We start from the raw sequence: 57,671 nt of genomic DNA, 5'->3' as shown, positions 1-57,671 counted from the left end.
ATGCTGCGCGTGCCGGATGCTGCCAGCGTCGCTACTATTCACTGGCTGGAAGGCGTGCTGGGCCGCAAGGTTGGCGCCTCTACCGGCACCAACGTTTGGGGTGCGCTGCAGTTGGCGAAGCAGATGCGGGAAAACGGCGAGCAAGGATCGATCGTCACCCTGCTGTGCGACAGCGGCGAGCGTTACCTGGATACCTATTACAACCCGGAATGGGTCAGCAACAACATCGGCGATCTGCAGCCGTATCTGGCGCAGCTGGCGGATTTGTAACGCCAGGCGTTAGGTAAAAAAAAGCCGGGTAGTCATACCCGGCCGGCTGTAAGGAGAACCTCATTCTTCGGGGGAATAGGTGAGGCAAGGTGAACGCAGCCAATGTTGTAAATAGTGGGCCACCGCCTGTTGCTGGCAATGGCCGATAACCGGTAGCTGCGGCAGCAGGGATTTCAGCTGCGGCAGGGCGTTGCCCATCACCACGCCGTGCCCCACCGCCCCCAGCATCTCTTTGTCGTTCATTGCGTCGCCGAACGCCATGCAGTCGGCCATCTTCAGCCCCAGATGGCGGCTCAGCCGGTCCAGCGCCGTACCCTTGTTGCAACCGAGCGGCAACACCTCCAGGCAGTCGTAGGCGGAAAAGCACAGATCGGCCTCACCACCCAGCTGTGCCCGCAGCTGCACCTGCAAGGCCAGCAATTCCTCATGCGGCGCGACAAAACACACCTTGCTGTTGCCGAACGCCGGCAGACGGCGCACGTCGGCCAACTGAAAACGAAAGCCGCTCAGGTGATGCGCCCGCAGCATCTCTTCCGGCACGGGGAATTCGGTCAGCCAACCTTCGTCGCGGAACACATGCATGCTGGCGCAGGTGCGCCAATGATGATGCAGCACCTCTTCGGCGACCGCCGCCGGCAGATCGGTGGCATGCAGCTGCTGGCCGCGGTTGTCATACACCCGCGTGCCATTGCCGGTGATCAAGTAGCCCTGCAGCCCCAGCTGCGCCATGATCGGTTGCGCATCGAGGTAGTGCCGTCCGGTGGCGAACGTCACCACCATCTCCCGTTCCACCAGCTGGTTCAGCACCGCCAGCGTTTCCGGGCCAACCCGGTGATCCGGCATCAACAGCGTGCCGTCCATATCGAAAGCTGCCAGGCGATACATAGAGACCTCTGAATGTGAACGCGATTACAATCACTGCAGTATGGGATGGCATTTGCGGAAGTAATAGTGAACAATTTGAGAAAACTGTTCCGGATTTCTACTCATGCGCCTGGTTCACCGTCTCAGCCAATATCAACGCCTGTACCATCAGCTCGGCAGCGCGCCGGTCGCCGTGACCATCGGCGAACTGGCGGCGATGTTCTACTGCAGCGAGCGGCACGCCCGCACGCTGGTGCAACAGCTGCAGGATCAAGGCTGGTTGAGCTGGCATTCGCAGCCCGGCCGTGGCAAACGCGCTCGCCTGCACTGCCTGAAAACCCCGGATGAACTGCGCGCGCAGCTACTGCAACAGCTACTGCAACAGGGCAACCATCAGGGGGCGCTGGAGATGGCGCAACTCGATCCGCAGCACCTGCAGGATCTGCTCAGCCCGCACCTCGGCGGGCAATGGCAGGCCGGCAGCCCGACGCTGCGCATTCCCTATTACCGCACGCTGGAAGCGCTCGACCCGCTCACGCTGACCGGCCGCGCCGAACAACATCTGGTGTCGACCCTGCACGCCGGGCTGACGCGCCTGGTGACCGGTAACCCGGAACCGCAGCCCGATCTGGCGCACCACTGGCAGATTGACGATCGCGGCCTGCGCTGGCGCTTCTTTCTGCGCAGCCAGCTGCGCTGGCACAACGGTGAACCGCTGACCGGCCACCAGCTGCTGCAAACGCTGGAAAAACTGCAGCGCCACCCGCGTAGCCAACCCAGCTTGGCCAACGTCGCGAACATCAGCCTGCCGCATCCGCTGTGCATTCAGTTTGATCTGCAGTTGCCGGACTATTGGCTGGCCCACCGGCTGGCGGAGCTGCCTTGTCTGATGACCCATCCGGAGCTGCCGGCCATCGGCGCCGGCCCGTTCAAACTGACGTTGAATGAACCGCAGCTGGTGCGGCTAGAACAGCACGCCGGTTACCATCTGCAGCATCCGTATCTGGACACCATCGAATACTGGATCACCCCCGATCTGCCCACCGCCGACGCCAGCTGCCAGCATCCGGTGCGCATCACCATCGGTCAGCAAGACGATTTGGCGCAGGCCCGGCCGGTACAGCGCAGTATGAGCCTGGGCTGGTGTTATTTGGCGCTGAACCTGCGCCACGGCGTGCTGAGCGAAGCCCAGGGGCAAAAGCTGCTGATGCTGATCCAGCAGTCAGGCCTGCTGAACCATCTGCCGATCCCCAACAGCGTGATCACCCCCAGCCATGAAATGCTGCCCGGCTGGCGCATTCCCAGCCAACAGATTGAAGAAGATGTCCCCCTGCCTGCCCGGCTGACGCTGCTGTATCGGCCACCGGTCGAGCTGGAAACGGTGACGGTCGCGCTGCAACAGCTGTTGGCGCAGCACGGCTGCGAGCTGGAGGTGCGCTACTACGCCGGCAAGCGCTGGCAAAGCGAGGAACAGATCGCCCAGGCCGACCTGCTGTTGGCGGACAACCTGATCGGCGAAGCGCCTGAGGCGACGCTGGAGAGCTGGCTGCGGCAGGATACGCTGTGGCGCGGCATCCTGACGGAAAGCCGCTGGCAGCAGCAACAGGAGACGCTGCAGCAGATCCAGCAGCTGCAGGCGCAGCAACCGCGCTTCGAGCGGCTGCAGGCCTATTACCAACGGCTGATGGCCGCCGCCATCATCACGCCGCTGTTCCACTACCAGTATCAGATCAGCGCGCCGCCGCGCATGCATGGCGTGACGCTGACCGCGCACGGCTGGTTCGATTTTTGCCAGGCGTGGCTGCCGCCGCCGGTGGACGACGCACCGACCTGAGCCGAACCGCCCTGCGCCTGGCGGCCCTTTCTGCTACTATTGTCGCCGCAACGCAATATTTATCCTGCCGCCCGAATGTGTATCGGGAATGGCCAAAGTCCAAAAAGGTGATTTTATGAAGCGCGCGGTTGTCGTTTTCAGCGGTGGACAAGACTCCACGACCTGCTTGATCCAGGCATTGCAACAGTATGACGAAGTTCACTGCGTCACGTTCGATTATGGCCAGCGCCATCGCGCCGAGATTGAAGTGGCTCAAGAGCTGTCGGTGGCCCTCGGCGCCAAAGCGCACAAGGTGCTGGACGTAACGCTGCTCAATGAGCTGGCCGTCAGCAGCCTGACGCGCGACAATATTCCGGTTCCCGCCTACGATCCCAACCAGAAAAACGCGCTGCCGAGCACCTTCGTGCCGGGCCGCAATATCCTGTTCCTGACGCTGGCGGCGATCTACGCCTACCAGGTGGAAGCGGAAGCGGTGATCACCGGCGTATGTGAAACCGACTTCTCCGGCTACCCGGATTGCCGCGACGAGTTCGTTAAAGCGCTGAACAAAGCGGTGACGCTGGGCATCGCCCGCGATATCCGCTTCGAAACGCCGCTGATGTGGCTGAATAAGGCCGAGACCTGGGCGCTGGCGGATTATTACCACCAGTTGGATCGCGTGCGGCAGGATACGCTGACCTGTTACAACGGCATCAAGGGTGACGGCTGCGGTGAATGCGCCGCCTGCAACCTGCGCGCCAATGGCCTGATGCAATACCGGGCCAACCAGGCGGAAGTGATGGCGGCGTTGAAACAGAAGGCCGCTCTGGCCTGAGGCAGTGACGGCGGCAACCTCTGCCGCCCGTGAGTTTACTGCGGGTTTTCCTTCAGCGTGAGCGCCTCCAGGTGCTCGCGCAATTCGCCTTCAATCGGCAGCGCCCGCTGCGTTTTCAGATCGACGCACACGAAAGTCAGCAGCGCGTCGGCCACCGGCGTCCCCGCCGGATCCTGCGTCACCTTTTGGCTCAGCACCCCGCTCTTGCCGTTGAGCTGCACCATCTGGCTGTCGATACGCAGCTTATCCCCCAATACTGCCGGGCTGCGGTAATTGATATTGATGTTCACCACGATGAAAGCGATGTTGTTTTCCGTCATCCAGCGGAACCCGGCCTCGTTTTCCAGCCACTCCCAGCGCGCCTCTTCCAGAAACTCCAGATAGCGGGCGTTGTTAACGTGCTGGTAAACATCAAGGTGATAACCGCGAACTTTGATAAAGGTTTGCATAGGGAACGATCGCTCCTGCCTGGTGATTACAGAAAGAGGGAGCCGCAGAGGCTCCCTCGCCCGTTTGGTCAACGCGCCAAACTGGTAAGACCTGTAAAATGTAGCAGAGGAGTCACGGCCTCAGCGGCATTTTGCCACGCAGCCGCGACCGGGATCACATTTTCAGCCGGGTGCGATTCTTCTCGAACAGCGCCGGCCCGATGCCCGGCACCTCCTGCAACTGCTCAACCTGGGTGAACGGCCCGTTCTGTTCGCGGTAGCGCACGATGCCTTCCGCCTTCTTCAGACCGACGCCGCTCAGGGCGGCAGCCAGCTGTTCGGCGGTGGCCTGATTGATGCTGACCGCCGCCTCTTCGGTTGCCTTGGTCATCACCGATTGCCCGCCATTGCCCGCCGGTGTTGAGAGCATCGGCGCCGGCGCATCGGCTTTATCTACCGCGGCGGCTGGCCCCGCGAGGCATAACAACAGCGCGGTCAGCGCCGCTTTGACGTGATGACGGTAACCTGATAACGCTTTTTTCTCTGTATGTTGCATGCTGTATCCTCCTTGTGTGTGACAGCACGGCTACCTTGCCGCGGCGGCGGATATTCAGCAATCGGCGGATATCAGATGTGGAAAAGGCCGCGAAAGCGGCCTTTGTTTGTTGCACTGCGTTGCAGAAAAATGCGGCGATTACTGCGGCTGTTGCTCAGCGGCGCCCATTTTGATTTTGGCTTCTTTACGCAGGCTCGCCAGCAGCGAATCGAAGGAAACGCCGGTCGCGCCCTCTTCCATCTTGCCGACGAAGGTTTTCATTTCGTCTTCCGGCAGCGTGCCTGGCTTCACCGCATCGAGTGCGATCAGCACCACGTTGTCCTGGCGATCCTGCGACATGCCGTACACCGGTTTGCCGTCCTGCGGGTGCGGCAGCGCGAACACGCTCTCCACCAGCTGGCTGTCTTCCGGCGCGCGCGCCATCTTCTGCACGGCGCCAAAGCTCAGGCCGGCGGCTTTCATCGCCTCGTCGCCCTTGCCCTGCTTCAGCTCAACCAGCAGCTTCTCGCCCTGCAGCTTCGCTGCCTGCAGCGCCTTGTTGCGCTTCACCAGATCTGCCACGCGGTCTTTGACCTGGTCGAACGGCTCGATGCCTTCCGGCTTGTGGCCACTCACGCGCACCACGAAGGCGCGGTCGCCGTCTACGGTGATAACGTCAGAGTTGCTGCCCGGCGCGCCGTTCTCGCCGATCAGCGAGCCGTCGAAGATCGCCTGCACGACCGGCTTGAAGTTCAGCGCGGCGGGAATGTTGTCGCGGGTGAACCAGTCGCTTTGCGCCGCTTTCACGCCGGCCGCTTCTTCAGCCGAGGCCAGAGATTCGTTGTCGCTGGTCGCCGCTTCGCTCACCTTCTGCTGCAGCGCGTAATACGCGTCTACCGCTTTCTCCTGCTGCACCTGCTTGGCGATAGCGTCATGCACTTCGCTCAACGGTTTCAGTTTCTCAGGTTCGATGTCGTTCAAACGCACGATCAGGAAGCCGACAGAGGATTTCACCACGCCGGACAGCTGCCCTTTCTCGGTCAGGTTAGCCTGTTTCAGCTCGTCGGCGGTGGTTTCCGGCTCCAGCCAACCCAGCTCACCGCCGGTACGGCGTGAGATGATGTCGGTGGATTTCTCTTTCGCCAGGGTGGCGAAATCGGCACCCTTCTTCAGCTCGTCCAGCGCCGCGTTGGCTTCCGCCTCGGATTTCAGCTGGATCACGCTGTAGTTTTTGCGCTCCGGCTGGCCATAGCTGCTCTTGTGCTGGTCATAGTAAGCGCTGATGTCCTCTTCGCTCACTTTCACCTTGTCCTGCATGGACGCGGCGTCCAGCGGGATATAGCTCACCTTCACCTGCTCCGGAGCGATGAAGCTGTTTTTATTCTGATCGTAATACGCCTTCAGTTCGTCGTCGCCGGCGCTCTGTTTCGCCTGCAGCGCTTTCAAATCGATGGTCGCCAGGCGCACGTCGCGCTCCTGCAGCACCAACGCCGCCATGGCTTGCGATTCGGACGGCAGCACAAAGCCGGAATCGCCGAAGGCCTGGATCACCTGCTGATTGACCAATTGCTGACGCATCGACTGCGCGAAATTGTCGGCGGTGTAGCCCATGCGGCCGATCAGGTCGAGGTATTTGGCGTTATCAAACTGGCCGTTGGTCTGGAAGTAAGGCGCCTTGCGGATGGCGTCCTTGATCTGATCGTCGCTGACCGTCAGGCCCAGCTTCTTGGCGTACTGGTCGAGCAGCATGTTGTCGATCAACTGGGACAACACCTGACGGCGCATCTGCTGCATGTAGCCTTCGTTGCCGGCCAGCGCGGAGAACTGGTCACCCAGTTGCTGCTGCATGCGGCTACGCTCGCTTTGGAAAGCCTGTTCCAGCTGAGCACGTTCGATCGTCTGACCATTTACTTTCGCAGCATAATCGCCGGAGCCGCCGATCAGGTAGTTACCCACCCCGGTCAGAACGAATGACAGGATGATCAGGGCCAGGATGATTTTGAGCACGACGTGATTGGCAGCCGCGCGTAAATTGTCCATCATAGTGTGACAACACTCCGCTGTGATGTGGATTAACAACCCTTGTGCAGGCGCGTTCCCTGCGACAAAAATAAAAAAAGCGCATCAGTCCGATGCGCCTTGTATCTTACCTTACCAGCACCGCTGCGTCAGGTGATTGTTTATTACAAAACCCTGTTACGCTAAACGGTTAGACGCTAAATCAGTTTACAGCGTCTTTCAGCGCTTTCCCTGCACGGAAGGCCGGTACTTTGGCTGCCGCGATTTTGATCTCTTTACCGGTCTGCGGGTTGCGGCCGGTACGAGCCGAACGTTCACGCACGGTGAAGGAACCGAAACCTACCAGAGCCACGTCATCCCCTGCTTTCAGAGAGTCGGTAACGGAAGCGATTACTGCGTCTAAAGCACGTCCCGCTGCCGCTTTGGAAATATCAGCACCTGCGGCAATCTTGTCGATCAGTTGTGACTTATTCACTCTATCATCCCCTCTAGAATTCTATCGTCGCACCGAAAAATCCCTACGGTTGCGACAGCGCAGCTGTTATATCAATCCCATCGAACCTTGGCAAGCCACCGACTGGGTGGCAAAACGCGGGCCGACAGAGATCTAACTTAGCGGTACAAAAAAATACTGGCAAGTCCGAAATGGCTTGCCAGTATAAGTTTTATCAATGGTTTTTGCGATTCGTCACTATTTTGCCGCTACCGGCAGTGCGCCGAAGGCCGGGTTTTGCAACGCAATGTTCAAAACTTCATCGATTCGCTGCACCGGATGAATCTCCAGATCGGCGATAACATTGTCCGGGATCTCTTCCAAATCGCGCTTGTTCTCGTAAGGGATCAGCACGGTTTTGATGCCGCCGCGATGCGCCGCCAACAGCTTCTCTTTCAGGCCGCCGATCGGCAACACCTGACCACGCAGCGTGATCTCGCCGGTCATCGCCACATCGGCGCGTACCGGGTTGCCGGTCAGGCAGGAGACCAGCGCGGTGCACATCGCGATGCCGGCGCTCGGGCCGTCTTTCGGCGTCGCCCCTTCAGGCACGTGCACGTGGATGTCGCGTTTCTCGTAGAAATCGGCGTTGATGCCCAATTTCTCCGCGCGCGCGCGCACCACGGTCAGCGCCGCCTGAATCGATTCCTGCATCACCTCACCCAGAGAACCGGTGTAGGTCAGCTTGCCTTTGCCCGGCACGCAGGCGGTTTCGATGGTCAGCAGATCGCCGCCCACTTCCGTCCACGCCAGCCCGGTGACTTCGCCCACGCGGTTTTCGGTATCCGCACGGCCGTAATCGACGCGCTGCACGCCCAGGTAATCCTTCAGGTTGTCGCCGTTGATCTCGATATGCTTGAGCTTCTTGTCCATCAGCAACGTTTTCACCGCTTTACGGCACAGCTTGGAGATTTCACGCTCCAGGCTACGCACCCCGGCTTCGCGGGTGTAGAAGCGGATGATGCCGATGATGGCGCTGTCGTCGACCGTCAGTTCGCCTTTTTTCAGCGCGTTGCGCTCAAGCTGCTTCGGCAGCAGGTGCTGCTTGGCAATGTTGAGCTTCTCGTCCTCGGTGTAACCCGACAGGCGGATCACTTCCATACGGTCCAGCAGCGGCGCAGGAATGTTCATCGAGTTCGAGGTGGCAACGAACATCACGTCGGACAGATCATAATCCACTTCCAGGTAGTGGTCGTTGAACGCCACGTTCTGTTCCGGATCCAGCACCTCCAGCAGGGCGGAAGCCGGATCGCCGCGCATGTCGGAAGACATCTTGTCGATCTCATCCAGCAGGAACAGCGGGTTCTTCACCCCAACCTTAGCCATCTTCTGGATCAGTTTGCCTGGCATCGAACCGATGTAGGTACGACGGTGACCGCGGATTTCCGCTTCGTCACGCACGCCGCCCAGCGCCATGCGCACGTACTGGCGACCGGTCGCTTTGGCGATCGACTGCCCCAGTGAGGTTTTACCCACGCCCGGTGGCCCCACCAGACACAGGATCGGCCCCTTGATTTTGCTGACGCGGCTCTGAACCGCGAGGTACTCGAGGATGCGATCCTTGACGCGCTCAAGGCCGTAGTGATCGGTATCGAGCACTTCCTGCGCCTTGTTCAGGTCTTTTTTCACCTTGCTGCGCGCATTCCACGGCACCTGCAGCATCCAGTCGATGTAGCCGCGCACCACGGTCGCTTCCGCCGACATCGGCGACATCATCTTCAGCTTTTGCAGTTCCGCTTCGGTTTTCTCGCGCGCCTCTTTCGGCATTTTCGCCGCATCGATCTTGCGCTTCAGCGCTTCGTGCTCGTCCGGCGCGTCGTCCATTTCGCCCAGTTCTTTCTGAATCGCCTTCATCTGCTCATTCAGATAGTACTCGCGCTGGCTCTTCTCCATCTGCTTCTTGACGCGGTTGCGGATACGTTTCTCAACCTGCAGCAGGTCGATCTCCGATTCCATCATCGCCATCAGGTATTCCAGACGCTCGGTGATGTCGGACATCTCGAGCACCGACTGCTTGTCGCTGAGTTTCAGCGGCATGTGGGCAGCGATGGTGTCCGCCAGGCGCGCGGCGTCGTCGATGCTGTTCAGTGAGGTCAGCACCTCCGGCGGGATTTTTTTGTTCAGCTTGATATAGCCTTCAAACTGATTGATCGCGGTGCGCACCAGCACTTCCTGCTCGCGCTCGTCGATCGATGGCGACTCCAGGTATTCCGCCTGCGCGGCGAAATGCTCACCGCTGTCGGACAGCGTAGTGATGCGCGCGCGCTGCAGCCCCTCGACCAGCACTTTTACCGTGCCGTCCGGTAGCTTCAGCATCTGCAGGATCGACGCTACGGTGCCAACCGAGAACAAGTCGTTAATGCCAGGTTCATCCGTTGAGGCCTCTTTCTGTGCCACCAGCATGATCTTCTTATCGTGATCCATTGCGGCTTCGAGGCACCGAATCGATTTTTCCCGGCCAACAAATAACGGGATCACCATGTGCGGATAAACCACCACGTCGCGCAATGGCAGGACGGGGATTTCAATGCGTTCGGAACGCTCAGGGTTCATAGAGCTCTCTCTTAGTTTAATTTCCGCCAGGTTGAGGGGGAATCTCATGAGACGCAAGCATCTAACGTTTCATAAAATCTGGTTAATGAGTATATGGGGATGAATCTCTTACATTCAACGGCAAGAATGCAGGAAAAAGAAATGGGGGATGAAATCCCCCATTTTGCTGATAACGCTCTGGTTTGACTGGCTAATTATTCGCCAGATGCCTGGGCTTCCGGCTTGCCGTAAATCAGCAGCGGCTTGGATTGGCCGGCGATCACCGACTCGTCGATCACCACTTTGTCTACGCTATCCATCGACGGCAGATCGTACATGGTGTCGAGCAGCGCACCTTCCACGATGGAACGCAGGCCGCGGGCGCCGGTTTTGCGCGCCATGGCTTTCTTGGCGATGGCGTTCAGCGCTTCGTCACGGAACTCCAGCTCCACGCCTTCCAGGTTGAACAGCGCCTGATACTGCTTGGTCAGGGCGTTCTTCGGCTCTTTCAGGATCTGAATCAGCGCGTCTTCGCTCAGTTCGCTCAGGGTCGCCACGACTGGCAAACGGCCGATGAACTCAGGGATCAGCCCGAATTTGATCAGGTCTTCCGGTTCGGCCTGCAGCAGCAGTTCGCCTTCGGTCGCCTTCTCGGACTCGCCCTTGACGGTCGCGCCGAAGCCGATGCCGGAGCCGGTGTTGACGCGCTGACCGATCACCTTATCCAGGCCGGCAAATGCGCCGCCGCAGATAAACAGGATCTTGGAGGTATCGACCTGCAGGAACTCCTGCTGCGGATGCTTGCGCCCGCCCTGCGGCGGAACCGCGGCGATGGTGCCTTCAATCAGCTTCAGCAGCGCCTGCTGCACGCCTTCACCCGAGACGTCACGCGTGATCGACGGGTTGTCGGACTTGCGGGAAATCTTATCGATTTCATCGATATAAACGATGCCGCGCTGCGCTTTTTGCACGTCATAGTCACATTTTTGCAACAGCTTCTGGATAATATTTTCCACGTCCTCGCCCACGTAACCAGCTTCGGTCAGCGTGGTGGCGTCGGCCATGGTGAACGGCACGTCCAGGAAACGCGCCAGCGTTTCCGCCAGCAGGGTTTTACCGCTGCCGGTCGGGCCGATCAGCAAGATGTTGCTCTTGCCCAACTCGATACCGTTGCTGGTATCGCCGTTGCGCAGGCGTTTGTAGTGGTTGTACACCGCAACCGCCAGCACTTTCTTCGCCTGCTCCTGGCCGATGACGTAGTCATCCAGGTGGTGGCGGATCTCGTGCGGCGTCGGCAGCGCACTGCGCTCACGATGCGGGGCAACTTCTTTAATCTCTTCGCGAATAATGTCGTTACACAGATCGACACATTCATCGCAGATATACACTGACGGCCCGGCAATCAGCTTACGCACTTCATGCTGGCTTTTGCCGCAAAAAGAGCAGTACAGCAGCTTTCCTGAACCGTCTTTGCGCTTATCTGTCATCAGTCAAACCTCTTCTTTAGTCTTGTCCCGCAGGAAAATCACGGCGGCAGTGCGCCCAAACTCATATCGGGAACGCCGAGGGGCTACAACAGAGCGAGCCCCTGCCCACTCTGATTACTATAGTCCATTGGCGCCGCGTGGTTCTAGCTGCGGTGTGTCAGAATGCCGTCAACCAGGCCGTATTCCACGGCTTCTTCCGCGGTCATAAAGCGATCGCGCTCGGTGTCGCGTTCGATCTGCTCCAGCGGCTGGCCAGTATGCTCGGCCATCAGTTCGTTCATGCGCGCTTTCACCTTGAGGATTTCACGCGCGTGGATTTCGATGTCCGTCGCCTGGCCCTGGTAGCCGCCCAGCGGCTGGTGAATCATCACGCGCGAGTTCGGCAGGCAGAAACGCTTGCCTTTGGCGCCGGCGGTCAGCAGGAAGGAGCCCATCGAGCACGCCTGGCCCATACAGATGGTGCTGACGTCCGGCTTGATGAACTTCATGGTGTCGTAAATCGACATGCCCGCGGTAATTACCCCACCCGGCGAGTTGATGTAGAGGTAAATGTCTTTTTCCGGGCTTTCCGCTTCGAGGAACAGCATTTGCGCCACGATCAGGTTGGCCATGTGATCTTCCACCTGGCCGGTCAGGAAAATGATGCGCTCTTTCAGCAGGCGGGAATAGATGTCGTAAGAACGCTCCCCGCGTGAAGTCTGCTCTACCACCATCGGCACCAGCGCCATGTTCGGTGCAAATTGATCTCGTTCGCCACTGTATGACATTACCGTCTCCTAATAGAAATTGCCTTGGCGGCCAGGGTGTCACCCTAATACGCCGATTCTACTTGAGAACGGCCATGATGACTATGCTCAAGCATTCGACCCGCGCCACACGTACCCGACGGTTATTTCATCCCGCGCACTTTGGCAAACAGCCCCAGAATTATTCTTTACAGATTGGGGGAGCCCGGCGCGATTTCAAGCCCAGAGGCCGATTTTCTCCGCGCGCCGAAAACGATGCCGTTAATCTGACCGTTATCATGCCAGCCAGTTCCCCAGGCAACAGGGTAAATATAGTGCATATTGCCCCGTTTAACCTGTGATTAATCAGCAACGTGGCAAAAAGAAAAGCCCGCAACCTGAGGTTGCGGGCTTTTTCATCGTGCGCCGGTTCGCCAGGCGAAACCGGGGGCGCCGTTCATTGCGCCCGGCACGCCGGCATTACGCCTGTTGAGTCTGGTTCATCAGCTCGCTGAAGGTAGTGGCTTTTTCTGTCACTTTCGCTTTTGCCAGCAGGGCTTCAACCGCTTGCTCTTCCAGAGCCACGTTGCGCATGTTGTTCATCAGCTCTTTGTTTTTGCTGTAGAACTCGATGACTTCGCTTGGATCTTCGTAGGCAGAAGCCATTTCTTCGATCAGCGTCTTCACGCGGTCTTCGTCAGCTTTCAGATCGTTGGTGCTGATCACTTCGCCCAGCAGCAGGCCAACCACTACGCGGCGTTTCGCTTGCTCTTCGAACAGCTCGCGTGGCAGTTCCAGCGCTTGCTTCTCGTTGCCACCGAAACGCTGTGCAGCCTGACGACGCAGTACGTCGATTTCGCCGTCGATCAGGGCAGCTGGCACGTCGATTTCGTTCGCGTTCACCAGGCCATCGATCGCCTGAGACTTGATGCGGTTACGCACGGCGCCTTTCAGCTCGCGCTCCATGTTCTTGCGAACTTCGGTGCGCAGGCCGGCAACGGAACCGTCCGCCACGCCGAAACGTTTGATGAACTCTTCGGTCAGTTCCGGCAGTTCGCGCTCTTCAACTTTCTTCAGCACGATAGCGAATTTGGCCGCTTTGCCCTTCAGGTTTTCCGCGTGGTAATCTTCCGGGAAGTTCACGTCGATGGAGAACTCTTCGCCCGCTTTGTGACCGACCAGACCTTCTTCGAAGCCTGGGATCATGCGGCCCTGGCCCATTGCCAGCACGAAGTCAGACGCTTTGCCGCCTTCGAACTCTTCACCGTCGATAGAACCGGTGAAGTCAACGGTCACGCGATCTTCAGCTTCCGCTGCGCGATCGGTTTCTTTCCAGGTCGCCTGCTGCTTGCGCAGGGTGTCCAGCATCGCGTCGACGTCTTCGTCGTTCACTTCGACCACAGGTTTTTCAACTTCGATGTTTTCCAGGCCTTTCAGCTCAACTTCTGGATACACTTCGAATTCAACGGCGAAAGTGAAGTCTTCACCTTCTTTGTACTCGCCCGGCACGTAGTTTGGTGCGCCGGCCGGATTAATCTTTTCTTTGATGATCGCATCAACGAAGCTGCGCTGCATCGCTTCGCCCAGCACGTCCTGACGAACAGAAGCGCCGTAACGCTGTTCCACGATGTTCATCGGCACTTTGCCTTTGCGGAAGCCGTCGATACGCACGCTTTTCGCTGCGTTGATCAGCTCTTTCTTCACCGCCTGCTTGATAGTATCAGCCGGTACAGTAATAGAGAGACGGCGCCCAAGGCCTTGAGTGGTTTCTACTGAAACTTGCATCTTGTTACCTCAAAAAAATCACAGTGCTCGGTCAACTCCGTTCCAAGAACCAGGACGGCTACAGATAAGAACCGAGTTCCCTGATGACAGAAGCGTCCCGAAACCATTCCGGAAAAATAAGACGCGACATTATAGCGGCGCATGCGTGGCGAGTCGAGGAAAGCTAGGCGGCGCAGGCGCGCTAAAACTCACACTTTTGCCGATTCGATCGCCAAAAGGCCGCCAAAACAGACCGAACGTTGGCCACATTGCGCGTCGGCCGTGTCGTCGTCAAAAACAGAAACGGCCCGCAGGCCGTTTCAAAATTCGTCAGTAGTAATACCCTAATTCAAGGGCAAAGTTCCACTGATACCTGAAAATTTCCCCCTCAGGCCAGCGTCCCAGCGCCGCGGCACGGCGGCGAGGCCGGCACGGTATCCTGCAACCCTTCCCACTCCTTGAGCGTATAGGTGTGCAGCGCCAGCGCGTGTACGCCGTCCGCCAGCTCCTCCGACAGCACCCCGTAGATGGAGCGGTGACGCGTCAAAAAACGTTCGCCGACGAAGCGATCGCTGACCAATACCACTTTGAAATGGCTTTCTGAACCCGCCGGAACGTTATGACGATAGCTTTCATCAACGACTTCCAGATACGCGGGCTCAAACGCCGCCCTTAACTTTGCTTCTATTTGCTCGCGAATCATAGGATCTCCTTACAACACCGGCAGAGGACCGTGCCCATCTAGTTCAATATTAGCCGGTTTTCCCCCGTTTAGACCATCGCAGGGACAAATTTCTCTTTTCTGCGGTCAAATGATGAGCGCTATCCCCGTCGCTTGGGGGATTATCCGATTGAGCGGGACAAAAAAGCGTGTTTTTATCAACGGCAGGTAAAAATTTGTCACTCTGGCGCCTTCCGCGCTTCCACCGCACGGCGGCGATGCTATGATGTCGGCAATTTGTTGTCGGCTATCCCACTCTGATTATTGCTAAATCCATCGAGAATGAGACAGAAAACATGTTAAAGAAACTTTGTCTTCCTTTGCTGGCCGCCCTGCTGCTGGCCGGCTGCGCAACCAGCAGCAACACCCTGAACGTCACGCCGAAAATCGTTCTGCCGCAGCAGGATCCTACCCTGCAGGGCATCACCGTCAGCATCAACGGTGCGGATCAGCGTACCGACCAGGCGCTGGCCAAGGTAAACCGCGACGGCCAGTTGGTCACGCTGACGCCATCGCGCGATCTGCGTTTCCTGCTGCAGGAAGTGCTGGAGAAACAGATGGGCGCACGCGGCTACATGATCGGCGCCGACGGCCCGGTGGCGCTGCAGATTGTCGTCAATAACCTGTACGCGGACGTCTCCGAAGGCAACCTGCGCTACAACATCACCACCAAAGCCGACATCTCGATCATCGCCCAGGCGAAGAACGGCAACAAGCAGGTGAAGAATTACCGCTCGACCTATAACGTGCAGGGCGCCTTCACGGCGACCAACGAGAAGATCACCGACGCCGTCAACTCCGTGCTGGGCGACGTGATCGCCGACATGGCACAGGACACCAGCGTCAACGATTTCATCAAGCAAAACGCGCGCTAATCACCGCACCTTGCGCCGCCCGGCGGATCGGGCGGCGCAGACAGGGAACTCATGTCGAAACACTATCTGAACATCTTCACCCAGCGTAACTCCGCCATTCTGCTGCTGCTGGGCTTCGCGTCGGGTCTGCCGCTGGCATTGACCTCCGGCACGCTGCAAGCCTGGATGACCGTTGAAAACATCGATCTGAAGACCATCGGCATTTTCTCGCTGGTGGGCCAGGCCTACGTCTTCAAATTCCTCTGGTCGCCGTTCATGGACCGCTATACCCCGCCGTTCCTTGGACGGCGCCGCGGTTGGCTGCTGATCAGCCAGTTACTGCTGGTGGTCGCGATCGTGGCGATGGGCTTCATGCAACCCGCGCAGCACCTGTGGTGGCTGGCGGCGTTGGCGGTGCTGGTGGCGTTCTGCTCCGCCTCGCAAGATATCGTGTTCGACGCTTATAAAACCGACCTGCTGAAAGCCGAAGAGCGCGGCACGGGTGCGGCGATATCGGTACTGGGTTATCGGCTGGCGATGCTGGTTTCCGGCGGCCTGGCGCTGTGGCTGGCCGATCGCTATTTCGGCTGGCAAGCCACCTACTGGCTGATGGCCGGGTTGATGCTGATCGGCGTGGCCGCCACACTGCTGGCGCCGGAGCCGGATGAAAGCATCCCGGCGCCGCGCACTATGGAACAGGCGGTCGTCGCGCCGCTGCGCGATTTCTTCGGCCGCAACAACGCCTGGCTGATCCTGCTGCTGATCGTGATGTACAAAATGGGCGACGCCTTCGCCGGGAGCCTAAGCACCACGTTCCTGATCCGCGGTGTGGGGTTCGACGCCGGTGAAGTCGGGTTGGTGAACAAAACCCTCGGCCTGTTCGCTACCATCGTCGGCGCCCTGTTCGGCGGTGTGCTGATGCAGCGTCTCAGCCTGTTCCGTGCGCTGATGCTGTTCGGCGTCCTGCAGGCAGTCTCCAACCTCGGGTATTGGATCCTGGCGGTGACCGACAAGAGTCTGCTCACCATGGGCAGCGCCATCTTCCTCGAAAACCTGTGTGGCGGCATGGGCACCGCGGCCTTCGTGGCACTGCTGATGACGCTGTGCAACCGCTCGTTCTCCGCCACTCAGTTCGCGCTGCTGTCGGCGTTGTCCGCCGTAGGACGCGTCTATGTCGGCCCGATCGCCGGCTGGTTCGTCGAAGCCCATGGTTGGCCGCTGTTCTATCTGTTCTCGATCGCCGCCGCCCTGCCGGGCTTGCTGTTGCTCGGCATCTGCCGCCAGACGCTGGAACACACCCAGCAGCATGGTGACTTTATGCCGCGCACCGAGTTTTCAGAATCTTACCGTTGGGCGCTTCGCTTGCTGACGCTAGGCTGTTCGTTGCTGGGTCTGTGGTTGCTGTTGCTGATCGCCAATGCGCTGGACTGGGCACAGGCACCGCTGTTGGCCGATCGGCTGCTGCAGGTCGGCGCCGCGCTGAGCCTGCTCGGCGTCGCAATGGGCAGCACGCTGGATTACCTGGCGTTGCGCCGCACCCGTTTGGCATAACCTGACCGGCCGGCGATTTCGCCGGCCGAAAAAAAAGCGATCCGAGGGTATATTTATTTCGCTAAAAAAAGATAATCGGCGCGGAAATTATTTTTTTATCCGACTGCGGCGCTCGGAAATAAAATTAAATTCACCTTTAAGACACAATTATTTTACATTAAATAAACCTTTTCTGCGTATTTCCCCGCCGCGCATTTCTTCGCCAAATTCATCATACCTTTAGTTTTCCTTAACATACGGGCTGCTCGTCACGATTCAGCGTGCCAACGCGTTGTTGTCATTAGTAAATTGTCACGCTGGGTTACATCTGTGACCCCCTTAACAGAAAGTGTCAACAAGCCGCTGACACTCCCTTAAGCATGTTTACAGTACTGCAACCTTCCCGTAAAATGCCCGCACACATGAAACGACAATTGAGCCTTTGTTATTGAGGTCGTTAGATGAGACTTAAGAAATACAATAAAAGTATTGGGATGCTGTCATTAATCGCAGCCACTGTATTGCTCAGTGGTTGCGATATGGTTTTGATGAATCCCAAAGGAGCAATTGGTGTTGAGCAACGGACACTGATTATCACTGCAATCGCGTTGATGTTGATCGTGGTGGTGCCAGTTATCTTCATGGCGTTCGCCTTTGCCTGGAAGTATCGCGCTTCCAACAAAGACGCCAAGTACAGTCCGAACTGGGCCCACTCCAACAAGATCGAAGCGGTCGTCTGGACCATTCCTATCATTATCATCGCCATCCTTGGCACCATTACCTGGAAGACTACCCACGAACTCGACCCGTTCAAGCCGATTGTCACCGACAAGAAGCCGATGACGATCGAAGTGGTGTCGCTCGACTGGAAATGGCTGTTCATCTACCCGGAACAAGGCATTGCGACCGTTAATGAGCTGGCTTTCCCGAAAGATGTTCCAGTCGAATTCAAGATCACCTCTAACTCGGTAATGAACTCGTTCTTTATCCCGCAGTTGGGTGGACAGATTTATGCGATGGCCGGCATGCAGACCAAACTGCACCTGATCGGCAACGAAGCCGGTGCCTACAAGGGCATCTCCAGCAGCTACAGCGGCGCAGGCTTCTCCGGTATGAAATTCACCGCGATCGTTACCCCGACCGAAGGCGACTTCGATCAGTGGGTGGCCAAGGTGAAGGCATCGTCTAAAAACCTGAACACCACCGACGACTTTAACAAACTGGCAGAGCCGAGTGAAAACAACCCGGTTGAGTACTTTGCCGCTGTCAAACCGAATTTGTTCAAAGAAACAATTGCCAAATTCATGGGCGACATGGATATGCACAAGGGCGCTGGCGCGCACGAAGGCATGGACATGAGCCAAGGTATGGACATGGGTGAACATGCTGCTCACGCCGGAGCCGAGGAATAACTGATGTTGGGAAAATTAACACTTGATGCGGTTCCGTACCACGAACCGATCATCATGGTCACCGTAGCCGCAATTATTGTCGGGGGCCTGGCAGTGCTGGCGCTGCTGACCTATTTCGGCAAATGGAAGTGGCTGTGGAGCGAATGGCTGACTTCGGTCGACCATAAAAAAATTGGTATCATGTACATCGTCGTGGCGATGGTCATGCTGCTGCGCGGCTTCGCCGACGCCATCATGATGCGTAGCCAGCAGGCGTTGGCGTCCGCCGGCGAAGCCGGGTTCCTGCCGCCGCACCACTACGACCAGATCTTCACCGCGCACGGCGTTATCATGATCTTCTTCATGGCGATGCCTTTCGTGGTCGGCCTGATGAACGTCGTGGTGCCGCTGCAAATCGGTGCGCGCGACGTTGCCTTCCCGTTCCTGAACTCCCTGAGCTTCTGGTTCTTCGTGGTGGGCGTTGTGCTGATCAACATCTCCCTGGGGGTCGGTGAGTTCGCTCAGACCGGTTGGCTGGCGTATCCGCCGCTGTCGGGTAAAGAGTACAGTCCTGGCGTCGGGGTCGATTACTGGATCTGGAGTCTGCAGATTTCCGGTCTGGGTACCCTGCTGACCGGCGTGAACTTCTTCGCCACCATTCTGAAGATGCGCGCCCCTGGCATGCCACTGATGAAGATGCCGGTGTTCACCTGGGCGGCACTGTGTACTAACGTCCTGATCATCGTTTCTTTCCCAATTCTGACCGTCACCATCGCGCTGCTGACCCTGGATCGCTATCTGGGCACCCATTTCTTCACCAATGATATGGGCGGCAACATGATGATGTACATCAACCTGATTTGGGCCTGGGGTCACCCAGAGGTGTATATCCTGGTTCTGCCGGTGTTCGGCGTGTTCTCCGAAGTCACCGCAACCTTCTCCAGAAAACGCCTGTTCGGCTATACCTCACTGGTATGGGCAACCATCGCGATTACCGTTCTGTCGTTCATCGTCTGGCTGCACCACTTCTTCACCATGGGGTCCGGCGCGAACGTTAACGCCTTCTTCGGTATCGCCACCATGATCATTTCCATCCCGACCGGGGTGAAAATCTTCAATTGGCTGTTCACCATGTATCAGGGCCGTATCAAGCTCAACTCCGCGATGCTGTGGACCGTTGGCTTCATCATCACCTTCTCCGTGGGTGGTATGACCGGCGTTCTGCTGGCGGTACCGGGCGCGAACTTCGTGCTGCACAACAGCCTGTTCCTGATCGCTCACTTCCACAACGTCATCATCGGCGGCGTGGTGTTCGGTTGCTTCGCGGGCCTGACCTACTGGTTCCCGAAATCCTTCGGCTTCACGCTGAACGAAAAATGGGGCATCCGCGCGTTCTGGTTCTGGATCATCGGCTTCTTCACCGCCTTCATGCCGCTGTACGCATTGGGCTTTATGGGCATGACCCGTCGTATCAGCCAGAACATCAACCCTGAGTTCCACCCTCTGCTGCTGGTTGCAGCCGGCGGTGCGGCGTTGATCGCCTGCGGCATCCTGTGCCAGCTGACCCAGATCTTCGTCAGTATCCGTGACCGCGAACAGAACCGCGATCTGACCGGTGACCCATGGGGTGCTCGTACTCTGGAGTGGTCAACCTCGTCTCCACCGCCATTCTATAACTTTGCCGTAGTGCCACAGATCCATGACCGTGATGAGTTCTGGGACATGAAAGAAAAAGGCGAAGCGTATAAGAAACCGGCTAAATACGAACCGATTCATATGCCTAAGAACACCGGCGCCGGCGTTATCATCGCCTTCTTCAGCCTGGTATTCGGTTTCGCAATGATTTGGGAAATCTGGTGGATGGCTCTGGCCGGCTTCATCGGTATGATCGTTGTCTGGATCGGCAAGAGCTTCGATCACGATGTTGACTACTATGTGCAGGTTGATGAAATCGAGCGCATTGAGAACCAACACTACGAACAAATCCGTAAAGCAGGCGTGAACCATGTCAACTGAAACTCTGACCAATCATAACGCAGCCCATGCAGAGCATGGGCACCACGACGCAGGAGAGACCAAAGTCTTCGGATTCTGGATCTACCTGATGAGCGACTGTATTTTGTTTGCGAGCTTGTTCGCGACTTATGCAGTCCTGGTGAACGGGACCGCTGGCGGTCCCTCAGGCAAAGACATCTTCGACCTGAAGTTTGTCCTGGTCGAAACTTTCCTGCTGTTGTTCAGCTCCATCACCTACGGCATGGCGATGATCGCCATGAACAAAGGTAAAGTTGGCGGTGTAAACACCTGGTTGTTCCTGACCTTCCTGTTTGGTCTGGGCTTCGTGGCGATGGAAATCTATGAATTCCATCACCTGATCGCCGAAGGCTTCGGTCCGGATCGCAGCGCGTTCCTGTCCAGCTTCTTCGCGCTGGTCGGCACCCACGGTCTGCACGTGACTTCTGGCCTGATTTGGATCATCGTGCTGATGATTCAGGTGAGCAAGTTCGGCCTGACCGCGACCAACAAAACCCGCCTGATGTGCCTGAGCCTGTTCTGGCACTTCCTGGACGTGGTCTGGATCTGCGTATTTACCGTTGTCTACCTGCTGGGAGTTATGTAATGAGCCATTCATCCCATGAAACCTCTCACGGCGGCGCAAGCCACGGCAGCGTGAAGTCGTACCTGATCGGCTTTATCCTGTCGATCATCCTGACGGTAATTCCATTTGCGATGGTAATGAACGGCTCCGCCTCTCATTCCACCATCCTGGCGGTTGTTATCGGTATGGCTGTTATCCAGGTGATTGTTCACCTGGTTTACTTCCTGCACATGAACACCTCATCGGAAGAGCGCTGGAACCTGGTGGCATTGCTGTTCACCGCTATGATCATCGGTATCGTTGTTGTAGGTTCACTCTGGATTATGTACAACCTCAACATCAATATGATGGTCGATTAAGAGCTGAGCTGCACGTGATGATTAAGCAATACCTGCAAGTCACTAAACCAGGAATTATTTTCGGCAATTTAATTTCTGTCGTCGGGGGATTCCTGCTCGCTTCCAAAGGGAGCATCGACTATCCCCTGTTTCTCGCCACCCTGGTGGGTGTCTCGTTGGTGGTCGCGTCGGGCTGTGTGTTTAACAACTACATCGACCGCGACATCGACAAGAAAATGGAGAGAACGAAGAATCGGGTGCTGGTAAAAGGCCTGATCGCGCCGAGTGTCACCCTGGTTTATGCGACCGCTTTGGGTATTGTGGGCTTTGCGTTGCTGTATATCGCAGCCAACCCGCTGGCCATGTGGCTGGCGGTGATGGGCTTCGTGGTTTATGTCGGCGTTTACAGCCTGTACATGAAACGCCACTCGGTCTACGGCACGCTGATCGGCAGCCTGTCGGGCGCCGCGCCGCCGGTTATCGGCTACTGCGCGGTGACCAACGAGTTCGACGCCGGCGCGTTGATCCTGCTGGCTATCTTTAGCCTGTGGCAGATGCCGCATTCTTATGCGATCGCTATCTTCCGCTTTAAAGATTACCAGGCGGCCAACATTCCGGTGCTGCCGGTGGTGAAAGGCATTTCCGTCGCCAAGAACCACATCACGGTCTACATCCTGGCATTTATGATCGCCACGCTGATGCTGACCCTGGTTGGTTATGCCGGCTACAAGTACCTGATCGTCGCTGCGGCGGTGAGTGTATGGTGGCTGGGCATGGCGCTGCGCGGTTACAAGACCGAAAACGACAGCGTCTGGGCGCGTAAACTGTTCGTGTTCTCCATCGTCGCCATCACCTCGCTGAGCGTGATGATGTCGATCGACTTCAGCGCCACGGCGGCGCCTGAAGCGCTGGTGACCTACGTTTGGTAAGCCAAATCATCTGTGAATGGGCCGCTTTTGCGGCCCATTTTATTTGTCACGCCGAAAAGCGGCCAAACTGTAATATCTGCTAAACAACATTCGATTTACCCCCCCTGCCCTGCACACTAAAATGACGCAGCTTTACAGAAATCATGCCATCAGGCGCTGTCGCAACGTCTGATGGCATGGTTTTTACCGAGGTTTGATGTGAACGATAATTCAATGACCCCGCAGGAGCGCCGCGCCACCTGGGGATTGGGCACCGTATTCTCCCTGCGCATGCTCGGCATGTTTATGGTACTGCCGGTGCTGACCACCTACGGCATGGCGCTCAACGGCGCCAGCGAAGCGCTGATCGGTATCGCCATCGGCATTTACGGCCTGGCACAGGCGGTATTTCAGATCCCGTTCGGCCTGGTGTCCGATCGCATAGGCCGCAAGCCGCTGATCGTCGGCGGCCTACTGATCTTTGCCCTCGGCAGCGTGATCGCCGCCGTCACTGACTCTATCTGGGGCGTGATCCTCGGCCGCGCGTTGCAAGGCTCCGGCGCCATCGCCGCCGCGGTAATGGCGCTGCTCTCCGATCTGACCCGCGAGCAGAACCGCACCAAAGCGATGGCGTTCATCGGCGTCAGCTTCGGTATCACCTTCGCCATCGCCATGGTTCTGGGCCCCATCATCACCCATGCCTTGGGCCTGCATGCGTTGTTCTGGATGATCGCCGTGCTGGCGCTGGCCGGCATCGTCATCACTCTGGCAGTAGTACCTTCCGCCGATACCCATCTGCTGAACCGCGAGTCCAGCATCGTGCGCGGCAGCTTCCGCAAAGTGCTGAGCAACTCGCGCCTGCTGAAGCTCAACTTCGGCATCATGTGCCTGCATATCCTGCTGATGTCGAGCTTCGTGGCGCTGCCGCTAGCGATGGAGAAAGCCGGGCTGGCGGCCAGCGAACACTGGATCGTCTACCTGGTGACCATGCTGGTGTCGTTCGCCGCCGTGGTGCCGTTCATCATCTATGCCGAAAAATATCGCCGCATGAAGCAGGTGTTTATGGGCTGCGTGGCGGTGCTGTTTTGCGCCGAAGTGCTGCTGTGGCTCTCCGGCGCTCATCTATGGGGCATCATCGCCGGCGTGCAGCTGTTCTTCATGGCCTTCAACGTGATGGAAGCCATTCTGCCTTCACTGATCAGCAAAGAATCACCGGCCGGCTACAAGGGCACCGCGATGGGGGTCTACTCCACCAGCCAGTTTATCGGCGTGGCGATCGGCGGCAGCCTCGGAGGCTGGCTGTACGGTTTGCAGGGGGCGGGCTTGGTGTTTATCGCCGGCGCCGTGCTGGCCGCAGTCTGGTTCCTGGTCAGCAGCACCATGAAAGAGCCGCCGTATGTCAGCAGCCTGCGCATTACGCTGTCGGAACTGGCGGTGAAGGATTCGGCGCTGGAAAGCCGCCTGAAGGCACAGCCCGGTGTGGCCGAGGCGATAGTCGTGCCGGAAGAGCGCAGCGCCTACGTCAAGGTGGATACTAAGCAGACTAATCGCGGTCAGCTGGAAGCGCTGGTCAATTCGCTGTAAAGAATCAGGGCCGGCAATGCCGGCCCCGTAGAGATTAATCGCGGAAGTTCTTGAACTGGAACGGCTGCCCCAGATCGCCGCCGCGCACCAGCGCCATCACGCTCTGCAAATCGTCGCGTGACTTGCCGGTCACCCGTACTTCTTCACCCTGGATCTGCGCCTGCACCTTCAGCTTGCTGTCTTTGATCAGCTTGACGATTTTCTTCGCCACAGAGGTTTCAATCCCCTGCTTCAGCTTGGCTTCCACGCTGTAGGTTTTGCCGCTGTGGGTAAACTCTTCCGGGATCTCCAGCGCAGCGCCGTCGATGCTGCGCTTGCTCAGCTTTTCGCGCAGAATGTCGAGCAGCTGTTGCACCTGGAAATCAGACTCGGTGGCAACCTTGATGCTTTGGTCTTTCTCGTTTAGCTCAAAGCTGGCCGGCACGTTGCGAAAATCCCAGCGGGTACCGAGATCGCGGGTAGCGTTCTCAACGGCGTTACGCACTTCCTGCATATCAATTTCGGAAACGATGTCGAAAGATGGCATACTTCTTCCTCCTGAATGAGTGCCTAATAGCTTAGGCGATTTTGATGCCGAGCATGATAACCGCTTTGCCGCCTCAGACAAAATCTGCTGAACGCACGCAGGGATAGCGCTTCGGGCTGCCATAAAGCCTATAGTTAATTCACGGTAATTGAGCGGTATTCCCGTGTTTCCAAGGAGACTGAATGAAAATAACCATTCTTGGTTGCGGCGCGCTCGGACAACTGTGGCTCTCCCGGCTGTATCAGCAGGGCCACGATGTACAGGGATGGCTAAGAGTGCCACAGCCTTTTTGCGCAGTGAACGTGATAGAGCCGGAAGGCGTCTCGTTCAATCGCAATTTGCCCACCAACGATCCGGAGCATCTTGCGCAAAGCGAGCTGCTGCTGGTGACGCTAAAAGCCTGGCAGGTGTCCAGCGCGGTCAGCGCGCTGCTGCCGAAGCTGGACCCCCAGTGCGCTATTTTGCTGCTGCACAACGGCATGGGCACCCAGGAAGAGCTGCCGCCGAACGGCCAGCCCATCCTGCAGGGCACCACCACCCACGCTGCGCGCCACGAAGGCAGCACCATTATCCACGTCGCCACCGGCATCACCCACATCGGCCCAACCTCGCCGGCCGCCCAACACCTCAGCCACCTGGCGGAAGTGCTGCATCAGGCACTGCCTGACGTCGCCTGGCACAACAATATCGCCTCGGCCAACTGGCGCAAGCTGGCGGTCAACTGCGTGATCAACCCACTGACGGCGCTGTACGGCTGCCGCAACGGCGACCTGCAGCGTTACCCGGAACAGATCGAAACGCTGTGCCGTGAAGTCGCCAGCGTGATGGCGATGGAGGGCTACCACACCTCCTGTGAAGGCCTGATGCAATACGTGATGGACGTGATCCACAGCACCGCCGACAACATTTCGTCGATGCTGCAGGACATCCGCAGCCAGCGGCACACCGAGATCGACTACATCACCGGTTACCTGCTGCGCCGCGCGCGCAGCCACGGCCTCACGCTGCCGGAGAATGCGCGGCTGTTTGAATTGATTAAACGAAAGGAAAATGAATATGAGCGTATCGGCGCTGGTCTGCCTGGCACCTGGTAGCGAAGAAACCGAAGCCGTCACCACCATCGACCTGCTGGTGCGGGCGGGCGTAAAAGTCACTACCGCCAGCGTTGCCGGCGACGGCGAGCTGACTATCGTCTGTTCGCGCGGCGTCAAGCTGCTGGCCGACGCGCCGCTGGTGGCGATCGTCGATGAGCCGTTCGACGCCATCGTGCTGCCCGGCGGCCTGAAAGGCGCGGAATGCTTCCGCGACAGCCCGCTGCTGGTGGAGAAGGTGCGGCAAATGCATCTGCAGGGCAACATCGTCGCCGCCATCTGCGCGGCGCCGGCGCTGGTGCTGCAACACCACGATCTGTTCCCGATCGGCAACATGACCGGCTTCCCGGGCCTGAAAGACCAGATACCGGCGGATAAATGGATGGAGCGCCGCGTGGTGTACGATGCCCGCGTCAACCTGCTCACCAGCCAGGGGCCGGGCACCGCGATGGAGTTCGCGCTGAAGCTGATAGACCTGCTGCTTGGTAAAGCCAAGGCGGCGGAGATCGCCGCGCAGCTGGTGCTGATCCCGGGGATGTACGACTTCCGCGACTGAGCGGCTTGCCGATAAAAAAAGGGCTGAACATCGGTTCAGCCCTTTTCGTTGATGCCGCTCCGTGCGTTACGGGCGATAAACCTTCACGTTGTTGAAGCCCTGCTCCAACAGGTACAGCGCCTGCAGGCGGCTCATCACGCCGCGCTCGCAGTACAGCAGGTAGGTTTTGCTCTGGTCCAGATTACCAAACTGGGTGCTCAGCTTGTAGAACGGCAGCGCTTTCACTTCAACCTGTTCCAGCTGCAGCGGTTTCTCTTCCTGCTCGTCGTTGGAGCGGATATCCAGGATCACCTCGTCGGCGCCGAAGGCCGCGACGGTTTCCACCTCGGTCACCTGTTCCTGCGTCTGTTCGGCGATAGAGCGGATATCAACGTTCTTCGCCTCGCTCACCACGCGGTCAAGAATGCTGAAATCGAAGTGGCTCTCTTCCTCTTCGATCTTGGCCTTGACGGCTTTTACCGTCGGGCTCTTCGAAATCACACCGCAATATTCCGGCATGGTTTTGGCGAAGTCTTCAGTGCCGATTTCGCGCGCCAGCTTGATGATGTGCTCTTTATCGTGCGAGATCAGCGGACGCAGGATCAAGGTATCGGATGCATTGTCGATCAAGCGCAGGTTGGTCAGCGTCTGGCTGGAGACCTGCCCCAGCGCCTCACCGGTCACCAGCGCCTGCACGCCGTAGCGTTCGGCCACTTGCGAAGCGGCGCGCACCATCATGCGCTTGAGCACCACGCCCATCTGGCCGTCGTCGACCTTCTCCAGGATCTCGCCCACCACCGGCTCGAAGTCGATAGCGACGAAGCGCACCTTGTGCGAACTGGCGAAGCGATTCCAGAGATAATGTGCCACCTGCTTCACGCCGATCTCGTGCGCAGCGCCGCCCAGGTTGAAGAAGCAGAAGTGCACGCGGCAACCGCGACGCATCAACATATAGCTGGAGACGCCCGAGTCGAAACCGCCGGAAATCAGCGACAGTACGTCTTCCTGGGTGCCGACCGGGTAACCACCGATGCCTTCGAGGCGGCGTTTGACCAGCATCAGCTTGTCGTCTTCAATCTCCAGGTTTACCGTGACCTGCGGGCGGGTCAGGTTAACGCGCGCGCTCTCGATATGCTGGTTCAGGCCGCCGCCGACGTAGCGCTCCACGTCCTGCGAATTGAACGCCTGCTTGCCGCGGCGTTTGACGCGCACGCAGAAGGTTTTGCCTTCCAACTGGGCGCGGTAGGCTTCCAGCGTCTGCTCGAAGATGTGGTGGATGTCGGTATAAGCGCGGTCTTCCACTTCCAAAATATGGTGGATGCCGGGAATGCGCGTCAGGGCGTCGGCGATGATCGGCCGCTGGTTTTCATCTTTGGCGCGAACTTCGATATGATCCCAGTGACGGACGACCGCCAGCGTTTCATCATACTGCTTCAGGACGTTGCGAATATTGGTCGAGAGAATCTTGATAAAGCGCAAGCGCACAGATTGGCTCTTGATGGTGATTTCCGGGAACAATTTAATGATAAACTTCATGGCGGTCTTTGTTGTCAGATAAGAATTACGGCGCGGAGTATATCACCATATCGCCGTGCTCTGCGCACAAAACCACACATGAGCGCCATGATTTGCTAATCAAGATCCGCTAGGATAGGCTCTGGCGCCACGGTTCACATGATGACGTAAAAAGAAAATTATGCCGAAAAAACCAGCACAATCAGCCAGTACAGAGCAAACTGCCAGCTTTGAAAGCGCCCTCGGCGAGCTGGAAAGCATCGTGACGCGCCTGGAGTCAGGCGAATTGCCGCTGGAAGACGCGCTGAACGAGTTCGAACGTGGCGTACAGCTGGCGCGTCAAGGCCAGCAGAAACTGCAACAGGCGGAACAGCGTGTGCAGATACTCCTTAACGACAGCGCCGACGATGCGGCGCTGACGCCTTTCACACCGGATACCGAGTAACCGACATGTCTGAGATCGCCCCATCGGCCGCTTTTGCCGATCAAATGCAGATTTTCCGCCAGCGTGCCGATCGCGCGCTGTTGGACTTCATCGCCCCGCTGCCGTTCAACCACGGCAACATGGTGGCGGCGATGCGTCATGGCGCCTTGCTGGGCGGCAAGCGCCTACGGCCGTTCCTGGTCTACACCACCGGCCAGATGTTCGGCGTGTCGCTGAGCAACCTGGATGCGCCGGCGGCAGCGGTGGAATGCATTCATGCCTACTCGCTGATCCACGACGATCTGCCGGCGATGGACGACGACGATCTGCGCCGCGGCCAGCCGACCTGCCACATTAAATTCGGCGAAGCCAACGCGATCCTGGCCGGCGATGCGCTGCAAACGCTGGCGTTTTCGATCCTGGCCGATGCCGAAATGCCTGACGTGGCGTTGCGCGATCGGCTGGCGATGGTCTCCGAACTGGCGACCGCCAGCGGCGTAGCCGGCATGTGCGGCGGCCAATCACTGGATCTGGAAGCCGAAGGCAAGCGCGTCGATCTGCAGGCGCTAGAGCAGATCCACCGCCACAAAACCGGCGCACTGATCCGCGCGGCGGTGCGCTTGGGCGCGCTGAGCGCCGGCGAAGCCGGGCGAGCGGCGCTGCCGCAGCTGGATCGTTATGCCGCCGCGGTTGGTCTGGCGTTCCAGGTTCAGGATGACATTTTGGACGTTGTCGGCGAGACTGAGAAAATCGGCAAGCGCCAGGGAGCGGACCAACAACACGGAAAGAGTACCTACCCGGCGTTACTCGGGCTTGACAGCGCGAAAGCAAAAGCGTGGGATCTCTATCAGGAAGCATTAGCTGCATTGGACACTTTGGCAGCGCAATCTTATAACACAGCGCCATTGCGAGCGTTAGCCAGCTTCATTATTGAACGCGACAATTAACGTGTGACGTTAACTCCTCTGATATGAGTATCGAATGAGTCTTGATATAGCCAAATACCCAACCCTGGCGCTAGCGGAAAACCCCGAGGAACTCCGCTCGCTGCCCAAAGAGAGCTTGCCGAAGCTGTGCGATGAGCTGCGGCAATACCTGCTGAACAGCGTCAGTCGTTCCAGCGGCCACTTTGCCTCCGGGCTGGGTACCGTCGAACTGACGGTGGCGTTGCATTTCGTCTACAACACGCCGTTCGATCATCTGGTGTGGGACGTCGGCCACCAGGCCTACCCGCACAAAATTCTGACCGGCCGTCGCGACCGCATCGCCACCATTCGGCAAAAGAACGGCTTGCACCCCTTCCCGTGGCGCGCCGAAAGCGAATACGACGTGCTGTCGGTCGGCCACTCATCGACCTCGATCAGCGCCGGCCTCGGCATGGCGGTGGCGGCAGAGCGTGAAGGCAAAGGCCGCCGCACGGTGTGCGTGATCGGCGACGGCGCCATCACCGCCGGCATGGCGTTCGAAGCGATGAACCACGCCGGCGACATCAATCCGGACATGCTGGTGGTGCTGAACGACAATGAGATGTCGATCTCGGAAAACGTCGGCGCGCTGAACAATCACCTGGCGCAGCTGCTGTCCGGCAAGCTTTACTCCACCCTGCGCGAAGGCGGCAAGAAAGTGCTGGCCGGCGTGCCGCCGATCAAGGAGCTGGTGAAACGCACCGAAGAGCACCTGAAAGGCATGGTGGTGCCGGGTACGCTGTTCGAAGAGCTGGGCTTCAACTACATCGGCCCGGTAGACGGGCACGACGTACAGGGCCTGGTCGCCACGTTGAAAAACATGCGCGATCTGAAAGGCCCACAGCTGTTGCACATCATGACCAAGAAAGGCCGTGGTTACGCGCCGGCGGAGAAGGATCCGATCAGCTTCCACGCGGTGCCGAAGTTCGATCCCGCCAGCGGCACGCTGCCGAAAAGCGCCGGAGGTCTGCCGACCTATTCGAAAATCTTCGGCGACTGGCTGTGTGAAACCGCCGCCAAAGACAGCTCGCTGATGGCGATCACGCCGGCGATGCGCGAAGGCTCCGGCATGGTGCAGTTCTCTCGCGACTACCCGCAGCAATATTTCGACGTGGCGATCGCCGAGCAGCACGCGGTCACTTTCGCCGCCGGGCTGGCGATCGGCGGCTACAAGCCGGTGGTGGCGATCTATTCCACCTTCCTGCAACGCGCCTACGATCAGCTGATCCATGATGTGGCGATCCAAAACCTGCCGGTGATGTTCGCCATCGATCGCGGCGGCATCGTCGGCGCCGACGGCCAGACCCATCAGGGGGCGTTCGATCTGTCGTTCATGCGCTGCATCCCGACCATGGTGATCATGACGCCAAGCGACGAGAACGAATGCCGGCAGATGCTGTATACCGGCTATCACTATAACGATGGCCCGAGCGCCGTGCGCTATCCGCGCGGCACCGGCACCGGCGCTGCGCTGGAGCCGCTCAGCCTGCTGCCGATCGGCAAAGGCGTGGTGCGCCGTCAGGGGGAAAAGATCGCCATTCTCAACTTCGGCACCCTGCTGCCGGAGGCCGCGCAAGCGGCGGAAGCGCTCAACGCCACGCTGGTCGACATGCGCTTCGTCAAACCGCTGGACGAGCAGTTGGTGCTCGAACTGGCCGCCAGCCATGAAACGCTGGTCACGCTGGAAGAGAACGCGATCATGGGCGGCGCCGGTAGCGGCGTTAACGAACTGCTGATGGCCAAACGCCGCCCGGTGCCGGTGCTGAACCTCGGCCTGCCGGACAGCTTCGTCTCGCAGGGCAGCCAGGAAGAGCTGCGTGCCGATCTGGGGCTGGACGCCGCCGGTATTCAGCGCCAAATCGAAACCTGGCTGGCGCAGTAATCAGCCCCCGCGCCTGAAAAAACGCCTCCGCTCTCGGGGGCGTTTTCGTTTCCGCCCTTCGGGATCCGCGCTACAGTTACTGTCTGAGCTGTGAATGGGAGGCAAGCATGAAGTACCTGAAACTGGGCAACACCGATCTGAACGTCTCGCGCATCTGCCTGGGTTGCATGACCTACGGCGAACCGAACCGCGGCAATCACGCCTGGACGCTGCCTGAAGAGAGTAGCCGTCCGCTGCTGAAACAGGCACTGGAAGCCGGCATCAACTTTTTCGACACCGCCAACAGCTATTCCGACGGCAGCAGCGAGGAGATCCTCGGACGGGCACTGCGCGACTATGCGCGCCGCGAGGAGGTGGTGATCGCCACCAAGGTGTATTTCCCGCTGAGCAACCTGGAGCGCGGTTTGTCGCGCGCCAAGATCATGCAATCCATCGACGACAGCCTGCGGCGTCTGGGCACCGACTATGTCGATTTGCTGCAAATCCATCGCTGGGATTACGAAACGCCGCTGGAAGAGACGCTGGAAGCGCTGCACGACGTGGTGAAAGCCGGTAAGGCGCGATACATCGGCGCCTCCTCGATGTACGCCTGGCAGTTCGCCAAAGCGCTGTATACCGCCGATCTGCACGGCTGGACGCGCTTCGTCAGCATGCAGGATCAATACAACCTGATCCAGCGCGAAGAAGAGCGCGAGATGCACCCGCTGTGCGCCGCCGAAGGCATCGCCGTGCTGCCGTGGAGCCCGCTGGCGCGCGGCCGCCTGACCCGCCCCTGGGGCGAAACCACCGCGCGGCTGGTTTCCGACCAGTTCGGCAAGAGCCTGTACGAGGAAACCGAAGGCATTGACGCCATTATCGCCGAGCGCGTCGCCAGCCTCGCCGACGAACGCGGCGTGTCACGCGCGCAGATCGCGCTGGCCTGGCTGCTGAACAAGCCGGCGGTCAGCGCACCGATCGTCGGCGCTTCGCGCAGCGAACAGCTGGACGACGCCATCGCCGCAGTCGATTTGAGTTTGTCGCCGCAAGAGGTGGCGGAACTGGAGACGGCTTACGTGCCGCACCGGGTGACAGGGTTTGAATAAAGAGAAGCGGGCGCGAAGAAGCGCGCCCGTCTGTCAGAACAGCCCGATCGGCCAGTGGTGCCCAATCAGGTAGATGATGCCGGCGGACAGCACGCCGGCGATGATATCGTCGACCATAATACCCATACCGCCATGCACGTTGCGGTCGAACCAGCGGATCGGCCACGGTTTCCACATATCCAGAATACGGAAGATGACGAAACCGGCGGCGACCCAGCGCCAATCGTTGACCGGCAACGCCATCAGCGTGATCCACATGCCGACGAACTCGTCCCAGACGATGCTGCCGTGATCGTGCACCTTCATGTCTTTTGCCGTGCGATGGCAAATATAGACACCGATGCAAATGCTGAACATCACCGCCAGCGAGTAAAGCTGCCACGGCAGTTGGATCAGCAGCAGCCAGAACGGGATCGCCGCCAGCGATCCCATGGTGCCCGGCATCACCGGCGACAAACCGCTGCCAAAACCGGTGGCCAGCAAGTGCCACGGATTGCTCATCCGCAGCCGGCGCTTGGCTTCATCCATCGGTGCCCGGCTCCGCGTTGAAATGATCGAAGCCGGCCCAGTCCAGCTCTACCGCCTCATCGTCGCGATAATAGCGAATACCTTCAGACAGCGGGCCAATTTGGCCGATACAGGTGTAGTCGGCTCCAAGGTGGCTCAGCGCCACTTCCAGCGCGCCGCGGTTGATCTCCGGCACGGTGAAGCACAGCTCGTAATCTTCGCCGCCCGCCAGCGCCCAACGCAGCGCCTGCTCGGCATCGGCGTGGCTGCTCAGCGCCTGCGACATCGGCAGCTCGTCCAGTACGATGCGTGCGCCACAGTCGCTGGCCTTCAGGATATGCTTCAGATCGGAAATCAGGCCATCGGAGATGTCGATCGCCGAGCTGGCCAGATCGCGCAGCGCCTGCCCCTGCAACACCCGCGGCTGCGGCCGCAGATGACGCGCGACCAGATAATCGCGCGCCGCCGCATCCGTCACCGCCAGGCGATCCTGCAGGATCGCCAGACCGGCGGCGCTGTCGCCCAGCGTGCCGGTCACATAGATCCAGTCGCCGATGCGCGCGCCGCTGCGGGTCAGCGCCCGGCCGGCCGGGATCAGCCCCTGAATGGTCAACGTCATGCTCAGCGGGCCGCGCGTGGTATCGCCGCCAATCAGCTGCATGCCGTAATAGTTGAGCTGATCGAACAGGCTGTCGCTGAAGGCCTTCAGCCACGGCTCGTTCACCTCCGGCAGGGTCAGGGCCAGCGAGAGCCACGCAGGATCGGCGCCCATCGCCGCCAGATCGCTCAGATTGACCGCCAGCGCCTTGTAACCGAGATCGGCCGGATCGATGTCCGGCAGGAAGTGAATGCCCGCCACCAGCGTATCGGTACTGACGGCCACCAGCTGTTTTTCCGGCACTGCCAGCAGTGCGCAGTCATCTCCAATGCCCAACTGTACATCCCGGCGCACGCGCTTAAACCGGTCAAAATAGCGGGCAATGAGGTCAAATTCGCCGCATGCCATATCGATATTCCACTAGAAGAAATTAAGGCCGGGAATGCCGGCCTTAATGTTTTACTTTTTCTTGCGAAGGGTTGGCGCCACTTTATCCAGCACCCCGTTCACAAACTTGTGGCTGTCTTCCGCGCCGAAGGTTTTCGCCAGCTCGATCGCTTCGTTAATCGCCACCTTATAAGGGACATCCTCGCGCATTTTCAGTTCAAACAGCGCGACGCGCAGCACCGCGCGCTCCACCTGGCCCAGCTCTTCGAGCTGACGCGACAGGTAAGGCGCCATCAGTTCGTCCAGCATACCTGCATTCACTGCCGCGCCGGACAGCAACTCGCGAAAATAGGCGACGTCAACATCTTTGACATCCTGCTCCGTCAGGAACTGGTGTTCAACATCGGCAAGGTCGTTTTTAGACAACTGCCAAGAGTAAAGCGCTTGAACAGCGCACTCACGAGCGCGGCGACGAGCAGCAGGTTTCACGGAATTCCCCTTAACTAAATTCAGGCTTTAATAGCTTTGATAACATTAATCATTTCAAGTGCGGTCAGCGCGGCTTCAGCGCCCTTGTTGCCCGCTTTGGTGCCGGCGCGTTCGATCGCCTGTTCGATGCTTTCGGTGGTCAGCACGCCAAAGGCAACCGGGATTTCGGCATTCATCGCAACGTTGCCGATGCCGGAGCTGGCTTCGCCCGCTACATATTCGAAGTGCGCGGTGCCCCCACGGATAACGGTGCCCAGCGCGATAACCGCGTCGTATTTGCCGGTTTTGGCCAATACGCTCGCCGTCAGCGGCAGCTCGTAAGCGCCCGGGACCCAGACAACGGTGATGTTGTCGTCAGCAACCTGACCAATGCGTTTCAGCGCGTCGATGGCACCTTCCAGCAGGCTGTCGTTGATGAAATTGTTAAAACGTGCAATTGCGATCGCCACACGGGCATTTGGAGTAGCAACAACACCTTCGATAACTTTCATGGGCTTTCCTTAAAAATGGGTTCAATACCCCGCAGGGGGGCGGATTCTATCATATTCTTTCATCGCCTGCGCGGCGCTTTTGTAAAACCGGCGCGCGGGCGCGAGATTCAGTGTTTCGCCCGCAGGCGCAAACGCAGATCGGGGCCAACCTGACGCACGTCGCTAAAGACGAATTCCGGCGCGTCGGCCAGCCGTTCCAGGCCCGGCAGATGACACAGGCCACGGCCATTATCGCCCAACAGTTTCGGCGCGATGTACAAAATGAGCTCATCCACCAGGCCAGCCTGCAGCAGCGCGCCGGCCAGCGTTGCGCCCGCCTCTACCCAGATTGAATTCACCTGGCGCTTGGCCAACAGCATCATCATCACCACCAGATCGATGCCGCCGCCGTGCGCCGGGCAGATAAACTGTTCGACCTCTTGCGGCCAGGCCTGTTCATCCGCCTGCAGACGCGCCAGCCAGGTAGCGCCCGGCTGCTGCACCACGCGGTGCTGCGGGGTAATGCGATTTTGGCTGTCGAGCAGGATGCGCAGCGGCTGGCGCAGATTTTCGCGCGGATAGAGGCGCTGCGTCTCGGCGTCCAGCTCATCCCAACGCACCGTCAGCGACGGATCGTCCGCCAGTACGGTGGCGCTGGTGCTGAGAATGGCGGCGCTCTGCGCGCGCAGGCGCTGCACGTCCTGACGCGCTTCGGGTGAGGTGATCCACTGGCTTTCGCCGGAGGCCATCGCCGTGCGGCCGTCCAGCGACGCGCCCAGCTTCAGCTGCACATAGGGGAAACCGGTGCGCATGCGTTTGAGGAAGCCCAGGTTGACCGCTTCGGCCTCGGCCAGCATCAGGCCATGACGGACTTCGACGCCGGCTTGCTGCAGCTTGTACAAGCCGCGCCCCGCCACCTGAGGATTGGGATCTTGCATCGCCGCGACCACCCGCGTCACGCCGGCGGCCACCAGCGCATCGGCGCAGGGCGGCGTGCGGCCGTGGTGACTGCACGGTTCGAGCGTGACATAGGCAGTGGCGCCGCGCGCCTTGTCGCCCGCCATGCGCAGCGCGTGCACTTCCGCATGCGGCTCGCCGGCGCGCAGATGATAGCCTTCACCGACAATTTCGCCGTCGCGCACGATAACGCAGCCGACGTTCGGATTGGGCGCGGTGGTGAAACGCCCCAGCCGCGCCAGTTCGAAGGCGCGCGCCATGTAAAATTCGTCGTGATGCATGAAAGATCCTTTAGTCTTGCAGGCGGGCAATCTCTTCACCGAACTCGCGCACGTCTTCGAAGCTGCGATACACCGACGCGAAGCGAATGTAGGCCACCTTATCCAGCTTTTTCAGCGCGTCCATCACCAGATTGCCGACTAACTTGGTCGGCACTTCGCGTTCGCCGGTGGCGCGCAGTTGGGATTTGATATGATTAAGGGCGTTTTCCACATCGTCCGAGCTGACCGGGCGCTTTTCCAGCGCTTTCAGCATGCCGCGACGCAGTTTGTCTTCGTTGAACGGCTCGCGCACCTCATCGCTTTTAATCACTCGCGGCATCACCAGCTCGGCCACCTCGAAGGTGGTGAAGCGTTCATTGCATACCAGACACTGGCGGCGGCGGCGCACTTGCGAACCGTCCCCCACCAGGCGGGAATCGATGACTTTGGTATCAACGGCGGCGCAGAAAGGGCAATGCATAACACGTCCTGATAAACGTTTTTTATAGATAAATGCAGTTTAACCCGAAGTGCAGCCACAACAAAGGGCGGCGGCCATTTGTTGCGACAGGCGGCGGGAAGGTGGCAGCGATATGACTTTCACCACTATGCGGACTAAGCTTGATAGCAGGAGACTCAGCATAGGAAATCGCCGTCATGACAACCTGTTACCCTAAAATCGGCCTGCTCGCCGCCGCCATTTTGCTGGCGGGCTGCGCGCACAACACCGCCGTGCCTCAGCTGCGCCATCAGGTCGCCGCGCTGAACCAGAAAGTGAGCGTACTGACCGACCAAACCACCGCACTGGAGCGGCAGAATTTGCTCAATCAGCACTCCGACAATGGCGTCTACCTGCTGCCGGCGGCTCGAAGCGCTGCCCGTTTGCAGAGCAGCATCGGCGAACTGAGCGTTTCGCTGAGCCACATCAAGAGCGAAGCCAACGGCACGCAGGCGCAGCTGCATGTGCGCATCCTCTCACAGGCTACGCTGCCGCCGTTCAACGCGGTGGTGGAATGGGGTCAACTGGATGAGGCCACCGGCCGGCCGCTGACCGCCGAAGCACTGTCGCAACCGATCGCCAGCGCCGACTCGCTGCTGCCGAAACCCGGTCAGGACTTCGAGCTACGCTTCAGCGGCCTGACGCCGGAACAGCTCGGCTATATCCGTCTGCACAGCCTGGTGGCCACCGCCCAACCGGCGGTGGTGCCGCAACGCTGAAACCCAAAGCAAAAAAAAGGAGCGCCATTGGCGCTCCTTCTCATTTCGCTGAATACTGCGGCGGTTAAGGCAGAATCGAAGGCTGATCCGCGCCCTCTTTTTCCACTTTTTGCTGCAGCATGTGCTCGCGTTTCATCCCCAGCTTCAACGCCAGCGCGGACGCGACGTAGATGGAAGAAACGGTACCGATCGACACGCCGATCAGCATCGCCAGCGAGAAGCCTTGCAGCATCGCGCCACCGAAGATGTACAGCATCAGCACCACCATCAGGGTAGTACCGGAAGTCATCAGCGTACGGCTCAGCGTCTGGGTCAACGACACGTTCATGATCTCGTAAGGCGTACCGCGGCGGATCTTGCGGAAGTTCTCACGAATACGGTCGGAGACCACGATGCTGTCGTTCAGCGAGTAACCGATAACCGACATCAGGGAAGCGACGATGGTCAGGTCAATCTCGATGTGGAACAGCGACAGCACGCCCAGCGTGATGATCACGTCGTGCGCCAGCGCGATAACCGCCCCCAGCGCCAGGCGCCATTCGAAGCGGAAACCGACGTAGATCAGGATACAGATCAACGCCACCAGCAGCGCCATGCCGCCGGTTTGCGCCAGCTCGCTGCCCACGCTCGGGCCGACGAACTCGATGCGCTTCACGGTGGCGTTTTTATCCACCGAGTCGTTGATCACGCCGATCACCTTGTTGCCCAGTTCCTGGCCTGCGGTGCCGGTCGCCGGTGGCATGCGCACCATCACGTCGCGGCTGCTGCCGAAGTTCTGGATGATCGGATCCTGGAACCCGGCCTTCTCCAGCGTATCGCGCATCAGGTCAAGGTTAGCCGGCTTCTCCAGGTTGATTTCAATCACCGTACCGCCGGTGAAATCCAGACCCCAGTTAAACCCGCGCACCGACATGGTGACGATCGACGCGACCAATAGCAGCAACGAGATGCCGAAGGCCAAATAGTCCCAGCGCATAAAGTCGTAGACTTTACGGCCGTAGTTGAGTTGCTCAACAGTATAATCCTGTGCCACAACGCACTCCTCAGATAGACAGCTTGTTAATGCGTTTGCCGCCGTAAAGCAGGTTGACGATGGCACGGGTACCGACAATCGCGGTGAACATGGAGGTCGCCACACCGATCGCGGTGGTGATCGCAAAGCCTTTGATCGAACCGGTGCCCACTGCGTACAGGATGACCGCGGTGATCAGCGTGGTGATGTTGGCGTCGACGATACTGGAGAACGCGCCTTTATAGCCCTCATGGATCGCCTGCTGAACGGACCGGCCATTCTTCAGCTCTTCCTTGATACGTTCGTTAATCAGTACGTTGGCGTCGACCGCCACCGCCAGCGTCAACACGATCCCGGCAATGCCCGGCATGGTCAGCGTCGCCCCCGGTAACAGGGACATCACGCCGACGATCAGCACCAGGTTGGCGACCAGCGCCGTGGTGGCGATCACGCCGAACTTACGGTACCAGACCACCATGAAGACGATGGACGCCACCAGGCCCCACAGACAGGCTTCCAGACCTTGGGTGATGTTCTGCTGACCCAGGGTTGGACCGATGGTGCGCTCTTCAACGATCTGAATCGGCGCGATCAGCGCACCCGCACGCAGCAGCAGCGAAAGCTGACGCGCTTCGTTCGGGTTGCCGATACCGGTGATGCGGAAGCTGTTGCCCAGACGTGACTGAATGTTCGCCACGTTGATCACTTCTTCCTGTTTCACCAGCACCGCACGGCCGTTGGCGTCTTTCTTGCCGCTGTCCTTATACTCCACGAACAGGGTCGCCATCGGCTTGCCGATGTTGTCCTTGGTGAAGTTGGACATGGACGTGCCGCCGGCGCTGTCCAGCGAGATGTTAACCTGCGGCTGGTTGTATTCGTCGGTGCTCGAGGTGGAGTCGGTGATGTGGTCACCGGTCAGGATCACGCGCTTGTACAGCACGATCGGCTGGCCGTCACGGGTGTATTTCACCTCGGAATCGCCCGGCACGCGGCCGTTGGCCGCCGCAGTGGCGTCCGCATTGGTGTTCACCAGACGGAATTCGAGGGTCGCGGTGGCGCCCAGAATTTCTTTGGCGCGCGCGGTGTCCTGAATGCCCGGCAGCTCGACCACGATGCGGTCAGCGCCCTGGCGCTGCACCAGCGGTTCGGCGACGCCGAGCTGGTTGACGCGGTTACGCAGGATAGTGATGTTCTGCTGGACGGCGTATTCACGCGCTTCGCTCAGACGGGCGTCCGTCAGGTTCGCTTTCATGGTGTTGGCGCCGTTGGCGGACAGCACCAGATCGCGCTGACGCGGGCCGATGTAGCTGATGGCCTGGTCGCGAGCCGCATCGTCACGGAAGCGAACTTCCACGCCGTTGTTGTCCAGCTTGCGGATAGACGCGTAAGGAATGCCCTTCTCGCGCAGCTCGCTGCGCAGGGTATCCATGGTCTGTTCCTGCAGCTTGCTCAACGCGGTGTCCATGTCCACTTCCATCAGGAAGTGCACGCCGCCGCGCAGGTCCAGGCCGAGTTTCATCGGTTCTGCGCCCAGCATGGCCAGCCAGGTCGGCGTGGCCGGCGCCAGGTTCAGCGCCACGACGAATTTGTCACCCAGCTCGGTCACCAGCGCTTCGCGGGCGCGCAGCTGAACGTCAGGATCTTTAAAGCGAGCCAGGATAGCGCCATTTTCCAGCGCAATCGACTTGCTCGCGATGTTGTCTTTTTCTAATACGGTACGGACCTGGTCCAGCGTAGTTTCACTGGCGGCGACACCGCGCGCGCCAGTGATTTGTACGGCCGGATCCTCACCGTAGATGTTGGGAAGCGCATAAAGCAGACCGACGAGGATCACGACGATCAACATCAGATACTTCCACAAAGGATAACGGTTTAGCACGGCAATTCCCTTCGGGAAAAAAGATTACAGGGCCTTCATGGTACCTTTCGGCAGAACGGCCGCCACGAAGTCACGCTTGATCATCACTTCCGTGGTGTCGTTCAGCGCGATGGCGATGATGCCGGTGTCGGCCACTTTGGTCACACGACCGATCAGGCCGCCGGTGGTCAGCACTTCGTCGCCTTTACCGATGGAGTCCATCAGCTTCTTGTGATCTTTCGCGCGTTTCTGCTGTGGGCGCAGGATCATGAAGTAGAAGATCAGGCCGAACACCACCAGCATAATGATCAGAGAGTACGGGCTTCCCTGAGCCGGAGCCCCTGCGGATGCGACGGCGTCAGAAATGAAAAAGCTCATTGAAATTCCCTCATTAAGTTATCAATTATTAGATCAAGCGTTTAAAGGCGGAATCGGCTTGCCGATCCGACCATAGAAATCCGCAACAAACTGCTCTAATTTACCCTCTTCGATAGCCTGGCGTAAACCCGCCATCAGGCGCTGGTAGTGACGCAGGTTATGAATTGTGTTCAGTCGAGCACCCAATATTTCGTTGCAACGGTCGAGATGGTGCAAGTAGGCGCGGCTGTAATGGCGACACGTGTAGCAATCACAGTCCTTATCCAGCGGAGAAGTATCATCCTTGTGCTTGGCATTACGGATTTTTACCACACCGTCAGTCACGAACAAATGGCCGTTGCGGGCGTTGCGGGTCGGCATGACGCAGTCGAACATGTCGATGCCGCGGCGCACGCCTTCCACCAAATCTTCCGGCTTGCCGACGCCCATCAAATAGCGTGGCTTATCTTCCGGAATTTGCGGGCAAACGTGTTCAAGAATGCGATGCATATCCTCTTTCGGCTCGCCTACAGCCAAGCCGCCCACAGCGTACCCGTCAAAGCCGATATCCACCAGCCCTTTGACGGAAACATCACGTAAATCTTCGTAAACGCCGCCCTGAATGATGCCGAACAGCGCATTTTTATTTTCCAGCTCGTCGAAACGCTGGCGGCTGCGCTGCGCCCAACGCAGCGACATTTCCATCGAACGCTTGGCGTAGTCCCAGTCGGCCGGGTACGGCGTGCATTCGTCGAAGATCATCACGATGTCGGAACCCAGGTCATACTGGATTTCCATCGATTTTTCCGGGCTCAGGAACACCTTGTCGCCGTTGATCGGGTTGCGGAAGTACACGCCTTCCTCTTTGATCTTGCGCATCGCCCCCAGGCTGAACACCTGAAAACCGCCGGAGTCGGTGAGGATCGGGCCCGGCCACTGCATGAAGTCATGCAGATCGCCGTGCAGCTTCATGATCTCCTGGCCAGGGCGCAGCCACAGGTGGAAGGTGTTGCCCAGCAGGATCTGCGCGCCGGTTTCTTTCACTTCTTCCGGCGTCATGCCCTTGACCGTGCCGTAGGTGCCGACCGGCATAAAGGCCGGGGTTTCCACCACGCCGCGGTCGAAAATCAGGCGGCCGCGGCGTGCGCGGCCATCGGTAGTTTGTAGTTCGTACTTCACAAAGCCTCCAGCATCAGAGAAACAGTCTGATGTCGTTGAAACGGGGCCGCGCCGTAGGCGCAGCCCGGGAAATTAACCGCCGACGGACTCGTTTTCCGCCTGCGGATTACGGCTGATGAACATCGCATCGCCGTAGCTGAAAAAGCGGTACTGCTCGGCCACCGCCTGCTGATAGGCGTTCATGGTATTTTTGTAGCCGGCGAAGGCCGACACCAGCATGATCAAGGTCGATTCCGGCAGGTGGAAATTGGTCACCAGCGCGTCGATCACCTGGTAGTGATAGCCCGGATAGATAAAGATGCTGGTGTCGCCGAAGAACGGCGCAATCAGCGCCTCTTTGCTGGCCGCCGCGGCGCTTTCCAGCGAACGCACCGAGGTGGTGCCCACCGCCACGACGCGCTTGCCGCGCGCTTTGCAGGCCAGTACCGCATCCACCACCTCCTGCGGCACTTCGGCGTATTCGGCGTGCATCACGTGATCTTCGATGGTTTCCACGCGCACCGGCTGGAAGGTGCCGGCGCCGACGTGCAGCGTCACGAACGCCATTTCCACGCCTTTGGCGCGCAGCGCCGCCAGCAGCGGTTCGTCGAAGTGCAGGCCGGCGGTCGGCGCTGCGACCGCGCCCGGTTTCTCGCTGTAGACCGTCTGATACAGCTCACGGTCGGCGTCTTCATCCGGGCGAGCGATATAAGGCGGCAGCGGCATGTGGCCGGCCGCGTTGAGAAGGGTGAATACATCGCGTTCGTCGTTGAAGCGCAGCTCGAACAGCGTCTCGTGGCGCGCCACCATGGTAGCGGCGATGCTCTCATCATCCCCCAACAGCAGCTCGGCGCCCGGCTTGGGCGCTTTCGACGCGCGCACGTGCGCCAGCACGCGATGGTCGTCCAGCACGCGCTCCACCAGCACTTCTATCTTGCCACCGCTGACCTTGCGGCCGAACATGCGCGCCGGGATCACGCGGGTATTGTTGAACACCAGCAGGTCGCCGGCTTCCAGCTTATCCAGCAGATCGGTGAATACGCCGTGCGTCAGCGCCCCGCTCGGCCCGTCCAGCTGCAACAGGCGGCATGCGCTGCGCTCGGCCTGGGGATAGTGGGCAATCAGGGATTCGGGAAGTTCAAACGAAAAATCAGCGACGCGCATGGGTATTCACTTCTTCAATTTATGGCTGGTTGGTAAAAAACAGGCGGCCTAGTCTAAAGCCGGGGGCGGTCAGCGGCAAGAAATAAGGAGGATTTGCCTGACTTCGGGTATAGTTGAGGGATGAATTTTCTCGCTCATCTTCACCTGGCCATGCTGGCGGACAGCTCGCTGCTGGGCAACCTGCTGGCCGATTTCGTGCGCGGCAACCCCGCCGCCGACTACCAGCCCGACGTGGTGGCCGGCATCATGATGCACCGTCGCGTCGACGTGCTGACCGACAGCCTGCCGCAGGTCAAAGCCTGCCGCGACTATTTCAGCGCCCCCTACCGCCGCGTGGCGCCGATCACCCTCGACGTGGTGTGGGACCATTTTTTGGCGCGCCACTGGCAGCAGTTGGAGCCCTCACGCGACCTGCACCAGTTTACCCAGGAAGCCCGCAGCCAGATCGAACCTTACCTGCCGCTCACGCCGCCACGCTTTCAGAACCTGAACGGCTATCTGTGGCCGGAACGCTGGCTGGAACGCTACGCCGAATTGCCGTTCATCGCCCGGGTATTGCAGGGCATGGCCAGCCGCCGTCCGCGCCTCGATGCCCTGGCAGGCTCGTTCGCCGACGTCGAGCGACACTATCATCAGCTTGAAACACAATTCTGGCAGTTTTATCCACAAATGATGCAGCAGGCGAAGGAAAAAACGCTCTGAGGTCAAGCTCAAGCGTTTGAAATTGCAGCGCCTTGCAAGAATTTACGCTTTGCCGCTTGCCCTTTTGTGGGAAAAGGTTATTTTTAAAGCCTGTCAAATTTAATTAATGAATTTAATAGGTAAAAGCTATCTCATCGATTGGTCTTTTGCCCTTTATTCGCCAAGTCGTGGCCCCTATACTGGCCCTTGTTTTTACATCCACCCTTTAACACCTATTACAGGAGTAATTATGGTCCTGGTAACTCGTCAAGCCCCTGACTTCACTGCAGCTGCCGTACTGGGTAGCGGCGAAATCGTTGAAAACTTCAACCTGAAGAAGCACCTGAACGGTAAACCAGCCGTGCTGTTCTTCTGGCCAATGGACTTCACCTTCGTATGCCCTTCCGAGCTGATCGCTTTCGATCACCGCTATGAAGAGTTCCAGAAGCGTGGCGTTGAAGTGGTTGGCGTTTCCTTCGACTCAGAATTCGTCCACAACGCATGGCGTAAAACCCCTGTCGACAAAGGCGGCATCGGTGAAGTGAAATACGCAATGGTTGCTGACGTTAAGCGTGAAATCCAGAAAGCTTACGGCATCGAACACCCGGAAGCTGGCGTTGCGCTGCGCGGCTCCTTCCTGATCGACAAAGACGGCATCGTGCGTGCTCAGGTTGTTAACGACCTGCCAATCGGCCGTAACATCGACGAAATGATCCGTACCGTTGACGCGCTGCAATTCCACGAAGAGCACGGTGAAGTGTGCCCGGCTCAGTGGGAAAAAGGCAAAGCAGGTATGGGCGCTTCCCCAGACGGCGTGGCAAAATACCTGTCTGAAAACGCTGCCAAGCTGTAATTTCAGCCTGATAGTGAATCAACCGGCCCACGCGGCCGGTTTTTTTATGCCCCTTTTTGGGGCAGACCGCCCGCCTTCAGTGCTTTATTTCCCTGTTTCCGCTCACATTTCCCGCCCAGTTCGCCGCGTGAATGCCCATCTGCGGCTACTATCAATAACGCTGGCTCGCGCTTTGCAAGCGAACAGCAGCAAGCAAACACAACACAATAAAAAACTGACAGGGTAGGAATAACTATGTTTTTACAGAAATGGAGCAAACCCCTGACCATGGCGGCGCTGCTGGTCAGCGGCAGCCTGTATGCGGCATCCAACCCAGCGGTGGAAGCCAAAAACGGCATGGTGGTCACCTCGCAGCATCTGGCTTCGCAGGTCGGGGTGGATATCCTGAAAATGGGCGGCAACGCCATCGACGCCGCCGTGGCGGTCGGCTATGCGCAAGCGGTGGTGAACCCCTGCTGCGGCAACATCGGCGGCGGCGGCTTTATGACCGTCCACCTGGCGGACGGTACCGATACCTTCATCAACTTCCGCGAAACTGCGCCGGCGGCGGCCAGCGCCAACATGTATCTGGATGCCGACGGCAAGGTGAAGAAAGACGCCAGCCTGTACGGCTATCTGGCGGCGGGCGTGCCGGGCACCGTGCTGGGAATGGAAACCGCGCGTGAGAAGTACGGCAAACTGAGCCGCGAACAGGTGCTTGCGCCGGCGATCAAGCTGGCGCGCGAAGGCTTTGTGCTGACCCGCGCCGATACCGATATTCTCGACACCACCGTCGCACGCTTCAAACAGGATCCCGAGTCGGCCAAAATCTTCCTGCGCCCGGACGGCAGCCCGCTGCAGCCGGGGGACAAACTGGTGCAAACCGATCTGGCCAATACGCTGGAAGCCATCGCCAAAGGGGGAACCGACGCCTTCTACAAAGGCAAGATCCCACAGGCGGTGGAGGCGGCGGCCAAACAGGGCGGCGGCATTTTGACCGCCGCCGACTTCGCCGACTACAAGGTCACCGAAACGCCGCCGATCACCTGCAGCTATCGCGGCTACAAGTTCGTGTCGGCGCCGCCTCCCAGCTCCGGTGGCGTCACGCTGTGCGAAATCCTCAACGTGGTGGAAGGCTATGACCTGAAAAGCATGGGCTTCAACTCGGCGGCGGCCATTCACACCATGACCGAAGCGATGCGCCATGCCTACATGGATCGCAACACCTACCTCGGCGACCCGGAATTCATCAAGAACCCGATCGACCGGCTGGTGAGCAAGAGCTACGCCGAGCAGATCCGCAAGAAAATCGTCGCGGACAAGGCCACGCCGTCGGAAAACGTACAGCCCGGCATGGAACCGCATGAGAAGCCGGAAACCACCCATTATTCGATCGTCGACCACGACGGCAACGCGGTCTCCACCACCTATACCGTCAACGGCCGCTTCGGCGCCGTGGTGATCGCACCGGGCACCGGCTTCTTCCTCAACGACGAGATGGACGACTTCACGGTGAAAGTGGGCGAGAAAAACCTGTACGGGCTGGTGCAAGGCACCGCCAACAGCATTGCCCCCGGTAAGCGCCCACTATCGTCGATGAGCCCGACGCTGGTGACCAAGGACAACAAGATCTTTATGGTGCTGGGCTCGCCGGGCGGCTCACGCATCATCACCATTACCCTGCAGACCGCGTTGAACGTGATCGACCACGGTATGGCGCCGCAGGAAGCGGTGGACGCACCGCGCATCCATCACCAATGGTTGCCGGATGAGGTGTACTACGAACAGCGCGGCGTTTCCGCCGATACGCTGAAGCTGCTGAGCGGCATGGGCTATAAGATGGTCGAGCAAACGCCATGGGGCGCCGCCGAACTGATTCTGGTCGGTTTGCCGGGCGCGGCGGGCGTCAGCCCGACCAACTCCGGCAACGATTCGGCGGTTTCCGGCAAAGTGCGCGAAGGTTACCTGTACGGCGCCAACGACGTGCGTCGCCCGGCAGGCTCCGCGGTCGGTTACTGATGTAAACGCCTACTCACCTTGATCGCGGGGGCCTTACGGCCCCCGCAGTTCCCTTAGCCTTCATACCGCCACACGGTGGCCGACTCTTCCGCCAGCTGCAGGCGCAGCCCGCCGGCCGTTTCGCTCAACTCTCCCCGCCCTTCCACACGCCGCCACGGGCCGCGCGCCAACAGCGGGTTGTGCGGCAGCTGCGCCTGGCCGCTGCCGTCGCGCTGCAGCGCCACCAACACCTGCTCCTGCTGATACAGACGCACGAACACCAGCGTTTCTCCGCTGGCGTACAGCACCTGACAGCCGCCGCGACGCAGCGCCAGGCTCTGTTTACGCAGCGCCGCCATGCGCTGGAACAGCGCCAGCAGCGGCCGATCCCAGTCACCGACGTCCCACGGGAACGGCTTGCGGCAGAACGGATCGTTGCCGCCGTCCAGGCCAATCTCATCGCCGTAATAGAGACAAGGCACGCCGATCCAGCTCAGCAACCACACCGCCGCCATCTGCATGCGCGCCGCGTTCCCCTGCAACAGCGTGAGGAAACGCGCGGTATCGTGGCTGTCCAGCTGATTGAACTGGATCAGCTGGCGGCCGTGCGGCAGCCCCGCGCGGTAGCCGTCCATCCACTGCGCGCACCCGGCGGCGTCCAGCCGCACCGGGTGATAGGCCACGTCCAGCCCCGCCAAGAACGCCCGCACTGGCAGCGCAAAGCCCATGTAGTTCATCGCCGCATCCTCCACGCCGGCGTGCAGCCAGCGGCGCGCGTCGCCGAAGTGTTCGCCCAATACGTAGGCCTGCGGATTCTCCTGCTTCACCGCCTGATAGATGCCAGCCAGGTGGTGCAGGTTGCCGGTGGCACCGCCGTTCTCCCCCAGCATGTGCACCACGTCCAGCCGCCAACCGTCGATGCTGTACGGCGGGCGCAGCCAGTGGCGCACCACGCTGCCTTCCCCGCGATAGATCGCTTCCGCCACCTGCGGCTCGGCGAAGTTGAGCTTCGGCAGGCTGGCGTTGCCCTTCCAGTCGAGCGCGCGGCCGTCCGGGTAAAAGTTGAACCAGCCGCGATACGGTGAATCGGGGTGGTGACAGGCGCCGTTTTCGCCCTGGCGATGGCGGTCGAACCACGGATGCGAGTCACCGGTGTGGTTGAATACCCCGTCCAGCACCAGTTTCATGCCCACCTTGTGAGTGCTCACTCGCAAACGCTGCAGCGCCGCGTTGCCGCCGAAGTGCGGATCGACCTGGTAATAGTCCTCGGTATCGTACTTATGTACGCTCGGCGCGGTAAAAATCGGGTTCAGATACAGCGCCGTCACGCCCAGCTGCTGCAAATACGGCAGTTTGGCGCAGATGCCGTCCAGATCGCCGCCGTAAAAGGTCGAGGCGGCGTGACGATCCTCCAGCGGATGCTGCCAGTCGCGCCGAATCACCTCGGCACCGGCCGCGTGATGGCGGTAGCTGCCGCTTTGGATGCCGTGCTCGCCGCCGCTGCTGGCGAAGCGATCGGGGAAAATCTGGTAGAACAGCTGATCCGCCACCCACTCGGGGCCATGGTCGGGCTCGTCGACGGCGAACTGCGCCAGCTGGCCCGGCGGCGTTGGCGACCAGCCCTGCGGGCCGAACCACTGCTGGCGATCGGCCCACAGCAGCTTGAAGCAGTAACGCCGCGTCGGCTCGCCCTCATTCAGCGTCAGGCTGGCCTGGTAGCGCCGCATCCCCTCGTGGCGCTGCGCTTTCATCACCAGCAGCCACTCTTCGTTGTCCGGTTCGGCGCGCAAAAACACCCGTTCCGGCAGTTCATCCCCCTGTAACCACAGCGTGATATCCAAACGTTGCCCTTGCTTCACCACAAAAGGCGGGACCGGTTGATGCCAGGCGTTAAGCATACTGTTTCTCCTGCTGTACCAAACGAAATCGACGGCGTTCTTCAAGAAGCGAACAATGCCACGTTAAGTGCAACTCCCCCTCCTCTCTGGCCGCAAAACCCGGGGATGAGCCGGGGGGCGGAGACCGAAAAATAACGCTAACTCGATGTAAAAAAAGGTAAACAGGCACAAATCCTTCACGTTACCCCTTAGGCTAACGCGTTTTGAGCTTACAGGATATTTTTTGCGCATTTTTTAAGGAGCGGTAATGCAACAACAGATAACGCGCTGGCTGGAACAGTTTGGTTTGGAATTCGGCGGAGTGATGTCGCTGTTGATGGTATTGGGGTTGATTGTCCTGATCTCGGTGGTGATCCACCTGGTGCTGCACCGGGTGGTGTTGGCCGCCCTTCAGCGCCGCGGCCAGCAATCGCAGCGCGTCTGGCAACAGGCCATCACCCAATACAAACTGTTCCAGCGCGTGGCGCTGCTGCTGCAAGGGGTGATCATCAGCATCCAGGCGACGCTGTGGTTGCAGAGCGGCAGCCAGACCCAGGCGGTGATCGTCACCGCCGCACAGGTGTGGATCCTCGCCTTCACCCTGCTGTCGCTGTTCTCGCTGCTGGATACGCTGCTGGCGCTGCTGCGCCAAAGTCCGATCGCCAATCAGTTGCCGCTGCGCGGCATTTTCCAGGGCCTGAAACTGGTGGCGGCGATCCTGATCGGCATCATGATCGTTTCGTTGCTGATGGGCAAATCGCCGCTGCTGCTGCTCAGCGGCCTGGGTGCCATGACCGCGGTCTTGATGTTGGTGTTCAAGGATCCGATCCTCGGGCTGGTGGCCGGCATTCAGCTCTCCGCCAACGATATGCTGAAGATCGGCGACTGGCTGGAAATGCCGAAATACGGCGCCGACGGCGCGGTCACCGACATCGGCCTGACCACGGTCAAAGTGCGTAACTGGGACAACACCGTCACCACTATTCCTACCTACGCGCTGATCTCCGACTCGTTCAAGAACTGGCGGTCGATGTCGGAATCCGGCGGGCGCCGCATCAAGCGCAGCCTGAATATCGACACCGGCAGCGTGCACTTCCTGTCGGAAGAGGAACAGCGCCGCCTGCAGCGCAACCCGCTGCTGCACAGCTACCTGAACGTCAAGACCCAGGAGCTGAGCCAGCATAACCAGGAGATCGCCGTCGATCTGGCCTCGCCGCTCAACGGCCGCCGCCTGACCAACCTCGGCACGCTGCGCGCCTATCTGGAAGCCTACCTGCGCGCTCACCCGCGCATTCACCAGAATATGACGCTGATGGTGCGCCAGCTGGCGCCGACGCCGGAGGGCCTGCCGCTGGAAATCTACGCCTTCACCAACACCACGGTCTGGGCGGAGTACGAAAGCATTCAGGCGGATATTTTCGACCATATCCTGGCGGTGATCGACGAGTTCGGCCTGCGCGTGCATCAAACGCCAACCGGCAACGACCTGCGCGGCATGCTGCGACAAAGCGCGAACGCTTCCTGACGTCGGCTGACGTAACTGTGTCTGCTGGTAATTATTCTCTTTCAATTGCCAGCAGATATCTCCATCCCCTTCTTTTCCCCGGCGAAAACGGCGTTAATGCGCCATCACCTTCACTACCGAGAGGGAAAGCCCTTGCTGAAACGGTTACGTCACCGGCTGTTTACCCTGCTGGCCACCCTGCTGTTTATCGGCTGCCTGCACAGCGCGTCGCTGGATGAAAGCCGCATGCCCCGCAATCTGCAACCTTCGCTGAGTGCACTCAGCAGCAACCTGCAGGACATTCGCGAAGTGCTGGCGCGCTGCGCCGGCGAGGAAGAAGAGGAACGGCTGAACGACGGCGGCGTACGCATCGAAGCGCGCGCCGCCGGAGAGGATGAAGTGGAAGACCAACGCTAAAAAAACACCGGCCTTAGCCGGTGTTTTTCCATTTAGTCTTGCTGCGTCGCCAACGGCGCGCGTTTTTTCTGATGGTTGACCTTGAACCAGTATCCCGCCAGCAGCAATACCACCCAGACCAGGCCGGCGTACAGCGAGACGCGCGTGGTTGGGAAGTAGCCGATCAAACCGATGATGAACACCAGGAACACGATCGCTACCACCGAGGTGAACACCCCGCCGCGCAGCGGGAACGCCAGCTGCTTCACCTGCTCTTTGCTCAGGCTGCGGCGGAAGGCGATTTGCGAGAACAGGATCATGATCCACACCCACACGGTGGCGAAGGTCGCCAGGGAGGCGATCACCAGGAACACGCTCTCCGGCATGATGTAGTTGAGGTATACCGCCAGCAGCAGCGCCAGCATCATTACCACCACCGTCACCCAGGGAATGCCGCGTTTCGACACCTTGCTGAACATCTTCGGCGCATGGCCCTGCTCGGCCATGCCGTGCAGCATGCGGCCGACGCCGAACACGTCGCTGTTGATCGCCGACAGCGACGCGGTAATCACCACGAAGTTGAGGATGCCCGCCGCCACGGTGATGCCCATATGCTGGAAAGTCAGCACGAACGGGCTGCCGTTGGTGCCCACCTGGTTCCACGGGTAGATAGACATGATGACGAACAGCGTGCCGACGTAGAACACCAGAATGCGCCACGGCACCGAGTTGATGGCCTTCGGAATCGATTTTTTCGGATCTTTGGCTTCGCCGGCGGTGATGCCGATAATTTCAATGCCACCATAAGCGAACATCACCAGCTGCAGCGACAGGATCATGCCGATAAAGCCGTTGCTGAAGAAGCCGCCGTTCGACCACAGGTTATGAATACCGGTCGGTTGCCCGCCGTTGCCGATGCCCCAGATGATGATGCCGATGCCGGCTGCGATCATGATGATGATGGTGGCGACCTTGAAGAACGAGAACCAGAATTCCAGCTCGCCGAACACCTTGACGCTCATCAGGTTGATGGCGCCGATGATCAGCACCACGCTCAGCACCCAGATCCAGTGCGGCACTTCCGGGAACCAGACCCCCATATAGATGCCGAAGGCGGTCACGTCGGCGATGGCGACAATCAGGATTTCAAAGCAGTAAGTCCAGCCGGTGATGTAACCCGCCATCGGGCCGAGGTAGTCCTGCGCGTAGCGGGAAAATGAGCTGGCCTGCGGGTTGTTGACCGACATCTCCCCCAATGCGCGCATGATGATGAAGGCCACGATGCCGCCGATCAGGTAAGCCAGCAGCACGCTCGGGCCGGCCATTTTGATGGCGTCCGCCGAGCCGTAGAACAACCCGGTGCCGATGGCTGACCCCAACGCCATAAAGCGGATATGACGCGTGCTGAGGCCGCGTTTCAGCTTATTGTCGGGGACAGTGGTGGGTGACTGTTGTTGCATGAAAATGACCCATAGTTTTAAACGTAAAAAAGCCACGGACATGTCCGTGGCCCTAGATTAAGCCGGGGGATTATCAGTGCGCGGTCACTTGGGAACGCGTGCACACCCGATCATAAATCGCGACCAGCGCCAGCATCAGCAGCGAAGGCGGCAACCATGCCAACCCCTGCTCCGCCAGCGGCAGGTGAGTGGTCCAGGCCGGCAGCAGCTGCTGGAAGCTGGACGCTTTCACCGCGTCAAGGATACCAAACAACAGGCTGACAAGCATCACCGGCGCGATGATGCGCGGCGCGCTGTGCCACCAACGCAGGGTGAAGCTCAGCACCACCAGCACGATGCACGGCGGGTAAATCGCGGTCAGCACCGGAATGGAGATCTGGATCAGGTGACTCAGGCCGAGGTTGGACACCACCATCGAGAACAGGCCCAGGATAAACACCAGCGTCTTGTACGAGAACGGCAGATATTGCGCGAAGAACTCGGCGCAGGCGCAGGTCAGGCCTACCGCGGTCACCATGCAGGCGATGAAGATCAGCGCCGCCAGGAAGAAGCTGCCCAAACCGCCGAAGGTGTTCTGAACGTAAGCGTGCAGGATCACCGCGCCGTTGGTGGCGTCAGGCACCAGCGCGCCGCTGCCGGAGCCCAGCTTGAACAGGCTCAGGTAAACCAGCGTCAGGCCCACGCCGGCGATCAAACCGGCCAGAATGGTGTAACGAGTCAACAGACCGGCGTCTTTCACGCCGCGTGAACGCGCCGCGTTGACGATAACGATGCCGAATACCAGCGCCCCCAGCGTATCCATGGTCAGATAGCCGTTAACGAAGCCGGAGGAGAAAGGCACGCTCTGGTAAGCCGCCGTCGCCGGGATCGGCGCGCCGGCAGGCCACAGCAGTGCGGCGATGCCCAGTACGGCCAGCGCCACGATCTTCAGCGGCGCCAGCACGTGGCCGACGGTATCGAGCAGACGGCCCGGATACAGGGAGATGCCGATCACTAGCGCGAAGTACACCAGGCTATAGATAAACAGCGGCATGGTGCCGTCGCCGGTCAGCGGGGCAATGCCCACTTCAAAGGATACGGTGGCGGTGCGCGGCGTGGCGAACAGCGGGCCGACGGCCAGGTAGCAGACGGTCGCCAGCAGCAGGCCGGCGCCGCGGCCGATCGGCGAACTGAGGGCGTCGATGCCGCCGCCGACGCGCGCCAACGCGATGACGGTGATGACCGGCAGACCCACGGCGGTGATCAGGAAGCCCAGCGCTGCGGTCCAGACGTGTTCACCGGACTGCAAGCCGACCATCGGCGGGAAGATGATGTTCCCGGCCCCAACGAATAAGGCAAAGGTCATGAAACCCAGTGCCAGGATATCTTTTGACGTTAAACGATGACTCATACGATGTCGTGTTGCCTGTTCAAATGAAAAAAATGGTCCGATAGCGTGGTGGCGTAACGCCCCACCCGGTTGCCGGCATGCCCTAACGTTGCAGCGCCAAATAAGCACCCTAAACGCAGTCGATCCGGCGTTTATGTCCCTATTCGAAAGTGGCCGCTCATGAAGATGGGCAAAATTTTAGGAGTTATAAAAATGGAGGTTTAATCCGACAACGAGGGCTAAGGTAAACGTTTATAGCGCTTCAAGGCAAGACGCACGGCGAAAAGCAGAGCTATCGACCATATAAACTTTAGCCACCAGTCGATCATATTGGCTATCAATAAATATACACTACATGATTTGTATCATTTTTGAACAGCAGATTCACGAAACGTGAAGCATATATCACTTTACCGCGCGAAAACGCCAATATAAGCCCGATTTTCGCGTGGCACGAGCTTCGTTTGGCCGTGAAAAAAGGCGAAAATTACGTCGCATTTTGTCGGTTATTTCATCATGGCCGGCGCGAGCGGTGGCAACCCAAGCGCCTGACGGGTCTTCTGCAGGGCGCCCGGCGGCAGCGGCAGATAGCCGTCGTGATTGACCAGGCTCTGCCCGGCAGTCGACAGCACGCGGTCGAGGAACGCGGCGGTCAGCGGCTCCAGCGGTTGATTAGGGGCTTTGTTGATGTAGATATACAGATAGCGCGACAGCGGGTAGCGATCGTTGCGCACGTTGGCGGCGGTAGGGGCAACATAGTCCTCTCCCGACTCCGCCAACGGCAGCAGCCGCACGCCGCTGGCGCGAAAACCGATGCTGGCGTAGCCGATGCCGTTGAGCGAACCGGCCACCGCCTGCACCACCGAAGCCGAACCGGGCAGCTCATTGACGCGCGGCATAAAATCGCCGCCGCACAGCGCACGCAGTTTGAAATAGCCGTAGGTGCCGGACGCCGAGTTGCGGCCGAAACGCTGCAGCGAACGCGTCGCCCAGTCGCCACTCAGCCCCAGCTCGCCCCAGCGCGTCAGCGGTTTGCTTTCGCCGCAGCGCCGGGTGGCGGAGAAAATGCGATCGAGCTGCTGCAGATTGAGGCCGCGCAGCGGATTGTCCTGATGCACCAACACCACCAGCGCATCCACCGCTACCGGCACCGCCAGCGGCGCATAGCCGTAACGGTGTTCGAACGCCGAAACCTCGGCGGCCTTCATCGGCCGGCTCATCGGGCCCAGCTGCGCGGCGCCCGCCGCCAAGGCGGTCGGCGCGGTCGACGATCCGGCGGCCTGGATCTGCAGGTTAACGTTGGGATAATGCTGACTGAAATCCTGCGCCCACAGCGCCATCAGATTCGCCAGGGTGTCGGAACCGACGCTGGACAGGTTGCCCGCCAGCATGCCGTCAGGCTGCGCCAGCGCGCCGCGCCCGGCCAGCAGCGCCAGGCAAAGCAACAGCCCTCGGGTTATTCGGGTCATACCGGTGTCTCGCGTTAATTTTTCACCGCATTCTCTGATAAAGCGGCGGGAACAATCAACCGATTGGGTAAGGTAAAGATAAAGCGGGTGCCGATCCCCGGTTCGCTGAGGATCTCCAGGCGCGCGTCGTGATGGCTGAGCGCGTGTTTGACGATCGCCAGCCCCAGCCCGCTGCCGCCGGTCTGGCGCGAACGGGCCTTGTCGACGCGGTAAAAACGCTCGGTCAGCCGCGGCAGGTGCTCGGCGGCGATGCCCGGCCCGTTGTCGCTGACCTGGAACTGCGCGCCGTGCGCCGTCTGCTGCCAGCTCACTTCAATGTGGGTGCCCTTCGGCGTGTGATTGACCGCGTTGTACACCAGGTTAGACACCGCGCTGCGCAACTGATCTTCATTACCGAACACGTTGAGCTGCTCGTTAACCCGGAAGGTGATCTCATGATTGCCGCCGCTCAGCGACTGCGCCTCGCGCTGCAACACCCGCAGCATCAGCGGGATATCCACGCGCTCGTTCATGTCGACATTGGGCGCCGCCTCGATGCGCGACAGTGTCAGCAGTTGCTTGACCAGCCCGTCCATCCGGCGGGTCTGCTCTTGCATGGTGCTAAGCGCCTTGCTGCGCAGCGAACCGTCCTGCTCTTCGTCGCCCATCATCTCCAGGTAGCCCTGCAGCACCGTCAGCGGCGTGCGCAGCTCATGGCTGACGTTGGCGAAGAAGTTGCGCCGTGCGCCCTCCAGTTGGCGCATCTGGGTGACGTCGCGCGCCACCATCAGCAACTGCCCTTCGGAATACGGCATCACGCGGAATTCGACGTAGTGTTCGTTGTTCAGCTGCAGCGTCAGCGGGCGTGAAAACTCCTGCTGTTGCAGATAGTGGCTGAATTCCGGATAGCGCAGCAGGTTGAGGATGTGCTGGCCGTTGTCTTCCGGCCAGCGGAAGCCGAGCAGATGCTGCGCCAGCCCGTTGCACCAGAAGATATTGCCCTCGACGGTGGTCATCACCACCGCGTCAGGCAACGATTCGGCCCCGCTGCGAAAGCGCTTGATCAGCAGCGCCAGCTCGCGCCGGCGGCGGCGATTGCGCTGCTGCATCTGATACAGGCCATAGAACAGCGGCTCCCAGCTCCAGCGGCCGGGCGGCGGCGTCATGCTGCGGTCAATCCACAGCCAATGGGAGAGTTTGAGCTGGTTGTAGAAATTCCACACCAGCGCAGCCAGCGCGGAGGCCAGCAGAAACCAGGGCAGATAACCGAAAATCAGCCCCAGCAGCAAGGCGGGCAAACAAAAAAGAGCCAGCTCCAGAGCCAGCCTCTTCCACGACAGACGTTCTAACACGGCATATTCTCCAGCGCAGCGCGATCAGTAGCGCGTTGAGAACCGGTAGCCGGTGCCCCGAACGGTTTGAACCATTTTATCATGCCCACTGGTTTCTAACGCTTTGCGGAGCCGACGGATATGCACGTCAACGGTACGGTCTTCCACATAAACGTTAGTGCCCCAGACGTGATTAAGCAACTGCTCACGGCTATAAACCCGCTCCGGGTGGGTCATAAAGAAGTGCAGCAGCTTGAACTCGGTCGGCCCCATGTCCAACGCCTGATCGTTCGCCATCACGCGGTGGGAGGACGGGTCCAGGCTCAGGCCTTGCATTTCAATCACTTCTTCCACCGCCATCGGTGAAATGCGGCGCATGACCGCCTTGATGCGCGCCACCAGCTCCTTGGGCGAGAACGGCTTGGTAATGTAATCATCCGCCCCCACTTCCAGGCCGCGCACGCGGTCTTCCTCTTCCCCGCGCGCGGTCAGCATCATGACCGGAATATCGCGGGTCAGCGCTTCGCGCTTCATATGTTTGATAAACTGAATGCCGGAACCGCCGGGCAACATCCAGTCAAGCAACACCAAATCAGGGAACGGCTCAGACAGACGCGTCACGGCGCTGTCATAATCCTCGGCTTCCAACGGTTGGTAACCATTTTGTTCCAACACAAAGCACACCATCTCACGGATCGGCGCTTCGTCTTCCACCACCAGTATGCGTCTTGCCATCGTCAATCCTGCCAATGTGTTAGCGACTTTTCGGGCGCCATTATGCGTCAGTTTTGTGACACTTTTATGAAAAAAACCGGCTGTTATAGGCAGTAAGCATAGCGATTATTTCCCGCAGTAAAGAAAAATCATCCGGTTGTCATCATCATTGCGCCGGGACAGCCGCCGCCGCGGCCTTTATAATCATCGCCATTATCTTTGCATCCGGGAGTGTCATGCGCCTGATCCACACCTCTGACTGGCACCTTGGCCAGTACTTTTTCACCAAAAGCCGCGCCGCCGAGCACCAGGCTTTTCTGAACTGGCTGATCGAACAGATCGAACAGCAACAGGTGGATGCGCTGATCGTCGCCGGGGATCTGTTCGATACCGGCTCACCGCCCAGCTATGCCCGCGAGCTGTACAACCGCTTCGTGGTGGAACTACAGCGCACCGGCTGCCAGTTGGTCGTGTTGGGCGGCAACCACGATTCGGTGGCGACGCTGAACGAATCGCGGGAACTGCTCTCCTGCCTGAACACCACGGTGATCGCGAGCGCGCAAGGCGCGGCCGAACAGCAGATCGTGGTGCTTAACCAGCGCGACGGCCAGCCGGGCGCGGTGCTGTGCGCCATCCCGTTCCTACGGCCGCGCGATCTGCTTACCAGCCGCGCCGGCGAATCCGGCGCGCAGAAACAGCAGGCGCTGCAGGAAGCCATCGCCGAACATTATCAGACGCTGTATCAGGCGGCCTGCGAGCGCCGCGACCAGCTGGGCTTGCCGCTGCCGATCGTCGCCACCGGCCACCTGACCACCGTCGGCGTCACCACCTCCGACTCGGTGCGCGACATCTATATCGGCACTCTGGACGCCTTCCCGGCGCAGGCCTTCCCGCCCGCCGATTACATCGCGCTCGGCCACATTCACCGCGCGCAGAACGTCGCCAAGTCAGAGCATATTCGCTATAGCGGCTCACCGATCCCGCTCAGCTTCGATGAGCTGGGCAAAGCCAAAAGCGTCTTCCTGGTCGATTTCGCCGACGGAGCCCTCCAGCAGGTAGATGCGTTAACGATCCCGCAGTTCCAGCCCATGCAGCTGATCAAAGGGGATCTGGCCGAGATCGAACGGCAACTGCAGCAATTTGCCGACTATGCCGGCGAGCTGCCGGTGTGGCTGGATATCGAAGTGGCGACGCAGGACTACCTCAGCGATATTCAGCGCCGCATCCAACTGATGGCGGATGAGCTGCCGGTGGAAGTGGTGCTGTTGCGGCGCAGCAAAGAGCAGCGCCGCCAGGCAATCGCGCAGCAGGATAAGGAAACGCTGAACGAACTGAGCGTCAACGAGGTGTTCGAACGGCGCCTGGCGCAGGAGGCCGACATGCCCGAAGCACGCCAACGGCGGATGCACCAACTGTTCCGCCAGGTGGTCGATGCGGTGCAGCACAATCCTGAGGAGACCAACCCATGAAGATCCTCAGCCTGCGGTTAAAAAACCTCAACTCGCTGCAGGGCGAATGGAAAATTGACTTCACCGCCGAGCCGTTCGCCAGCAACGGCCTGTTCGCCATTACCGGCCCGACCGGCGCGGGCAAAACCACCCTGCTGGACGCCATTTGCCTGGCGCTGTACCACCAGACGCCGCGCCTCAACGTCACGCCGAGCCAGAATGAACTGATGACCCGCCACACCGCCGAATCGCTGGCGGAGGTCGAATTCGAGGTCAAGGGCGTCGGCTATCGCGCCTTCTGGAGCCAGCGCCGCGCCAAGAATGCGCCGGACGGCAATCTGCAGGCGCCGAAGGTCGAATTGGCGCGCCGCGAGGACGGCAAGATCCTGGCGGACAAGGTGCGCGACAAGCTGGAGCTTACCGCAACCATCACCGGGCTGGACTTTGGCCGCTTCACCAAATCGATGA

Annotated in this window: 54 protein-coding genes (2 of these 54 only partly in view); 25 read left to right on the top strand and 29 right to left on the bottom strand. The window is 59.5% G+C overall.

The genetic code is table 11. From position 1 onward, the window contains the following. A protein-coding gene (locus tag QMZ29_RS15860; RefSeq protein ID WP_025301773.1) for a PLP-dependent cysteine synthase family protein crosses the window boundary here: on the top strand, positions 1-270 show its end. Its footprint begins 771 nt before the window's first position; the window shows 270 of its 1,041 coding nt (coding positions 772-1,041); its start codon lies off the left edge, out of view; the stop codon is at positions 268-270. Positions 271-330: 60 nt separating this feature from the next. On the opposite strand, the gene cof is transcribed toward QMZ29_RS15860, so the two are convergent. Next, positions 331-1,155 carry an HMP-PP phosphatase gene (gene cof, locus QMZ29_RS15855; protein ID WP_049295141.1) on the bottom strand — a complete coding sequence of 275 codons (825 nt, stop codon included), beginning with the start codon at positions 1,153-1,155 and terminating at the stop codon, positions 331-333. Between the two features lie 103 nt (positions 1,156-1,258). Here cof and QMZ29_RS15850 point away from each other — a divergent pair, with 103 nt between their 5' ends. Together QMZ29_RS15850 and queC are read left to right on the top strand one after the other, a co-directional pair. After that, positions 1,259-2,968: an SgrR family transcriptional regulator gene (locus tag QMZ29_RS15850; RefSeq protein ID WP_261425494.1), complete on the top strand. Its 1,710-nt coding sequence runs from the start codon at positions 1,259-1,261 to the stop codon at positions 2,966-2,968. 115 nt (positions 2,969-3,083) lie between these two features. Beyond that, positions 3,084-3,782, top strand: coding sequence for a 7-cyano-7-deazaguanine synthase QueC (gene queC, locus QMZ29_RS15845; protein WP_025301770.1), 699 nt, complete (start codon positions 3,084-3,086; stop codon positions 3,780-3,782). Between the two features lie 35 nt (positions 3,783-3,817). Here the strand turns inward: queC and QMZ29_RS15840 are convergent, their stop codons facing one another. From QMZ29_RS15840 to bolA, 9 genes are all read right to left on the bottom strand, one after another. Next, entirely contained in the window at positions 3,818-4,231 is a 414-nt protein-coding gene (locus QMZ29_RS15840; RefSeq protein WP_025301769.1) for an acyl-CoA thioesterase, read from the bottom strand. Positions 4,232-4,385: 154 nt separating this feature from the next. Further along, entirely contained in the window at positions 4,386-4,766 is a 381-nt protein-coding gene (locus tag QMZ29_RS15835) for a ComEA family DNA-binding protein (protein ID WP_043135650.1), read from the bottom strand. Between the two features lie 138 nt (positions 4,767-4,904). After that, the gene (gene ppiD / locus QMZ29_RS15830) at positions 4,905-6,788 is read right to left on the bottom strand and encodes a peptidylprolyl isomerase (protein ID WP_025301767.1); all 1,884 of its coding nucleotides are present in this window, start codon (positions 6,786-6,788) and stop codon (positions 4,905-4,907) included. A 178-nt stretch (positions 6,789-6,966) separates the two neighbouring features. Then, complete coding sequence (hupB, locus tag QMZ29_RS15825; protein WP_004940351.1) at positions 6,967-7,239, bottom strand: nucleoid-associated protein HU-beta; 273 nt, start codon at positions 7,237-7,239, stop codon at positions 6,967-6,969. Between the two features lie 216 nt (positions 7,240-7,455). Next, a complete protein-coding gene (lon, locus tag QMZ29_RS15820) occupies positions 7,456-9,810 on the bottom strand; it encodes an endopeptidase La (RefSeq protein ID WP_025301766.1) in 2,355 nt (784 codons plus the stop codon). A 194-nt stretch (positions 9,811-10,004) separates the two neighbouring features. Next, positions 10,005-11,276 carry an ATP-dependent protease ATP-binding subunit ClpX gene (gene clpX, locus QMZ29_RS15815; RefSeq protein WP_004940354.1) on the bottom strand — a complete coding sequence of 424 codons (1,272 nt, stop codon included), beginning with the start codon at positions 11,274-11,276 and terminating at the stop codon, positions 10,005-10,007. 143 nt (positions 11,277-11,419) lie between these two features. Beyond that, the gene (clpP, locus tag QMZ29_RS15810) at positions 11,420-12,043 is read right to left on the bottom strand and encodes an ATP-dependent Clp endopeptidase proteolytic subunit ClpP (RefSeq protein ID WP_004940356.1); all 624 of its coding nucleotides are present in this window, start codon (positions 12,041-12,043) and stop codon (positions 11,420-11,422) included. A gap of 438 nt (positions 12,044-12,481) precedes the next feature. Continuing rightward, positions 12,482-13,786 carry a trigger factor gene (gene tig, locus QMZ29_RS15805; RefSeq protein WP_261425501.1) on the bottom strand — a complete coding sequence of 435 codons (1,305 nt, stop codon included), beginning with the start codon at positions 13,784-13,786 and terminating at the stop codon, positions 12,482-12,484. 367 nt (positions 13,787-14,153) lie between these two features. Then, positions 14,154-14,468 carry a transcriptional regulator BolA gene (bolA, locus tag QMZ29_RS15800; protein ID WP_004940361.1) on the bottom strand — a complete coding sequence of 105 codons (315 nt, stop codon included), beginning with the start codon at positions 14,466-14,468 and terminating at the stop codon, positions 14,154-14,156. A 314-nt stretch (positions 14,469-14,782) separates the two neighbouring features. Between bolA and QMZ29_RS15795 the strand changes: the two genes are divergently transcribed. The 8 genes from QMZ29_RS15795 (at position 14,783) to QMZ29_RS15760 (ending at position 23,690) form a co-directional block, all read left to right on the top strand. Further along, positions 14,783-15,361 (top strand): lipoprotein, encoded by a 579-nt coding sequence (locus tag QMZ29_RS15795; protein ID WP_033634001.1) that lies wholly within the window; start codon positions 14,783-14,785, stop codon positions 15,359-15,361. A 51-nt stretch (positions 15,362-15,412) separates the two neighbouring features. Continuing rightward, on the top strand, positions 15,413-16,891 hold the full coding sequence (gene ampG / locus QMZ29_RS15790) for a muropeptide MFS transporter AmpG (RefSeq protein WP_025301764.1): 1,479 nt from the start codon (positions 15,413-15,415) through the stop codon (positions 16,889-16,891). Between the two features lie 440 nt (positions 16,892-17,331). Next, complete coding sequence (gene cyoA / locus QMZ29_RS15785) at positions 17,332-18,282, top strand: cytochrome o ubiquinol oxidase subunit II (protein ID WP_025301763.1); 951 nt, start codon at positions 17,332-17,334, stop codon at positions 18,280-18,282. Between the two features lie 3 nt (positions 18,283-18,285). Beyond that, positions 18,286-20,277: a cytochrome o ubiquinol oxidase subunit I gene (gene cyoB / locus QMZ29_RS15780; RefSeq protein ID WP_025301762.1), complete on the top strand. Its 1,992-nt coding sequence runs from the start codon at positions 18,286-18,288 to the stop codon at positions 20,275-20,277. Further along, a complete protein-coding gene (locus tag QMZ29_RS15775) occupies positions 20,267-20,881 on the top strand; it encodes a cytochrome o ubiquinol oxidase subunit III (protein ID WP_004940367.1) in 615 nt (204 codons plus the stop codon). Before cyoB ends, QMZ29_RS15775 begins: the two co-directional genes overlap by 11 nt. Beyond that, positions 20,881-21,219, top strand: a complete 339-nt coding sequence (locus QMZ29_RS15770; RefSeq protein WP_261425509.1) for a cytochrome o ubiquinol oxidase subunit IV — start codon at positions 20,881-20,883, stop codon at positions 21,217-21,219. The genes QMZ29_RS15775 and QMZ29_RS15770 overlap by 1 nt, the downstream gene beginning before the upstream one ends. 17 nt (positions 21,220-21,236) lie before the next feature. Next, positions 21,237-22,127, top strand: a complete 891-nt coding sequence (gene cyoE / locus QMZ29_RS15765; RefSeq protein ID WP_025301761.1) for a heme o synthase — start codon at positions 21,237-21,239, stop codon at positions 22,125-22,127. A gap of 198 nt (positions 22,128-22,325) precedes the next feature. Continuing rightward, on the top strand, positions 22,326-23,690 hold the full coding sequence (locus QMZ29_RS15760) for an MFS transporter (RefSeq protein WP_025301760.1): 1,365 nt from the start codon (positions 22,326-22,328) through the stop codon (positions 23,688-23,690). 34 nt (positions 23,691-23,724) lie between these two features. Here the strand turns inward: QMZ29_RS15760 and QMZ29_RS15755 are convergent, their stop codons facing one another. After that, positions 23,725-24,216: a YajQ family cyclic di-GMP-binding protein gene (locus QMZ29_RS15755; RefSeq protein ID WP_025301759.1), complete on the bottom strand. Its 492-nt coding sequence runs from the start codon at positions 24,214-24,216 to the stop codon at positions 23,725-23,727. A 182-nt stretch (positions 24,217-24,398) separates the two neighbouring features. Between QMZ29_RS15755 and panE the strand changes: the two genes are divergently transcribed. Further along, positions 24,399-25,310, top strand: a complete 912-nt coding sequence (panE, locus tag QMZ29_RS15750) for a 2-dehydropantoate 2-reductase (protein ID WP_049209304.1) — start codon at positions 24,399-24,401, stop codon at positions 25,308-25,310. Further along, a complete protein-coding gene (yajL, locus tag QMZ29_RS15745) occupies positions 25,273-25,863 on the top strand; it encodes a protein deglycase YajL (protein WP_043135643.1) in 591 nt (196 codons plus the stop codon). Before panE ends, yajL begins: the two co-directional genes overlap by 38 nt. Positions 25,864-25,929: 66 nt before the next feature. On the opposite strand, the gene thiI is transcribed toward yajL, so the two are convergent. Continuing rightward, the gene (thiI, locus tag QMZ29_RS15740) at positions 25,930-27,378 is read right to left on the bottom strand and encodes a tRNA uracil 4-sulfurtransferase ThiI (protein ID WP_025301756.1); all 1,449 of its coding nucleotides are present in this window, start codon (positions 27,376-27,378) and stop codon (positions 25,930-25,932) included. A 160-nt stretch (positions 27,379-27,538) separates the two neighbouring features. Between thiI and xseB the strand changes: the two genes are divergently transcribed. The 4 genes from xseB (at position 27,539) to QMZ29_RS15720 (ending at position 31,710) form a co-directional block, all read left to right on the top strand. Beyond that, the gene (gene xseB, locus QMZ29_RS15735; RefSeq protein WP_025301755.1) at positions 27,539-27,802 is read left to right on the top strand and encodes an exodeoxyribonuclease VII small subunit; all 264 of its coding nucleotides are present in this window, start codon (positions 27,539-27,541) and stop codon (positions 27,800-27,802) included. A gap of 5 nt (positions 27,803-27,807) precedes the next feature. Continuing rightward, entirely contained in the window at positions 27,808-28,728 is a 921-nt protein-coding gene (gene ispA / locus QMZ29_RS15730; RefSeq protein ID WP_282980760.1) for a (2E,6E)-farnesyl diphosphate synthase, read from the top strand. A 34-nt stretch (positions 28,729-28,762) separates the two neighbouring features. Then, positions 28,763-30,628, top strand: coding sequence for a 1-deoxy-D-xylulose-5-phosphate synthase (gene dxs, locus QMZ29_RS15725; RefSeq protein ID WP_025301753.1), 1,866 nt, complete (start codon positions 28,763-28,765; stop codon positions 30,626-30,628). A 107-nt stretch (positions 30,629-30,735) separates the two neighbouring features. Next, the gene (locus QMZ29_RS15720) at positions 30,736-31,710 is read left to right on the top strand and encodes an aldo/keto reductase (RefSeq protein ID WP_049206201.1); all 975 of its coding nucleotides are present in this window, start codon (positions 30,736-30,738) and stop codon (positions 31,708-31,710) included. 33 nt (positions 31,711-31,743) lie between these two features. Here QMZ29_RS15720 and pgpA read toward each other — a convergent pair whose 3' ends face one another. The 6 genes from pgpA to nrdR all read right to left on the bottom strand — a co-directional run bounded on the left by pgpA (position 31,744) and on the right by nrdR (position 35,859). Beyond that, positions 31,744-32,238: a phosphatidylglycerophosphatase A gene (pgpA, locus tag QMZ29_RS15715; RefSeq protein WP_004940382.1), complete on the bottom strand. Its 495-nt coding sequence runs from the start codon at positions 32,236-32,238 to the stop codon at positions 31,744-31,746. Continuing rightward, positions 32,231-33,223, bottom strand: a complete 993-nt coding sequence (thiL, locus tag QMZ29_RS15710) for a thiamine-phosphate kinase (protein WP_043135634.1) — start codon at positions 33,221-33,223, stop codon at positions 32,231-32,233. Before thiL ends, pgpA begins: the two co-directional genes overlap by 8 nt. A 51-nt stretch (positions 33,224-33,274) precedes the next feature. Next, entirely contained in the window at positions 33,275-33,691 is a 417-nt protein-coding gene (nusB, locus tag QMZ29_RS15705) for a transcription antitermination factor NusB (RefSeq protein WP_004940384.1), read from the bottom strand. Positions 33,692-33,711: 20 nt separating this feature from the next. Beyond that, positions 33,712-34,182 carry a 6,7-dimethyl-8-ribityllumazine synthase gene (gene ribH / locus QMZ29_RS15700; RefSeq protein ID WP_004940385.1) on the bottom strand — a complete coding sequence of 157 codons (471 nt, stop codon included), beginning with the start codon at positions 34,180-34,182 and terminating at the stop codon, positions 33,712-33,714. 107 nt (positions 34,183-34,289) lie between these two features. Further along, positions 34,290-35,399 (bottom strand): bifunctional diaminohydroxyphosphoribosylaminopyrimidine deaminase/5-amino-6-(5-phosphoribosylamino)uracil reductase RibD, encoded by a 1,110-nt coding sequence (gene ribD, locus QMZ29_RS15695; protein WP_025301750.1) that lies wholly within the window; start codon positions 35,397-35,399, stop codon positions 34,290-34,292. Between the two features lie 10 nt (positions 35,400-35,409). After that, positions 35,410-35,859 carry a transcriptional regulator NrdR gene (gene nrdR / locus QMZ29_RS15690; RefSeq protein ID WP_004940387.1) on the bottom strand — a complete coding sequence of 150 codons (450 nt, stop codon included), beginning with the start codon at positions 35,857-35,859 and terminating at the stop codon, positions 35,410-35,412. A 176-nt stretch (positions 35,860-36,035) separates the two neighbouring features. On the opposite strand from nrdR, the gene QMZ29_RS15685 reads away from it, so the two are divergent. After that, positions 36,036-36,596: a SadB/YajI family lipoprotein gene (locus QMZ29_RS15685; RefSeq protein ID WP_261425512.1), complete on the top strand. Its 561-nt coding sequence runs from the start codon at positions 36,036-36,038 to the stop codon at positions 36,594-36,596. Positions 36,597-36,660: 64 nt separating this feature from the next. Here QMZ29_RS15685 and secF read toward each other — a convergent pair whose 3' ends face one another. The 5 genes from secF to queA all read right to left on the bottom strand — a co-directional run bounded on the left by secF (position 36,661) and on the right by queA (position 42,145). After that, complete coding sequence (secF, locus tag QMZ29_RS15680; RefSeq protein WP_004940389.1) at positions 36,661-37,629, bottom strand: protein translocase subunit SecF; 969 nt, start codon at positions 37,627-37,629, stop codon at positions 36,661-36,663. 10 nt (positions 37,630-37,639) lie between these two features. Further along, positions 37,640-39,487: a protein translocase subunit SecD gene (secD, locus tag QMZ29_RS15675; RefSeq protein WP_004940390.1), complete on the bottom strand. Its 1,848-nt coding sequence runs from the start codon at positions 39,485-39,487 to the stop codon at positions 37,640-37,642. A gap of 24 nt (positions 39,488-39,511) precedes the next feature. Beyond that, positions 39,512-39,844, bottom strand: coding sequence for a preprotein translocase subunit YajC (yajC, locus tag QMZ29_RS15670; RefSeq protein ID WP_004940391.1), 333 nt, complete (start codon positions 39,842-39,844; stop codon positions 39,512-39,514). 33 nt (positions 39,845-39,877) lie between these two features. Beyond that, on the bottom strand, positions 39,878-41,002 hold the full coding sequence (tgt, locus tag QMZ29_RS15665; RefSeq protein ID WP_016928877.1) for a tRNA guanosine(34) transglycosylase Tgt: 1,125 nt from the start codon (positions 41,000-41,002) through the stop codon (positions 39,878-39,880). A 72-nt stretch (positions 41,003-41,074) separates the two neighbouring features. Continuing rightward, entirely contained in the window at positions 41,075-42,145 is a 1,071-nt protein-coding gene (gene queA / locus QMZ29_RS15660; protein ID WP_033651079.1) for a tRNA preQ1(34) S-adenosylmethionine ribosyltransferase-isomerase QueA, read from the bottom strand. Between the two features lie 120 nt (positions 42,146-42,265). Here queA and QMZ29_RS15655 point away from each other — a divergent pair, with 120 nt between their 5' ends. The 3 genes from QMZ29_RS15655 (at position 42,266) to ggt (ending at position 45,677) form a co-directional block, all read left to right on the top strand. After that, positions 42,266-42,847, top strand: a complete 582-nt coding sequence (locus tag QMZ29_RS15655; RefSeq protein WP_025301748.1) for an ACP phosphodiesterase — start codon at positions 42,266-42,268, stop codon at positions 42,845-42,847. Positions 42,848-43,076: 229 nt separating this feature from the next. Further along, entirely contained in the window at positions 43,077-43,679 is a 603-nt protein-coding gene (locus QMZ29_RS15650) for a peroxiredoxin C (RefSeq protein WP_004940403.1), read from the top strand. Positions 43,680-43,913: 234 nt separating this feature from the next. Then, positions 43,914-45,677: a gamma-glutamyltransferase gene (ggt, locus tag QMZ29_RS15645; protein WP_261425513.1), complete on the top strand. Its 1,764-nt coding sequence runs from the start codon at positions 43,914-43,916 to the stop codon at positions 45,675-45,677. 53 nt (positions 45,678-45,730) lie between these two features. Here ggt and malZ read toward each other — a convergent pair whose 3' ends face one another. Continuing rightward, on the bottom strand, positions 45,731-47,554 hold the full coding sequence (malZ, locus tag QMZ29_RS15640) for a maltodextrin glucosidase (RefSeq protein ID WP_025301746.1): 1,824 nt from the start codon (positions 47,552-47,554) through the stop codon (positions 45,731-45,733). Between the two features lie 247 nt (positions 47,555-47,801). On the opposite strand from malZ, the gene QMZ29_RS15635 reads away from it, so the two are divergent. Both QMZ29_RS15635 and QMZ29_RS15630 read left to right on the top strand, forming a co-directional pair. Then, entirely contained in the window at positions 47,802-49,058 is a 1,257-nt protein-coding gene (locus QMZ29_RS15635) for a mechanosensitive ion channel family protein (RefSeq protein ID WP_049206205.1), read from the top strand. Positions 49,059-49,190: 132 nt separating this feature from the next. Next, the gene (locus QMZ29_RS15630; protein WP_089180595.1) at positions 49,191-49,454 is read left to right on the top strand and encodes a hypothetical protein; all 264 of its coding nucleotides are present in this window, start codon (positions 49,191-49,193) and stop codon (positions 49,452-49,454) included. Between the two features lie 32 nt (positions 49,455-49,486). Here the strand turns inward: QMZ29_RS15630 and proY are convergent, their stop codons facing one another. The 5 genes from proY to phoB all read right to left on the bottom strand — a co-directional run bounded on the left by proY (position 49,487) and on the right by phoB (position 55,776). Further along, on the bottom strand, positions 49,487-50,893 hold the full coding sequence (proY, locus tag QMZ29_RS15625) for a proline-specific permease ProY (protein ID WP_025301743.1): 1,407 nt from the start codon (positions 50,891-50,893) through the stop codon (positions 49,487-49,489). Positions 50,894-50,966: 73 nt separating this feature from the next. Beyond that, entirely contained in the window at positions 50,967-52,283 is a 1,317-nt protein-coding gene (gene brnQ / locus QMZ29_RS15620; RefSeq protein WP_025301742.1) for a branched-chain amino acid transport system II carrier protein, read from the bottom strand. 485 nt (positions 52,284-52,768) lie between these two features. After that, entirely contained in the window at positions 52,769-53,731 is a 963-nt protein-coding gene (locus tag QMZ29_RS15615; RefSeq protein WP_025301741.1) for a PstS family phosphate ABC transporter substrate-binding protein, read from the bottom strand. Positions 53,732-53,745: 14 nt separating this feature from the next. Then, on the bottom strand, positions 53,746-55,062 hold the full coding sequence (phoR, locus tag QMZ29_RS15610; protein WP_004940434.1) for a phosphate regulon sensor histidine kinase PhoR: 1,317 nt from the start codon (positions 55,060-55,062) through the stop codon (positions 53,746-53,748). A 24-nt stretch (positions 55,063-55,086) separates the two neighbouring features. Continuing rightward, entirely contained in the window at positions 55,087-55,776 is a 690-nt protein-coding gene (phoB, locus tag QMZ29_RS15605; RefSeq protein ID WP_004940438.1) for a phosphate response regulator transcription factor PhoB, read from the bottom strand. 215 nt (positions 55,777-55,991) lie between these two features. Here phoB and sbcD point away from each other — a divergent pair, with 215 nt between their 5' ends. Beyond that, a complete protein-coding gene (sbcD, locus tag QMZ29_RS15600; protein WP_025301739.1) occupies positions 55,992-57,224 on the top strand; it encodes an exonuclease subunit SbcD in 1,233 nt (410 codons plus the stop codon). Continuing rightward, a protein-coding gene (sbcC, locus tag QMZ29_RS15595; RefSeq protein WP_261425514.1) for an exonuclease subunit SbcC crosses the window boundary here: on the top strand, positions 57,221-57,671 show its beginning. Its footprint extends 2,801 nt past the window's final position; the window shows 451 of its 3,252 coding nt (coding positions 1-451); its start codon is at positions 57,221-57,223; the stop codon falls past the right edge of the window. Before sbcD ends, sbcC begins: the two co-directional genes overlap by 4 nt.

It is taken from the genome of Serratia sp. PF-27 (assembly GCF_030053255.1).
GTDB lineage: Bacteria > Pseudomonadota > Gammaproteobacteria > Enterobacterales > Enterobacteriaceae > Serratia > Serratia bockelmannii.
Note: the sequence above shows the minus strand (reverse complement) of the source record. Positions and strands in the feature narration are given on the sequence as shown.

Coding starts and splice junctions, on each gene's coding strand:
- lon (WP_025301766.1), bottom strand. CDS start 9,810: ATGAACCCTGAGCGTTCCGAACGCATTGAAATCCCCGTCCTGCCATTG.
- QMZ29_RS15755 (WP_025301759.1), bottom strand. CDS start 24,216: ATGCCATCTTTCGACATCGTTTCCGAAATTGATATGCAGGAAGTGCGT.
- yajC (WP_004940391.1), bottom strand. CDS start 39,844: ATGAGCTTTTTCATTTCTGACGCCGTCGCATCCGCAGGGGCTCCGGCT.
- QMZ29_RS15850 (WP_261425494.1), top strand. CDS start 1,259: ATGCGCCTGGTTCACCGTCTCAGCCAATATCAACGCCTGTACCATCAG.
- cyoE (WP_025301761.1), top strand. CDS start 21,237: ATGATTAAGCAATACCTGCAAGTCACTAAACCAGGAATTATTTTCGGC.
- panE (WP_049209304.1), top strand. CDS start 24,399: ATGAAAATAACCATTCTTGGTTGCGGCGCGCTCGGACAACTGTGGCTC.
- queC (WP_025301770.1), top strand. CDS start 3,084: ATGAAGCGCGCGGTTGTCGTTTTCAGCGGTGGACAAGACTCCACGACC.
- clpP (WP_004940356.1), bottom strand. CDS start 12,043: ATGTCATACAGTGGCGAACGAGATCAATTTGCACCGAACATGGCGCTG.
- QMZ29_RS15655 (WP_025301748.1), top strand. CDS start 42,266: ATGAATTTTCTCGCTCATCTTCACCTGGCCATGCTGGCGGACAGCTCG.
- cyoB (WP_025301762.1), top strand. CDS start 18,286: ATGTTGGGAAAATTAACACTTGATGCGGTTCCGTACCACGAACCGATC.
- ispA (WP_282980760.1), top strand. CDS start 27,808: ATGTCTGAGATCGCCCCATCGGCCGCTTTTGCCGATCAAATGCAGATT.
- malZ (WP_025301746.1), bottom strand. CDS start 47,554: ATGCTTAACGCCTGGCATCAACCGGTCCCGCCTTTTGTGGTGAAGCAA.
- QMZ29_RS15840 (WP_025301769.1), bottom strand. CDS start 4,231: ATGCAAACCTTTATCAAAGTTCGCGGTTATCACCTTGATGTTTACCAG.
- xseB (WP_025301755.1), top strand. CDS start 27,539: ATGCCGAAAAAACCAGCACAATCAGCCAGTACAGAGCAAACTGCCAGC.
- QMZ29_RS15615 (WP_025301741.1), bottom strand. CDS start 53,731: ATGACCCGAATAACCCGAGGGCTGTTGCTTTGCCTGGCGCTGCTGGCC.
- ggt (WP_261425513.1), top strand. CDS start 43,914: ATGTTTTTACAGAAATGGAGCAAACCCCTGACCATGGCGGCGCTGCTG.
- ppiD (WP_025301767.1), bottom strand. CDS start 6,788: ATGATGGACAATTTACGCGCGGCTGCCAATCACGTCGTGCTCAAAATC.
- QMZ29_RS15720 (WP_049206201.1), top strand. CDS start 30,736: ATGAAGTACCTGAAACTGGGCAACACCGATCTGAACGTCTCGCGCATC.
- brnQ (WP_025301742.1), bottom strand. CDS start 52,283: ATGAGTCATCGTTTAACGTCAAAAGATATCCTGGCACTGGGTTTCATG.
- tig (WP_261425501.1), bottom strand. CDS start 13,786: ATGCAAGTTTCAGTAGAAACCACTCAAGGCCTTGGGCGCCGTCTCTCT.
- QMZ29_RS15775 (WP_004940367.1), top strand. CDS start 20,267: ATGTCAACTGAAACTCTGACCAATCATAACGCAGCCCATGCAGAGCAT.
- QMZ29_RS15685 (WP_261425512.1), top strand. CDS start 36,036: ATGACAACCTGTTACCCTAAAATCGGCCTGCTCGCCGCCGCCATTTTG.
- ampG (WP_025301764.1), top strand. CDS start 15,413: ATGTCGAAACACTATCTGAACATCTTCACCCAGCGTAACTCCGCCATT.
- sbcD (WP_025301739.1), top strand. CDS start 55,992: ATGCGCCTGATCCACACCTCTGACTGGCACCTTGGCCAGTACTTTTTC.
- proY (WP_025301743.1), bottom strand. CDS start 50,893: ATGCAACAACAGTCACCCACCACTGTCCCCGACAATAAGCTGAAACGC.
- yajL (WP_043135643.1), top strand. CDS start 25,273: ATGAGCGTATCGGCGCTGGTCTGCCTGGCACCTGGTAGCGAAGAAACC.
- nrdR (WP_004940387.1), bottom strand. CDS start 35,859: ATGCATTGCCCTTTCTGCGCCGCCGTTGATACCAAAGTCATCGATTCC.
- QMZ29_RS15650 (WP_004940403.1), top strand. CDS start 43,077: ATGGTCCTGGTAACTCGTCAAGCCCCTGACTTCACTGCAGCTGCCGTA.
- QMZ29_RS15795 (WP_033634001.1), top strand. CDS start 14,783: ATGTTAAAGAAACTTTGTCTTCCTTTGCTGGCCGCCCTGCTGCTGGCC.
- thiI (WP_025301756.1), bottom strand. CDS start 27,378: ATGAAGTTTATCATTAAATTGTTCCCGGAAATCACCATCAAGAGCCAA.
- QMZ29_RS15635 (WP_049206205.1), top strand. CDS start 47,802: ATGCAACAACAGATAACGCGCTGGCTGGAACAGTTTGGTTTGGAATTC.
- clpX (WP_004940354.1), bottom strand. CDS start 11,276: ATGACAGATAAGCGCAAAGACGGTTCAGGAAAGCTGCTGTACTGCTCT.
- phoB (WP_004940438.1), bottom strand. CDS start 55,776: ATGGCAAGACGCATACTGGTGGTGGAAGACGAAGCGCCGATCCGTGAG.
- cyoA (WP_025301763.1), top strand. CDS start 17,332: ATGAGACTTAAGAAATACAATAAAAGTATTGGGATGCTGTCATTAATC.
- QMZ29_RS15835 (WP_043135650.1), bottom strand. CDS start 4,766: ATGCAACATACAGAGAAAAAAGCGTTATCAGGTTACCGTCATCACGTC.
- bolA (WP_004940361.1), bottom strand. CDS start 14,468: ATGATTCGCGAGCAAATAGAAGCAAAGTTAAGGGCGGCGTTTGAGCCC.
- ribH (WP_004940385.1), bottom strand. CDS start 34,182: ATGAAAGTTATCGAAGGTGTTGTTGCTACTCCAAATGCCCGTGTGGCG.
- ribD (WP_025301750.1), bottom strand. CDS start 35,399: ATGCATCACGACGAATTTTACATGGCGCGCGCCTTCGAACTGGCGCGG.
- cof (WP_049295141.1), bottom strand. CDS start 1,155: ATGTATCGCCTGGCAGCTTTCGATATGGACGGCACGCTGTTGATGCCG.
- thiL (WP_043135634.1), bottom strand. CDS start 33,223: ATGGCATGCGGCGAATTTGACCTCATTGCCCGCTATTTTGACCGGTTT.
- queA (WP_033651079.1), bottom strand. CDS start 42,145: ATGCGCGTCGCTGATTTTTCGTTTGAACTTCCCGAATCCCTGATTGCC.
- QMZ29_RS15770 (WP_261425509.1), top strand. CDS start 20,881: ATGAGCCATTCATCCCATGAAACCTCTCACGGCGGCGCAAGCCACGGC.
- pgpA (WP_004940382.1), bottom strand. CDS start 32,238: ATGGATGAAGCCAAGCGCCGGCTGCGGATGAGCAATCCGTGGCACTTG.
- dxs (WP_025301753.1), top strand. CDS start 28,763: ATGAGTCTTGATATAGCCAAATACCCAACCCTGGCGCTAGCGGAAAAC.